Here is a 57,671-nt window from a genome sequence, read left to right as displayed (position 1 = left end):
GCCAATTGCCGGAATAATAACCGCCCAGTGGGTATCCAGAAAACCGAGCCATGACATCGTCATGTAATTCGTAATCTGAGTAACCGTAGCTGAGAACATTAGCGATAGCACTACAATGGTGAAAAGGAATCCCTTTCCTGGAAATTTCCGCTTCGCCAGTGGATAAGCTGCGAGGGAAGCAATGAGCACGTGACCGACCGTACCAACAATCGCAATAAAAAAAGTGTTATAAATGTAACGAGTAAAAGGCACCCATGAGCCGGAAAGCAGATGATATAAGTCCGTAAAGTTAGTGAATGTTGGATTTTTGACCAAAAAATCAGGCGGAAACTTCAAAATTTCGTTAATCGGCTTGAATGCATTGCTGATCACAAATACGAGCGGCATTGCCATAAAATATCCTACTGCTGCAAGCAGAAAGAACAGAAAGACATCGCCCATCCATGAGCGGCTTATTCTTTTTTTTCTTAGACGAATTGTGATCATCGCTACTCACCGACCTTCGCCAGCAGCCTTCGTACGATGAGATTGGAGCCGAGCATCATTGCGAACAGCACGGTCGCAATAGCTGAGGCGTATCCCATCTCAAAGCGAATGGAGCCGTAATCCATTAAATGCGTAACGATCGTATGGCCCGCATACTTCACGCTTGGGAACCCAGCGAGCGCAGTCGCTACCTCCGCAACGCCGAAGGAAGCTGTAATTTGGATGACCGCACCAAACATCAGCATCGGCCTCATTGAAGGCAGCGTAATGAACCAAAGCTCCTGCCAGCGGTTGCGTATGCCATCGATCGCACCCGCCTCGAATAACGTTTTATCAAGTCCTTGCAGCCCTGCGATAAAGGCAAGAAAACTCGTTCCAAGGCTGAGCCAAAGCTGTACGATAATGATGATCGGAAGAATATATTTAGGTGTCTTGAGCCAAAGGATGGGCTCCAATATCAAATGCCACTTGAGCAGGAAGGCATTGATATATCCATAGGAATCGCTGCTGAACAAGAGCGTCCACACGATAAAGGCGCTCCCTGACAAGGCAGGCGCATAAAAAACCAGCGTCGCAAAAGCTCTAATCTTTGGCGGAAACTCATTAATAATCCACGCGAGCACAAAACAGGCGATATAACTGACAGGCCCTGTGATTGCGGCGAAGATCAAAGTGTTTTTTAGAGCGATTAGAAACACATCATCCCTAACGAACAATTGAGCGTAATTGCGCCAGCCTACCCACTTCGGAAACTCCAGCATATTAAAGTTAGTGAAGCTGACCAGCAGCGATAAGCAGACGGGAAGGACGGTAAAGGTGAAGAAGATTAGAAAGAACGGTGCAATCATGGCATATAAAACCTTGTTCTTCGAAACTTCCTTCCACTTCAGATTCAACCGCGGCCGCAGCGTTTTGCTGTCCAATTTAAACTTGCTTTTTTTAACAAGCTGAATCATATGGACCCCTCCCTTCTACTTTGTCGGCAAATCAAATTCTTCGCGCTTGATCGTAATTTCCTGATTGATCGTTCGGACATAGTTTTCCAGCGTTTCCCGCGGTTCGCTGCCGTCGGTGTACACCTCGTAAAAGGCATTATAGATGTGCCGATCGAGTGAATAGCCGCCTGGGACAGCAGGTCTGCCGACGACCCAGTTCAGCTCCTCAACCAGCTGATTCATTTCCTTTGCTGACCATGGAAGACGCTGCAAAGCTTCTAAATTCGCAGCTGCATATCGCGCCGATTCCCCTAATATCGCTTCCATCTCACGCCCAAACGTGACCTGTGCCTCCGTGTCCGTCCACCATTTCATAAACGCCCAGCCTGCCTCTTTATTTTTGGCGTCTTTGAACATCACTGTGCCTGTAGCTGAGCTAAGTGTGTCGTGGCGAACCGTCCCCGCCTCGCTCTTCGTGCCCGGTACCGCGACAAAACTCCACTGGCCTCTAATTTCCGGGGCAAAAATCGTCAAGAAATTGAACGTAGTATAATCCGCAATACCAATTGGCATCTCACCTGTGCGGAAACGGTTAATGAAATCAAATTCAATTGGCAGCTTATAGTTGGTATACAGCTCCGTCCACTTTTGGAACGATTCTATGCCAATGGCTGAATCAAGATCCGTTGCAATCCCGTCTTTTTGGTAATATTGGCCGCCATTTTGATAGAGCATCGATTCAAACACGATATTTTGCGGCAGCGCCAAATCCATGTTGTGCTTCTGGAGCTCGGGGATGATACGGTACATATCCTCCCATGTTTGCGGCACGTCCAAATGCAGCTCTTCCAAAATATCTTTGCGATAGAATAGCATTGGGAACGATTGTGTTTCTGGTAGAGCAAACACGCCGTTCTGATACTTAAAGCTTGCGAAAGCGCTATCCATAAACCGGTCCTTAACCTGTGCAAATTCCGGGAAGCTGGATAAATCCTGAAGCGCGTTCCTCATCGCAAAGTTGATTACATCGCCTTGTGTCAGCGCGATATCCGGGCCTTTCCCTGCTAGCGTTGCCGGCAGAACGACTGCTGGATTCACGAGCTGTAAATTAACTGAAATGCCGGTTTGCGGCGTAAAAGTGTTGTCAATCATAGACCGAAGCAGCTGAGCCTGATCTCTTCCTGCTGCAATCCACACGGTTACTTCCTTGTCTCCTTGCTTGACATTGCTGATGTGGCTGTAATCTTCGGAAAACGATCTGGCAAAGGACATCACTTCATGTACAGACTTCCCGATGATTCCAGTACTGACCTTCGGCACAGGTACGTTCTGCGATTTGAAAAACAAATAATCGATTTCAAGCGGCTGTTGATTTACGGTAAGCAGCCAAGTGCCGAGGGCGGTCACATTATCCTTGAAGCCTTTGAGCCGTGAGGTCAACGTCTCGGTACGGCTTCCAATATCCTTCAATTGATAGGAGGTTGTTCTTAAGATCGTCGTGCTGGCGCTCGTGCCGCCAACCAGCTCATCCATCCGATCTGCTGCGGCAGTAAGAAACTCGCTCTGCTCCTTAAACACCTTTTGCAGCTCAGGAATTTTTTTCTCCAGCTCGTAATCTCGAAGGGGGTCTGGCGAAGCCGAAGTGATCATGATGATTTTGAGATACAATGCGTTGAGCTGCTGGATGCTGGAACGCACCATTCGAATAATTTCAGCGAGGTCGCCCATCGTCAGCTCCAGCTTGATTTCATGCTTCCCCTTGGTCAAATAAAATAAGTACGGCTTGCCATCCTCGCCAGGCATTCCAATCTGCCATGCGCCGTCATAACGAAAAGGGATAGCTTCCGCCTCCTTGAACGGAATTTTCCCGTCGATGGAAAGCTCTCTAACTACATTGACGCCTCTGACCGTATTTTGCTTGTATCTTAGGCCAAATTCATAAAGCCCGTCTTCTGGAATGTCAAGGTTCCACGAAATCCACTGTCCGGGAATTTTCCAGTTGACGCCTCCGATTGTATTCATTCTAATTTTTGATACATGATAGGGTTCCGTGCCAGGACTGGAGCGATCATTCAGCGGATACAATGAGGGATTCGATTTGAACGCGGCGTCCTCGCCTTGAAGCTTAATAAACAAGCCGTTCGTCGCACTATAGCCTTGCTCTTGATACCCTTGCGCTACTTTCTCATAGGGAGGAATTTCTTCTTGCTGGTAAAGCTTCAAATAGTCTATAATCATCGGTTCTCTTAGAGAAACGAGTGAAATTCGATGTTGGCCTTTGGATAGATAAAAGGAGAACGGCTCACGATAATAACCTTCCGCATCACGCAATACTCTCTCCTGCCACTGCGGGCTTTCAACTTGTCTCGGCCGCAAATCATTTTGCTTGGCGTCCTGCTCCAGCTCGGCCAGCTCATTGCGCCATACCCGTGAGAAAACAAGTCTGGAAGCTTCCTCAAAAGGAACTTCACCGTCGATACGAAGCTCTCTCTCAATGGGAGAAGTGTTGCCTTCCACCGGAAAATAGCGCAAAGCCATATGATATAATCCGTCTTCTGGCACATCAACATTCCAATGAATGACACCTGAATCTTCCGTTTCAACGACTGGCGTCTCGGCACCGTCGTAAACTTCGAATTTTTCAGCATTCATACCCTCAATCGCAGCAAAGGATTCGGCTTCAATTGTTTGATTGATCGATGGATGCGGCTCATTTGCATACTCAGCTGCATACTCTTCATAGCGATTTCCTGCTGAAGGGAGGTTTGATATTTTCTTCTCCAATAAGGCTGATGCCGCATGAGTAGACTCCAGTATGTGATCGCTGCCTGAGGAGCGGCTCGCAGGATAAATGGAGACGATTGTCAGGCATAGGACCAGAGCCAGCAGTGCGCCAACCACTCTCTTTGTTTTCCTGGTTACCTTCAGCATGCGAACCCCTCATTCCTCTTTAAATGGTCGTCCATATAAAAGGATGGGAATCCCTAATGGGGATTCCCTGCGATGCTGTTTCATCAATCTAGTCTCATCCTTTATTGTGCTGCCTTTGTTGTTGTTTGTGTATTCAAATCCTTATCAATCGCATCCTGCGCAATTTGTTTATTTCGCTCAAGCACCGTCTCAGGCGACTCGCCGCGATTAGCAATGGAATAGGAAATATCGCTTAAAGCTCCGCCTAGCGGTAGAAAAATAGGCTGTGCATATTTGAGAGAATCGAGCATCACTTCAATATCGCTTTCATCAGCAAGCAGCTGCTTCTCCGCTTCCTCGCGGTTAATCGGCTCTACGCGATCCCACATTTGAATTTGTTCCCAAATATAAGCTTTCTCCTTTGCTCTCTTAACGATGGCAGGGATATAGAACTGCACGTAGTTTTCAATGCTGCCTTGCCATGTTGTTGCTTTTGGACCTTTAGGGAAATAAACAAAACCTTGCTCATCGGTCATTGTTGTTCTTGTTGCGCCTTCCCATACTTCACCAGTCACCATTGCGGCTTTACCGGAGTTGAATAACGTTTGCGACTCATTGTAATCCTCGAAATTCTCGTTTTTGTTAGGAGCGACGACTTTATGCACATTGAATAGATCACTAAAAAATCGAAGTGCTTCTAGCAGGTTTGGATCGTTATAGTTGAAGACGTTTTTGCCGTCTTTGAGTGTAATAAAGGAGGAGTTGTTGGAGTGAATCAAGATGCGCGATAGATTTCCGACGATATTGGTAACGCCCCATTGGTCGATTACACCGTCGCCGTTCGTATCTTTTGTCGCTTTTTTGGCGATGTCTAGGAAAGCGTCCCATGTCCATTTGTCTTGAGCGATCAAATCATGCGGATCTGGAAGACCTTCGCGCTCAAATAATGTTTTATTGTAGTAGAGACCAGAGGCGTTGTTGATATTGGAGGTAAAGCCGTACATTTTGCCATTGACCGCACCGTGCTGCTTCAAGCCTGCAGGCCATTTGGGATCATCAAAATTGAAGAAATCATCCACCGGCATAAACAATCCTTGATTGATGGCCGGCACTGCAAAATAGTAATCCAAAGGTACGATATCGGCTGCCGACTCACCAGAGAGCGCGGCGTTTGTAACCATTTTTATGTTCTCGCCCCAAGGCACCTTCTCCCACACGATCTTCACATTATATTTCTTCTCGGCAGCTCGCCACTTCTCCAGTGTCGCTGCACCTTCCGGCGTATCCTCTGACGGTCCGTCGACCCAGTGAATAATTTTCAACGTCTCGCCGTTCATGTCGATAACCGGCTCTACAGGCGGTGCTTCTGTCGGAGCTGCCGTTTCAACAGTCGTATCATTCGTAGGCTTGTTCGTAGCTTTCTCACTTCCGTTATTGGTGCCCTTGCTGCATGCCGATACAAAAACGAGCGTAACCGCCAATAAAACCATTGCAAACCATTTTATTTTCCGCATAGCTTACCCCTCCAATGGATGAAATGCAAGAGCTCATGCTTACTCTACATTTGCTGCGATCAACTGCTGTTTGGTCATCCCTCCCTGTTATCAGTTCAAGTTCCAACCCCGCATCGATGCCTTCATGCCCCACTTACTTGGAAGGTTTCGGCTTACTTTTTATGTGATTGTCATGGTAGTCCACCAATAATGAGATGCTATAAATCCTTCCAGAAAGTGATGATCTTTCCTGTTTACAACATATCATCACTGGAGGAATTTTTCAATAATTTTATTTTTTCTGAAAGAAAATTCTTTTATTCGAAAATCTGCTTTAAAACCGTTTGGAAAAATCGTATTTTAAAAGGTTCGTCCTTTTCTGGCTGAATCCTTTTTTAAGCTATCACACATTGGATTTTTTCTCCACTATTAATTTATATATTAAAAAAATATACCTTTATTCTATATTGTCAGAAAATTTAAACATTAGCTGTCAGCGCTCTCTATTGGCATAATTTTGGTGCTTGTCGGACATCTTAATAAGGACTACTGCACAGAGAGGAGGATTACAAATGGCTAAACCAGACAACAGAGAAGATAATGCCGCTCATTTGCAGCAGCATATTAACAACACAAAAGAAAATTTGCAAGAAGCAGAACAGTACTTAAATGAATTTGCAGATGAATTATCTTCGGATCAGCAGCAATCGATCGAAGCTAAAAACGAGCGCCGCAAAGAAAGCATCCAATCTTTCGCAGCAGAGAAACAGGACGAAGCAGGGCAATAAGCGCTCTTTATCTTTATAGAGACCCATCAAAGAAAAGGGGGCTGACCCTAAAGCAATTTCCGAATCATTCAGCCCCCACTTTTCACGTAATATGCTGGCAAAAAAGAACCTTCAGATTCACTTTCATAGTGGTTTTGAAGGTTCTTTTGCACATCCTATGAGATTCTCTCTCTCAGGTTTACCCTTTTGGGATATCCCCTTTTCTAATTCGGCAACTCTGCACTTCTACATTGTCCTTCATTATTTTCTATATTGCATATTCGCAGGATAGCGGCTTCTTTCTCACACTTACGTGCAGCTATACTGTATTTCCTACAATATAAGCGCTCTTAAAGTACTAAAATGGCAGATCATATAGCAAGTTATTGCAAAAATACAACATAGATCTCCAACACAGCTAAACATGGGCGAAGTTCCTGCAATTTTGCAGGATAGCTGGACATAGATCGCGGAAATTGGAGTTGGAGACTTCTCAAAATAGCATTAAAACAAAGGAAAAGTGTAAGGATATGCGTTGTCGGTAAGACGAATGATTGAACCCGAAAGTATAATCGGGCAGATCAAGAATAACCGGGGATTTCGGCGTTTTCTGCTCTGCTGCTTGCCTAAGGTTAGTCTAGAGGTCAGGTGGCTTTCGCTTTTCCACGATCTGATGAAGCAAACAAATACAGACCAGAATAGAAAAATAGCCGTACAGGAATAGCTCTCCTGTACGGCTATTTTTCATGTGAGCAATTCCTTCAGAAGCTAAACGCTTTTGAGACAGCCCTATTTTTGATGGGCTTTGCGATATAATCGCAAGAGTACCCTATCCATTAATACAGCTTGTCTACGACGGAGCGAGCCGTCTTCTCCAAAGCTTCTGTGGCATTATATTTCTTATGAGACAACAAATTGCACAAAATATCCAATAAATGTACCTGAGTAATTTTTGTTGACCAAGAACCGCCTTCGGTAGGCATCTCACGTGAGGGCACCAATAAAATGGTGTCAGCATGTGCTGTTATCGGAGAACGCATATGGCTTGTCAAACAAATGACCTCAGCTCCATTAGCTCTCGCTTGTCGCAGCGGATCTACCAGATCCCTCGTGCTCCCCGAGGTTGATATGCCAAACACCACTTCCCCTTTCTTCACAAGCGATGCAGACATGGCGATAATATGGGAATCCCTATGCGCCTCCACATTCATTCCAATTCGCATCAGCCTATAATGAAGATCAAGCGCTGTAATACCGGATGATCCTACTCCAAAAATATAAATTTTGTCCGCTGCGAGCATCCGATGGACTGCTTTCTCCAAATCCGCCGGATTGATTAGATCAAGCGTATTTTTCAGCATCATTTCGTTGCGAAGCGTAATCTTTCTTGCCTTCGTCAGTGTGCTGTCTTCTTCTTCTATTTCAACGGTCGAGTACGACGGACGGTTGACCAAATCCTGCGCAATAGAAAGCTTAAACTCTTGATAACCGCGGAAGCCTAACTTGCGGCAAAACCGAATAACGGACGTTTCGCCTACCCCCGCCTGCTCAGATAAATCGGTTACCGTCGCCATAACCGCTTCCTCGGGATTTGATTTCACATAGTCGGCTACTTTTTTTTCCGCTTTGGTCAAGGAAGTATATATACTCGAAATCAACAAAAGCGTATTGGATTGGTTAATTTTTTGACCTGCCATCTTCATCGTATCAGCTCGCTTCATAGTGTACTTATCTAAATAGTTAAATGATCTACTCATGGCTTACAATAAAGGTAATACCCTCAAAACATCCTGATCAATCCCTATCACTTCACATAATCAGGATAATCGGTAATAATGCCATCAACGTTAAGATCGAGCAATGGCGGCACTTCCGCTGCCGAACGAACCGTCCAAGGCGTCGTTTTTTTGCCTAATGCATGAATGGTATCTACGAAACTTTTTGTAACGAGATTCAAGCTCGGGTTCACATAATCCGCATACACAGCTGTTTCTTGAAGCTTCTCTGCCGTTACATCTTCAGACTGATAAACAAGCAAACCAACTAAAACCTGGGACATAATAGCACTAAATCGCTTCACAGAGCTCTGATCAAAAGATTGAACAATAATAGAAGCAGGATCTTCATCCAGCATGCCGTGAGCACGCAGCTCTTCGGCTAACTTCTGCTCTATCCCCGGATATAGCCAAGGCGCCTTAATCTCGATTAAGATACCGATTTTCCCTTTGCATAAGTCGAATACCTCTGATAGTGTTGGAATTCGTTCACCTTCAAATTTCGCATTAAACCAGCTTCCTGCGTCCAGTTCACTCAGCTGAGCCATCGTAAAGTCCAGCACCTTGCCTCTGCCATTACTCGTACGATCAACCTCTGTATCATGAATAACAACAAGCTGCCCATCCTTTGTAAGCTGAATATCCAGTTCCAAGAAATCAGCCTTCATCTCTATCGCAAGCTGAAAGGACGCCATCGTATTCTCGGGTGCATACCCGGCCGCACCTCGGTGGGCAATGACGATAATTTTTTTATTGATTGCTGGTTTCATTCTGATCCCTCTCCTCTATCCATTCCATCCACTCAACAATATTTGCTGACATTTCCTTTAAGGACGAGAAGGTCAACAGCACCTGCTCATTGCCAAGCTGCTGCTCCGGCTCACCGAAAATATCTTTGTGCAGTGAACGTCTCATATTGTACTCCATCCATTCGAGCATGCTGCCCATTCTGCCGTAGAAAGCTTCCTTCACATGCGTTAGCTCTGTCCCACCGGCCTTTTGATATGAGCCTAGCATCGTCATAAAAATCTCTTTATTGACGTGACCCGTATCAATCCCGCTCCAGCTTAAGGCAGCATCAAATAGCTCCATTGTTGGATTTGTTGAACCAGCTGCTTCCCAGTCAATAATATGCGGATGAAGACCGTCCTTCCAAACGACGTTTTTCGGATTCAAATCGCGATGGCTGAAGCACTGGCTATCGTTCAACATCTGGCTGGCTTGCTGATACTGATGATTCCATTCTAACAAGTCATTGAATCCAGCATCAATCTGCTGCGCCCATGGCGTCGCTGTCCTAAGTCCATCATCTATCAATTCCCTCAAGTAGTCCTGCCCGAAGGAAGTCCAGAGTGGGCTATGCTGCTCCTCGAATTTTAAGTTGTGAATCTTATGAAGCAAAGCTCCAATTATACTTGCGTGTTCCCTGCGGCAATCAGCGGGAGTAATGACAGCTCCATCAATCCAATCAAATAGCATAACATCCACACCAGAAACCTGAGTAATGATGTCATTATTAACTGTCTTTGCTAAGACGGCAGGTATACCTGCACTTGCTGCGGCTGCTGCAATACGCTCCGAGAGCAAATAGTTGGACAAGACACCTGCTCTTGACATAATTTCAGGGTTTAATATTTTCAAGGCGAATTGGCCTTCTGTTGTGCTGAGCTTCCACATGTGATGAAGCAAACCGCCAGTGACTGGACTTGGCTGAATGAGAGGCACTCCAATATCATAATGAATACAAAGACTCGTAACCCATTGCATACTGATATCTTGAGGCAATAGAATCCCTCCTCTTTCCTTCAATTGACTTTCACAAATTAAAATAATGTTCGGATATTGGCTTCATGGCCTGCCATAATTTTGAAAAAGATATTTTTTTTAATAATATCATAATTGGTGGATATAATCTCTATCTCGTGTTACGATATAGCAAATTTTCATTCAATTCTAGAAGGGCGGGACTCGAATGGAACAACAATCGATTACGGCTGACATCATTATACTTGGCGGAGGGCTTGGTGGATGCATGGCTGCACTATCCTCAGCTAAGTTAGGCATGAAGGTGATTGTTACGGAAGAAACAGATTGGATTGGCGGGCAGTTGACTAGTCAAGCCGTTCCTCCCGACGAGCATCCTTGGATTGAAAGCTTCGGCTGTACCCGTACATATCGTGAGTTTCGCAACCGTATTCGCCGTTATTACAAGGAAAACTATCCCTTAGTAGAAGACGCCAAAAATAATGATCGCCTAAACCCAGGAAACGGCTGGGTCAGCCGACTTTGCCATGAACCAAAAGCCGCGCTTCATGTGCTTGAGACTATGCTTGCTCCTCATATCAGTAGTGGAAAAATAACTATTCTACTCGGCTATCATTTAGAGTCCTCTGAAACAAACGAAGACTTGATTGAATCTGTCCTTATCAAACATATCACCTCAGGTGAAATGAAGAAGCTGCATGGCTCCTACTATTTGGACGCGACCGAATGCGGCGACCTTCTTCCTCTTGCCGGTGCAGAGTATGTATCAGGAGCTGAAGCAAAAGCTGAAACAGGAGAACCGCATGCGCTCGAACAGGCCGATTCCCTTGATATGCAATCCTTTACGTATGTTTTTGCTTTAGATCACATGGAGAATGCAGATTATACGATTGAGAAACCAGAGCAGTATGACTTTTGGCGAAGCTTCATTCCTGCGCATTCACGCTTCCCGCTGTTCGGCTGGAAAATGGGAGACATTCATGACAAGGATCAGGACAAAGAAATCATCTTCATGCCCGATGGGAAAGAACCCATGCCCTTCTGGACTTACAGGCGCATTATTGACCGTTCTTTGTTTAAAGAAGGCTCGTTTGAAAGCGATATCACTTTAATTAACTGGGCACAAAACGATTATTATTTAGGACCTATTTATGAGGTAACTGAGGAAGAAAAACAAAAACATTTGAAGAGTGCGCGTCAGCAAAGTCTATCGCTCGTTTATTGGCTGCAAACGGAAGCACCGCGTCCAGATGGAGGCATTGGTTATCCCGGCCTTCGACTTCGCGGTGACATTGTTGGAACAGAAGATGGTATTGCCAAACATCCTTATATACGGGAATCTCGCAGAATAAAGGCGAAATATACGATTACGGAGCATGATGTCAGCCTCGAAATCAGGGGGGATCAAGGGATCAAACGATATGAGGACAGTGTAGGCGTCGGAAGTTATCATCTAGATCTCCACACAACAACAAAATCCAATCGCGGCTTCTACATTCCCAGCTTGCCTTACGAAATTCCGCTCGGAGCCCTCCTCCCCGTTCGGATGAAAAATTTGCTCCCTGCCTGTAAAAATATTGGCACCACTCAAATTACAAACGGCTGCTACCGACTGCATCCAACCGAATGGAACATCGGTGAATCAGCAGGTTATTTAGCCGCTTACTCCATTATAAATCAAGTCACCCCGCATGAAGTACGAGAAAATAAGCTGCATCTGGAAGCTTTTTTAACGCTTATTCAAAATCAAGGCATTGAGACGCATTGGCCAGAAAATTTGAAGCGATAGTTTGAAAATAAAAATATTATCCTCTTTTTATAAAATTTATGGAAAAACAATCCGCTTGCTGTTACACTACTGCTAGATAAACAATCCATCATGAACATGAACAACTACTTTATCCGAAAGGCGGTGAAGTGTAAGGTTCTGTTTTATGCGTACAAATGAGAAGATTCGAGGTGTATGCCATGATGACCAAACGATTGTTTAATCTCGTTCTTTGTGTTGCCCTTCTTCTGATCAGCATTTCTTCAACCGCCTTCTCAGAGCCCGCTTCTCCTGACCAGCCATCCATTACGCTTGAGGACGGCACAAACCACATCGTTGACCTCATTAATCAAGAGAGTCAAGACAACAAACTCATGATATTTACCCGCAGCTACGGAACCACAACAAAACCTCCGCTCGTTCCGACAACAGAAGCCATCATTACAAACGATATCGTTACAGCCATATATACAAACAGCACTAACGGCACTTATATTCCTGCTAACGGATACGTCATATCTGGAACGGGAAACAAAGCTTCATTGATCAGCGGCTTCAAGATTGGAGATTCCATTACAACGAGCTTTCCTATATCGGTTTATCCAGCCCAATATTTTACCGTTAATGAAGAGATCGTTCCAATTACTCAGGTTAATGCAGGGCGCGGAGCGGCGGATATCGTTCTGTATTTGCCAGAATACGGCCCTGCAACAAAAACAAATCCTTGGGGCATGGAGATCACCGTTGACGGAGGTTCCGTTACGCGAATAGCAACGATGACGCAGGATACTACCGGCAATTGGCTCGATAACAACTCATCCATTCCTGCAAGTGGATACGTTCTCTCTATTCAAGCTGAAAGTCCGTTTTTTGCCAAATTAATTGGAACTGTGCGGATTGGAGATGCCGTTGAATTGAATATGAACAATGAAGTGTTAGTTGAAGCCTCCAAAATAGGATACGACGCCTTAAATCCGCGAACGAGAGAAGATAATCCCGGAGGCTGGGATGACGGCAGCAATGAACCATACCCCGGACACCGCGGAACGGATCAGCTCATTATTTACGACAACAGCTATGGCGCAGCAACGGGAACGAATCCTTGGGGATACGAGGTTGTCGTAAACTCGGAAGGCAAGGTCACGCAGGTGAGCGGCAATAATTCTACCATTCCAGCTGGCGGATATGTCATATCCGGGCATGGCGTCAAAGCAAGCTGGCTAAGCGAGCATGTATCCATAGGCAGCAGCTTCAAGCTGCTCACGGATAAGAAACAAGCGTTATTTCTGTTCACGCCAGAATCCTATCTGGATAAAGCGCAAATAGGAATAGATGCCGCGAAGCAAAAGCTTATTCTCTCCAAGCAGCAGTTTCTAGACATTAACTATAACGGTATGGAACAGCAAATTACATCTGCACAAGCAGCATTGGTCGATTTGAAAAGCCAGATTGCACAAGGTGATTTCGCTTCCTTCACGGTCCAGTTCGCAGAGCTGAACGCACGGGTGGAGAAAGCCAGCTTCATGGGCTATGAATCCCGCGCTGTAGACCATCGATCCATTTGGATTCGTCCGAAGGAAACGAATCTCGAGCAGGTTCAGCAGCATATTGCGAAGCTTCACGCTTTAAATATCAACTCCATTTACTTAGAGACGTGGTGGAATGGCTTTACGATTTACCCAACGAGCCATCCGCTAGCTGCTCAAAATCCGATTTATGGCGGTTTTGACGTATTGAACGCCTATATAACAGAAGCCAAAAAAGCAGGCATCGAGGTTCATGCGTGGGTCGAAAACTTTTTGGTAGGCGTCGGCAGTATGGCAGGTCCCGTCAGAAGCCTTAAGCCGGAATGGTCCATGATTAGTAGACAAGGCCATGATTATCAAGACGTTCCACTTTACAACACCCAGTACTATTTCCTCAACCCTGTAAGGCCTGAAGTACGGGACTTTGTTTCTGAAATTTATAAGGAGCTGCTTCAGAAATATAAAGTAGACGGCTTGCATTTGGACTATATTCGTTATCCCGATGCAGGTGATTACACGAACGATTTTGGTTATGACTCTTATACGCGCAATCTGTTCAAGCAGAAGCATGGCGCAGATCCGATCGACCTTCGTCCCGGCGACAACCTTTGGCAAGCGTGGGTTGATTTTAGAAAAAATACGATTAATGAGTTCGTATATCGGATCTCCAGTGAAGCCAAAAAATTGAAGCCGGATATCCGAGTCTCCGCAGCCGTATGGCCGAACTACGTGAATGGGCCAGAGTTCATGCACCAAGAGCCAAAGGACTGGATTGCCAAAAACTATATCGACCAGCTCTTTCCGATGTCCTATCATCCAGACGCTTCATCTGTTGCCACTGATTCCTTAAACTCCGTTACACTCGCAAACAACAAAGCGCTGATCGTCATTGGTGTCGGAACGAATCTTGGCTTAACGAAGGAGATGCTGCTTAAACAAATAAACGACTCCGTCGCAGTAGGCGTCTCCGGCTCAGCTTTGTTCGAATTTGAATCGTTGTTTGGAAATGAATATGACAAGGCGCTTTTAGCAGGGCTCTACAGCAAACCCGCCATCGTGCCAGACAAAGATGTTTTAACATCCTTCAAAACGATCATTTCCGAAATGCAGCGCAAAATCAAACAGATTTATGTCCCGTTCAATGGGATGGATAACGATAAGAAATATGTAAAAGAGCTGGAGCAGCTTGAAAAAAGCTGGAAGGATAAAAAATCAGTTGGCAAGGACGCCAAAGAAGCACTTAAGAAAATAGAGAAGCTTCTGGAGCGTATCGAATCGGATCGTGCTTTGAACGTAGAAGTTAAAAAACGAATGGCTGCGGATCTTAATTATTTGGAAACCATTATTCTCGTTTACGTATCCAAGGCAGCGCACTAAACAACACAGAGAGGACCAACTGTATGTTATGGGAAAACTTAACCGTCAAGGAATTTGAGGCGGCCGTGAAGTCAACGAACCGAGTCTGTGTGCTGCCGATCGGCTGTCTTGAAAAGCATGGCGATCATCTTCCCCTCGGAACGGATATGATGATCGCTAGAGAAATTGTAGAGAAGTCAGCTCAATTAGAGTCCTGTGTTATTTTTCCTTATTATATTTTCGGCCAAGTATCCGAGGTGAAGCATTACACAGGCACAGTTGCTCTTGGCAGTGAGCTGCAGCTGCGCCTCTTGCAGGAAGTGTGCAAGGAAATTAGGCGCAACGGCTTCAACAAAATTATTTTGGCCAATGGGCACGGCGGCAATAACAATCTGCTGAGCTATTTCGTCCAAACGATGCTTGATGAACGCAAGGATTATGTTGTGTACGCCTATAATCTATGGGAATTAAATGCCGAGCAGCTTGCTCATCTTGATCAATCCTATGAAACGCCAGATGACTATGGGCATGCCGATCATATGGAAACATCGCAAATTCTTCATATTAATCCGTCTCTAGTCCATATGGACCGTTTGAATCCAGGCGAGTGGGAGTCCAAAGGTCTTGGACGAACGCTAACGGAGCATAGGTTGTCCGCTGGCATCCATTGGTATATGGAGTTCCCAAATCAGATTGCGGGCGATCCTTCATTGTCGACGGCAGCGTATGGTAAGGAGTATATTTCAATGTGCGCAAGCAACTTCGCCAAAGCTATACACGCTTGCAAAAATGATGAAGCCTCTTTGCAGCAGCAAACCGCTTTTTTTGATCGATGCGACGATGTGAACCTTATCCGTTAAAACAAGAAATGGCAGTCCGGCCTAGCTACAGGCTTTGGACTGCCATTTCCTTTACTCCTTACATTACAAATATTGATGTATGTGCTCGATGACTTTCTCCGCGCATCTACGATTTCCTCGTTCAGATAAGTGCAAACGGTCCTCGCAAATATGTAACGCTAGATCTTCTTTTATGGTAGCGTTCAGATCATTTATTTGTATGCCTAGGCTTTCCATCAGCTTTACAGCTGCCGCATTGTATAAATCAATCTCTGCATTGCTGCGCCCAATCGCATCGGCTGGAACAGGCGTCGTTGTTGCAAATATGATGTTTGCACCCGTTCTTTGCAGCTCATTCGCCGTCCGTTTAAGCGTTTCCAAATATTCTTCTAATGAAGTGAGTGCCTCGACCATTGGCGCTTCATGATGCAAATCCCATAATCCGTTGTTCCAATGAACGATATCTGGTTTGCCCAGATCTCTAATCCACAAGTTAACTCCCCATAACGTATGTTTCGCAAATCTGCCGTTCTCCTCAGGTGCAACAACCTCTGCCGTTTCATTCAAAGCCTCGCGCACAAGCGGTTCATAGCCCATTCGGATCGAATCTCCGAGCAGCAGTACTCTTTTCATCCGTAACACCTTCCCCTTGTTTTCATAATATTTGCCCATGCCGCAAACTTGATGCTTACGTCCATGTCATCCTCATCCCTCTTGAAATATAGCACACCCCCAACCGTTTCTCAAAGACAGTTAGGGGTGTGTTATACTCCGTATGCTAATTTACAAAGAAACATCTAAACTAAGCGTAATGATTTCAGCGGGACGAACCACCATTCGGCCAAGCTCTGACTCCTCCAGCCTCTGCTCCATAACGCTGCTGCGATGTGCTGCGTTCACGCCCAGCGTAGGGTATACGCTTAACGTTTGCTCATCTCGTGATAAATTATACCAGCGCGCAATCAAATCCCCAGTATTCTCCGATACCTTAAGAGCAGACAAACATAGTTTGTCACCCTCCCATTGCATAAAGGAAAAACGGCTTGGAAGCCCGCCCTCATGTGTACCCGTCTGCTTTACTATCCATGGAACTTGGTATTGATAAGCTTCCTTCATCGATGCCATAGCTCCATGTCCAATGAACTCCGACTTTGCATGTTGATTCTCCACCGGAAAAGGTATAATTTCAAGCTTAACCGTATGCTCGCCGAGACACTGCGCCTCAGGGGTCGGGAAGTATCCCCAATCACCTAGCTCTCCCACCGCACGCAGCAAAGTAACCGCAATGGTATTGTTTTCATCTTCATCTCGCAAAACTTCATATTCATTTAAACCAAGGTTGGCGATCGTAACACCCTGTTTCTCGCCAATCAACGTCACAAAAGCTTGCTGATGCTGACAATTGCTTGGGTTTCTCCATTCCTCTGAAGGGGTATTATCCCGCTCCACCACTTCAAAGATTGAATCTGCCAAGTGAGTCTGCGAATGAAAGTCTACTGGGAACAACATACGCAAACGATGGTCAAGAGCCTCGTTGTTAAAGGTGGTTTCTATTTGCAATGCTTGCCCGTTTTTGTTAAGTGAAACCTTCGTCTTAATCGTAAAAGGAATGAGTATATCTGACCTGCCTGATTTTCGTCCAGTAAACCAAATCAGCTCTTCTCTCTCCTGCTGCAACAGCTCTTCTGCCGACTTTGGGATTAACATTTGGTGCGTAATTTCAAAGCTGGCTTGAAAAGGTGTATCTTCCGTTATACGTATTTCGGCTCGAAGACCTCTCGTTGTCAGCGGGACGTCACCGTTTGGCTGGCGGTACATATACTCATTACCGATGTCTCCTGTATCTTCATATATACACTGATTGCGTAGCACTTCATTCGAACGATGATCAACAATAGTCAAGGAACCGTCATCAGCGATCGTTACGGTCAAATAATCATTGCCCATCTCTCGTTCATTCCTAATTAGAGAGCCTTCTTCAGCTTGAAGCTGTTTAGAGTAGTCATTTCTAATCAGCGCATAGGTTTTGTAGCCAAGTGCTGGCACACCGTGCGCCTCAAATTGAATACGTACTTTTCTAGCAAAATAAGGCTGACGGAACTGATCCTCAGGCAAATCGTATCCGAATTGTACGCCTAGATCTTCTATGCTGCTGGAGACCTTGCTGCCCTCTGACTCCACGAGGTATAGACCTGCTAAATCAATTTCCTTCAGTCGCTGCTTCATCGTATAGAAATCTATTCCACTATTGAAATAGATGCGCTCGATCTCAACATCAGTGGTAACAATACCAGAACGCAGCCAGCCCGTTGTATTAACAACAACGAGTGAAGAAGCAACCTCTCCAAAGGAAGCGAATCCGCTTGTGTCTACCTTCGAAGCGACTTCGGATAAACTGTCTTCGATTATGCTTTCGGCGACATGCTTGCTTTTGGCAAAACGGGTCACCATCTCTGCATGGACCTCATCGACACTGCATCCGCAAATGCTGTCATGCGGATGGTTTTGCATCAATGTTTTCCAAGCATAAGTGAATAGATGATGAGGATAAGCATGGCCTGTCAAATAAGCAAAGGCTGCTATCGGTTCGGCCACTTTCTCTAGCAGCGCCTGGCCTGTTTGGTTCATTTGCTTTAGATAGATTCGCGAAGATGCAGTATTAACTAGCGTCGACCAGCCATCGGTATGCTGGCTTCTTAGTTCACCTTTGACGACGGACAATTTCTCAGGAAGCGATGCGGTTACCGCCCCAATATAATCTTCAAAATTCGAATGGACAAATTGATATTCCGGAAATAGCTGCTGCGCTGTCGCAATAGCTTGTGCTACATCCGTCTGTACCGGCTGATGATCGCAGCCATTCATCATGAGCCAGTGGGGCGTTGAAGCATACTCGGCGACATCCTTTAATTTACCCTGCCAATAAGCACCGGCAGCTTCAGGATCAGTTGGAATTTCATTGCCGTTGCTGTACCAATTGGCGAACAGAATGCCGATCACTCTTGAGCCGTCAGGAGCCTCCCAAATCATCTCGGAGAACGGTGATTCGTAGGCTTTCGTTTGAGAAACCTCATTATTAAAGCCAGTTGGCTTCACACCGCGTCCGAACACAGAATTCTCGATCCCTGCTTGCAGCATCAGCTGCGGTGCTTGCCCAATGTTCCCGAACGAATCCGGAAAATAACCCACCTTTGCAACTTTGCCGAACTGTATAGCATCTCGGTGTCCATAAACGAGATTGCGTACATTTGCTTCACCGCTCGTCAAAAATTCATCCTGCAAAATATACCACGGTCCAATATGAATGCGTCCTTCGCGAACATACTGCTCAAGCAGCGCTCTTTTTTCCGGACGAATTTGCAAATAGTCTTCTAATATAATCGTCTGGCCATCAAGATGGAAGCTTTTGAAATCCGAATCTCGCTCCAGCGTCTCAAGCAAACGGTCGATAAGCGCAATTAATCTAACATGGTGCTTCTCATATGGCAAGTACCATTCCCTGTCCCAATGGGTGTGTGAAATGATATGAACAGTAGTAGATGATATCAAAGTATCCTTCTCCATTCTCTGTTTGGGATGAAAGCAAAGACGCTGCTCCACGTGCTTGCCTAATGCCGATTAATGCTCACTTTGCTTGCGTTAGCCTACGATGCCTGTACGCTCTACACTTTCGACGAAATAGCGCTGTACGAACAAGTACATGATGATAAGCGGGAGCATAAGCAGGAGAACGCCTGTATTCAGCAGCATGGATTGATACACAAGATCGGGTTCTTTGCCAAGCACAGAGCCCATATCTGCTAACTGAGTTGACAATACTTTTACTTTGCTGAGAAACAACGAGACATAATAGCTGTCATTCCACTGCCATACGAAGGAGAACAGCACAACCGTAACGATAGCAGGAACGGCATTCGGCAGCATGATCTTATAGAAGGTTTTAAAAACACCTGAGCCGTCAACAACGGCCGCTTCTTCAATCTCCTTCGGAATGCCTCGGAAAAATTGCCGAAAAATATAAATATAAAGACCGTTTTTGAGCCCCATTCCCGTAGCGGATGAAATTAGGAAAGGCCAAAAGGTATCAATTAGATTAAAGCTGTCCCTCTTCGAAAACAAACCTACTAAACCGAACATATCAAAGTACCTATACGTTAAATATAGCGGAATCATAATCGTCTGCGGCGGTACAACAATGGTGAATATAACGAATCCAAAGAGGATGCCGCTGCCTTTGAACTTCAACTTTGCAAAAGCATATGCCGCTAGCGCACAGGATGCGAGTTGAATGGCAGTCGTTCCCGCCGATATCAAAAACGTATTCAGTAGAGTAGCCCAATAGTGGGTCGCTTCCATCGCAATTTTAAAATTGTCCAACGTGAAGTTTCTAGGAATCCACAGCACCGTCGGATCATAGATATCAATTTTGTTGCGGAATGCGACCGAGAAACGAAGAAATAGCGGAAATAATATAATAAAACAAAAACCAGAAACGAGTACTGACCTTAGCAACGTCCATAACAATCGCTTCGATCTCTCGACCGGATTATAGTGGCGGTGAAACCTTTCCGCGTGAATGGCCGGCAGCTTCATGGCCTCTCCTCCTTCTCAATCGTAGTAAAACACTTTTCTCGAAATGATGCCCGCTGATAGGCTAAGTACTATTGCGACAACGATAAAATACACCCAAGACATCGCTGCGCTCTGCCCGAACTCAAACGTTTTGAATGCCGTTTCCGAAATAAGTGCGTTAACCGAATTGTTATTGAATGAATCAATAATGGAATAAATTAAATTCGTCAGAATAAGCGGCGTCATCATTGGGAATGTAACTTTCCAGAAAATCTCATAGCCCGTTGCCCCCTCAATTCTTGCAGATTCGTACAGTGAGGGTGAAATGGATTGCAAGCCCGCAAGAAAGATAAGAATTTGGACACCGGAGGAGCTAATAATTTCATAGATTCGGTCAACCGCATCCGAAATATAATTTACGAATACAGGCGCCAAGCCGGACTCCATCATCATCTTTTTCAGCTCGAAGCTCTGCATAAGGTTTCCGCTTCCGCTAGATGATGAAGAGCTTCCAACAAAGCTGCTAATGTCCATATTGGCTATAGCCGCAGATGCTAGAATGACGGGTAGAAAAAAGACTGCCCTTGCCATCGCTCTTCCTCTGAATTTCTGATTCAGCAGCACCGCTGCAAAGAGACTGAATACGATGATGATTGGCACATTAACGATCATATCTGTAACCGATTCAGTCAGCCTGCGTGGAAAATCTGCATTTGTCAGAAATAAATGACGAAAGTTTGCGAAACCCTCATACTTTACTGCGAAGCCGCCTTCAACCAAACTTATTGAGCTTAAGCTGAATCGTAAGGATTGAATGAGCGGCATGATAAACAGCATGACTAATCCCAGCATTAATGGCGTGGCGAACAGCACGCCGCACCATGCTTTTTTCTGCGCCAAGGTCAATGGCTTATTGAACATCTGCCTCACCGCCTACCTGATAACTTTGAGCTGCAAGCTGCATGCCCTCTACTGCTATCGCCTTATTATTGTAGTTGATCGTAATGACATAACCGTTCTGAAATGTCGTTTCCGCGACGCCCGGCACGATTTGTCGATGCTTCACAATGACCTGATTCCGAACCTTCGACAATACGCCATTCGCTTCCTTATAGAGCTGCACCGCTTCATCTAGCCAATCTTTGTAGTTCAAAGCATAAAGATTATCGTAGTCGGTGTCCTTCACTTTCGTTGAGTCACTGGCGTACCATTGATAATATAAGCTCGAGCCCGTTTCCAGCGCCTTCAGCATCGATAGACGAGGATTTTGTTTATCATCCATGTTGTAAGGTGAGCCAGCCAAATCATAATAGCCATGCAATGCAATTTGATAAAACGGAATATCCTGATCTGTAATATTCATCAGACTGCTCTTGGTCGGTGCGTTTACGATTACATCTGCATAAGGCAAGCTGTATGCATTGCCGCCATTCACCATGATCGATTGCGCCTGAAGGCTCAGCTTATTTGTCTGTGTCTTAATCATTTCCAGCGCTTCCTGACGGGTTATCGTTTTATCCGGATTGTAATCGGAATTGACCTGATTTCCCATATCTCTTAGCGATAGTCCCTGCAGGCCGAGCGCTTTGTAATCCGCCAGAAAACCGTTTATTTGCTTCGGCAGCGCAGCAGGCGATAAGATATAGTGGGAAAATTTTGAAGTATCCTGATCGTACATAACCGGATTATATTGATAAACCTTTGCTTCTCCGCGATCAAGCCATGTAGCCGATCCGCTGGAACCTTTGTATTTTTCCAAAAAGGCTGTATCCGGGTAGAAGCCGATCCCGTTTTTCTGTGCAAAATCAGCTAGCTCACGAAGCCCTTCTTTGCCTCCCAGCTTATTCACGACTTTGATACTTGCTGGCGAGCTGTGCCGAATACCATCATTAAACCACCCGACATAACGTAAATCGATATGGTCGATATCCGTATCCATCAGCTCTTGCAGCAAGTTTTTCGCTTCAGAAAAGCTGGTTAGCGATTGTGTTGCTTCATACGGAATTCCGAGGAATGATTTATCTACCCGGAATGCTCCTATCAGCTCCATCACAAACGGCGAATCCTCGACTTTATCCAGCTTTTGTATATTGAATTTTTGGATTAAGTAATTGCGATATTCAGCAGCCATTCCTACATAATCGGAGGTTTCACCGCTAAGAAAGGAATATCTTATGGATAAGTCGCCGTCATACCTTTTCTTTTGGAACATCGGCACAGAGCTTGTTTTTGTCCCCGACGTAAGCGTGTAAAAGTCCATGGATGAAATTTGAAACTTGCTGCCAACGGTATTATAGGAGTCATTTCGTCCGCTTACATCTGCTGTAATGCTTGCCATCGCATCACCATTTTCAATGATCCCAAACAAAGCATGGTCGGATCGCTTAAGACCAAATACCGGCAGCCTTGTCATCTCATTCGTCTGTATTTTTTCTTTCACATTGTACGTACCGTCATTGCCGTACACAGGCAAATTGTAGGGTTCCGCTTGGTGCTTTCCGCTGTTCAGCTCGATTAGAGCGCCAGCGCCGTCAGGCACGAACAAGTATCCCGATTCCTTCACACCAGCAGCGCCAAAATGTTTAAGCACCTGTACGCTGGCAATTGGATACTCCGCATTGAATTGCAGCTCCTTGCCCGGAATCGTTACGACAAGCTGCTCATTATCCAGCGTATACTGAATTGGAATCGTAAATTCTGCCCTTGCGGCTGATGCAGCGTCGGCTGCGCCGTTCTCTTCGTTATCCTGCTGCGCATCCTCTGCTGTGTAGCCCGCAGCTTCGAGTGCCGCAGAGATTTCCTCCGCTACGTAATCCTGCAGCTTGCGGACGACATAAATTTGTTTTGCCTCATCGAAGCTGAATTTGTATTCAACACTTTTCCTCAACTCTTCATCGGCAATCTGATCCAAGATTTGCTCTTGAAATCTTTTTTTGCTGATTACCTTTGGAATGTTAGCGAAACCTTTGGCAATATTGCCTAGTCGATAAACGACTTTGATCCCGTTCTCTTCGTCCGTTATTTCAAATTGCTGCTTTGCGACGCTATCGTCATAGCTGTTGAAAGCATTGACCTGCCCTTTTTCATTGTAGTAAGTAAGCAGCACCTGTGAGGATAGCTCTGAATGGTACAAAGGCGAAGCTTTCTGATCCTCGCTTCTCTCAACCGGGTTTGAAAACCAGACGTAGCTGTCGCGCTTGTCCTTTAGGGCAATTTCTGCTGTTTCACGGTTGATATAGAGCTGAAGCGCGTCATTTTCTTTCACTAATTCCATCGCCGACAACGCTTGCAGCTCCTTATCCGTGTTGACCGCAGTTGATTTACGTCCTGCTCCAATCACCCGGTCTTCCTGCTGATCAGAGACGGCCTCGGCTTCTTTTGTACCGAGGTTTATCTGCGCTCCAGCTTCTTCCTTCTTGCTGCAGCCTGCCGCACTTGCAGCAACAACGCTCGCAAGCAGTGCCGCGAACAGGATGCTGGACATCTTCCTCTTACCTGTCACGACCATCTCTCCTTCCCGCACGCTACAATCTGAACGATAATTCCTTATAGACAGAAATGGCGAAGCTGATCATCTGCTGGAGCATGCTGAATAATAATACCCCGATAAAAACAATAATTCCGATGACAACGAGTGTAAGCAGCATCGTAATAACCGTTTTCCCAGCTGAATATTGATGCACCGTCATCGTACCTGTGAACAGCAGCCATGCTGACCAGATCAGGGCAACCCCATCAAGCAAATAATAGAACGAGCTTTCGCTGCCTGTAATTAAATTGCTGTACAGCGTTTGAGGCAAATAAATGATAACTAATGGCATCATCGCATAAGCAGTCGCCATCACAATTTCCTTGAATTTACCTTCACCATCCATCAAGGTCGTTAAGGACCAGTTCGCAACACACCACAGAACAAATGGCAATACGATAAAAGTTAATTCGTTCAAGCTGTTCAATTGGCTTGGGTTGTTGAAATTGACGACGAAGCCGCTGTATTGCCGCTTAATAATGGTGAAGATGACAAGCAGAAACACAATGCCGAAAGCGAGCTTGAGCCTGCCCTTTTGCTCGTATTTCATTTCCCAGAAGCCATTAAAGGGATGCATCATCGTGTAGAAAGGATTTTTGATAATGCCGAACTCCTGAAAGTGCTGGCCATTCACCTTTCTCCGATTCCACTTCATGAGGGCAAAACCAAGTACAACAGCTAGTGCAACAACGAGAACAATAGTGCCGAAATGCGCCAGCACGATGCTTTTTCGATAACCCTTAAAGGCTTCGGAGTAATACTCCCTGTTGTTCCCAAGCTTAAAATAAGACATCGCCTCATGATATTCGCCTTTTTTGAGCAGAGATTTGCCGATGCCTAAATAGGCCACCTCCACATTTCCGTTTAGCTGAAGCACCTTCTCCCAAGCGGCTGTGGATTGCTCTGTTTTGCCATGATAAAGCGAAATAACGGCTTCCCTAATCAAGCTGCCATAGCGGGTTGGCTCAAATACGGTCAATCGTCCGTTATCTTTATCCAGCACAAGTATATGATCATCCATAATTTCAATGGCAGAGGGGGTACGGAAATTCTCCTGCTTGCTTCCTAATCCTCCAAACACGTACAGCAGATTTCCATCCTTGTCGTAAGTAAATATCCGTCCCCGCTTAGAATCAAGCGCAATGTACATGCCTGCTTGATCCGCAGCCACATCGATGAATATGGAGCTGCCCGGATTGGTCCCCGTCTTCAGAGTGCCAATATCACCCTTGGGCGGAAAATAACCCTTGCTCCGCAAAATATCAGCTCCCGATGGATTCAGCCGTTTGATCGGCCGGTTCGAATCCTCTTCTGAGGTTGAGGTGTAGATGAACCCGTCCTCATCAAGATCGAGATTGTTAAATTCAAGCGGTATGAACTGCTCCATTTGCTGTCTCTGTGCTTTGGTCGATATCCGTTTCCAGAACAGATCAATCGGGCTGAACTTTACGCGGTTCGTTCCAATAAAGCCGATAAACTGCCCTTCATCGTCAAACTCCATCATTCCTTCATAAGATCCTCGGCTAACGACTAATATTCGCTTCGCTTTATCAACGGCCACCTTAATTGGCGCGTACTGAAACCCTGGCCGCAGCAGCGTTGATTTAGGCTCGCCTATTGCTCGTATGAACTTACCCGCGGTATCAAATACGACAAGTCTTCGGTTGAGTGTATCTGCCACATAGATGAGACCATCGTTTGTGCCAAATACCCCCTCCGGCTTATTCAGCGCATCTTCTTTTCCTTCATTATCAAATTTGGAAATGACCAGTTCTTCTTGAAATTCCTTGTTCAATATAATGATTCGGTTATTGCCCGTATCCGCAATGTATATTCGCTCATCCTTGCCAACGAACATATCCATTGGCGAAGCAAGACGTCCACTGCTCCAGTTGTCACCGTAAATGACTTGCTCCATTTTGTATGCATTCGGCGAGGGCACAGCATCTCCCCAATAGGAATACTGATAGGTATCTATTGCGGCTTCTGCAACAGGAGCGGCCGCACCGATCATGAGCGATGCGATAAATAACGCGGCGATGATTCTCTTCATCCGTTGCTTCCCTCCTGTTATTCCTTCAAGCCTGATGTAGACATGGTTTGAATAATATTGCTCTGCGTTACGATAAATACGGTGATCGGCACAAGCATCATCAGCAGTGTTACTGCAGCTACCGGTCCTGTCCTAACAAGTCCTCCGCTTGCGATTTGGCCAAAAACGTAATCTACCGTTTTTAATTGCTCGCTGTAAATATATTTGTGGCTCGTTACTGAGCCATTTGTCCATAAGCTTTGCAAGGAGAAAATGATTAACGTCAGCCAAGCTGGCTTAACGATCGGCATAATAATTTGCCAATAAATTCGGTATTCGCTCGCTCCGTCAATTTTGGCTGCTTCTAGCAGAGCATCCGGGATTTGCTCCATGAATTGCTTCATGAGATACAATCCTAGAGTCATGCCGAAAGCAGGCAGCAAGATCGCCCAATACGTATTAATCAGACCAAGCCACGATATGATCATGTAGTTCGGCACTTGTGTAACGTAGGCGGTAAACATAAGGGAGAGTACCACGAGCGAGAACAACACTCGTTTCCCCGGGAATTTAAGCTTGGCAAGAGGGTAAGCCGCTGCCGAAGCAAAAATGACATGCCCCACGGTGCCCACGATAGCAATGAAAAAAGTATTGAATACGTATCTTGAGAAGGGCACCCACGAATCACTAAATATACCCAGCAAATCTCTGAAATTTTTGAAAGTAGGATTTCGAACGAACAGCTTTGGAGGAAAGGAGAAAATTTCATCCAACGGCTTAAACGCGTTGCTGATTGTGAACACAAGCGGCAATGCCATAAAACAAGCGACGCCGCCAAGCAGCAGAAACAGCAGTATATCGACTGACAAGGAACGATTCAGCCTCTTTGACACTTTAAAAGATCGTTTCATCCCTCTACTCACCCACTTTTCCCAGCAGCTTCTGCGTTAAGAGATTTGTAAGGAGCATGATACTGAACAATACCGTGGCAATTGCCGACGCATAGCCCATCTCATACCGAATGGAGCCGTAATCAACCAAATGTGTAACAATGGTGTGTGCTGCGTAATCCACACTTGGGAAACCGATCATATAGATGGAGATCTCTGCGATGGAGAACGCCAACGTAATTTGAATAACCGCGCCAAACATCAGCTGTGGACGCATAGCAGGCAGTGTTATGAACCATAATTCCTGCCAGCGGTTGCGAATGCCGTCAATGCTTCCCGCTTCGTACAGGGTGCGATCTACATTTTGCAGCCCTGCGATAAAGGCTAGAAAGGATGTGCCGAGACTTAGCCATAGCTGAACGAGAATGAGAATACCCAGCACATACCTCGTATCTTGCAGCCACTGAATCGGCTCCATAATGAAGCCCCACTTCATTAGAAAGGAGTTCGCATAACCATAAGAGTCGCTTGCGAACAATAGCTGCCAAATCAAATAGGTATTGCCCGCAATCGATGGCGCATACAAGACGAGCGTAAGAAAAGCTCTTATCTTCGGCCTTAGTTCGTTAATAAGCCATGCAAATAAGAAGCATGCCAAGTAACTAATCGGCCCCGTAATGGCCGCGAACAAAAACGTGTTTTTTACCGCAATCAGAAAAATATCGTCTTGAACGAGTAATCTTGAATAGTTTTGCCAGCCAATCCACCTAGGCTTCTCAAGAAAATTAAAATTCGTAAAGCTAAGCAGCAGCGATAATAGCACAGGGAGTACAGTAAATGTGCAGAAAATAATAAAGTATGGTGCCAGTAGCACATAGGCGTGTTTACTTTTTTTCATTTCAACAAACATGCGCGTTAATTTTGGCTTCAGCTCTTTCCCGTGAGCTAGAATACGTGAATCGCCTTTCCCCCTCGTTACGGGGCGGGCTGCTAACTGCTGTTTCATTTAAGCCCCTCGTTTCTAATAAGGAAGATTAAATTCCTTGCGCTTTAATGTAATTTCCTCATTCATCGCCCTTACATATTTGTCCATCGTTTCACGCGGATCTTCTCCTTGAACGACAACACGGCGGAATGCATTATCGATATTTCTGCCTGTCAAATATCCACCCGGAACCTCTGGTATGCCCTTAACCCATTTCATTTGCTCCTGCAGCATTTGAAAATCCTTCGTTGGCCAAGGAAGTGAAGCTAACGCTTCCATATTTGCCGTTGGGTATCTAGCAGCAGCACCCATTCGAATTTCCATTTGTCTACCAAAAGCAACCTGCGTATCTTTGCCTGTCCACCATTTCAAGAAGGTCCACGCCTCTTCTTTGTTTTTCGCTTGCTTGAACATAATCGATGCCGAGCCTCCGCTGCCTACCTCTCGGTGGAAGGAACCATCGGCAGCAGCAACGCCTGGAACAGGCGCAAATGACCACAGCCCTTTGATCTCAGGCGCAAAAACAGTCAGCTTGTTATACATCGTATAATCGACGATACCGATTGGCATTTCGCCTGTTCGGAAGCGGTTTGCGAAATCAGCTGCGATAGGAATTTTATAATTGACATAAAAATCGGTCCACTTCTTGAACTCCGAAATCGATGTCTCTGAATCCAAATCACTCGATTTACCACCGTCCTTATAAAACTGGCCGCCTTGCTGAAGCAGAAACATCGCAAATGCAGGATTGGGCGGAAGCGTCATAATATTCGTCGTTGCAAGCTCATTGCCAATGGAATCAAGCGGTTTTTGCGGTAAACCAAACTGCAAGTTATGCTTCTGGAGCGTAGGCAGCATATCATAGACATCCTGCCACGTTTCCGGCACTTTCAAATGCAGCTCATCCTCCAATATATCTTTTCGGAAAAACATCATTGGAAACGTTTGCTGCTCAGGCAATGCGTAATAGCTTCCTTTATATTCATAAGGCACCATGGCGCTTGCTAGAAACTGCTGCTGAACTTCGGGATAATCTGGAAACGCAGATAAATCCTGAAGAGCGCTGCGGCTCGCGTAATTCATCGGCAAGTCGTTGCCAACCTGCAAAGCAACATCCGGCCCTTTCCCCGAGACGGTTGACGGTAGAAGCACATCCGCGCTTACGAGTTTTAAATTCACATGTATGCCCGTCGTACTCGTAAAACGATCATCTATCAATCGTTTAATGACTTGTGCTTGGTCACGAGCCGATGTTACCCATACTGTAACGCTTTGCTTCGTCTCTTCTTCATCCGAGAAATCATCGTAGTTTTCACTAAAGGATGCTGCGAACGATTTGATCCCAGTTAACATCTTTGCCCATCTGGTTGCTTCGGGCTTCGGCAGCTTTGCTTCTGGCGAGCTAACGATCAAATAATCCAAAGCAAGCGGCTGTTCATTGATCGTAAGCATCCATGAGCCAAGCGCGCCAACATTCGTCTTAAATGCTTCGATCCGTGATGGCACGGATTCCGGGCGGCCCGCCATGTCCTTAAGCTGATACGCTAATCTATTAATAATCGCTGTACGGTCATTTCCACTCTCAGATGGTCCTTCCATACTGCTCGCAATGCTATAAAGCTGCTCGCTTTGTTTCTCAAACACTTCAATCATTTCAGGGATGCGCTGTTCCAGATTGTAATCACGAAAGGTATCCGGAACGGTACCTGTATAGCTGATGATTTGGCGATACATGGCATTTAGCTCAAGAATGCTCGTTTCCACCGATCGCAGAATTGGCGCCAGCTCGCCCAAAGTCACTTCCATCCGTAACCGATGCTTGCCTTTAGTGAGATGGAATAAATAAGGCTCATCTTTGCTCGTTCCCAAAACATTCATTTGCCAAGAATGGTTATATGGAAACTGAACCTCTTTCAGCTCCTTAAAGGGCAGCTTCCCATCTATATAAATGGAGCGCAGCGCAGACATGCCATTCAAATAGTTTTGACGGTTTTTCAAAGCGATTTGATAGAGCCCTTCTTGCTCTACTTCAATTTCCCATTCCATCCATTGTCCCGGCATTCTCCATGCCCATCCACCCATTGCATTATTGCGAAGCTTTGATACATGGTAAGGTTCGACCGCGGGAGAAGAACGATCATTATAAGGCAGCAAGCTTGGCGTAGACTTATATAAAGCTTGCTCTGCTTGAAGCTTGATCGAAACGTCTGCAGCCTGCTTTAGCCCATCTTCTTTATACTTGCTGACAACCTCTGCATATGTAGGAGCAATTTCCGGTGCAGACAGCTTCAACCAATCGATGACGAGCGGCTCTTTAACCGAAGTCAGCGTCAGTGTATGCTGGCCTCTCGAGAAATAAAATAAAAAAGGCTCTTCATAAAAGCCCGTGTTATCTTTAATTAAGCTTTCCTGCCACATATGCTCTTCGATTTGGTTAGGCAGCAGATCATTTCCCCTTGCATCGCGATCGAAGCTTTGCTTCTCGTTTTTCCATATTCGATTGAAGGTTATGCTTCTAGCTTCATTAAATGGCGATTGCCCATCCACTAACAGCTCCCGTTCAATATCTGAATCCTTGCCCGGCTCGCTATAAAAATGTATACCGAGATTGTATAGCCCTTCTTGCTTAACCTCGAATGCCCAGGAAATCGCACCTGAATCTTCCGTGAGAACCGCTTGCCCCTCATTGCCCGCTCTATTCTCAACGATAGAAACTTCCATTCCCTTAACTTCGCTGTAGCTCTCCCCTTCGATTACAATCGTATCGTTAGCCGCCAGTTGAATAGGATCATATTTAGACAAGTATTCGTCATAACCACCCTTTTCATATGGCGCATCTAAAGCCGTCGAATGGGTATTCCGATTGCTTGCCGATGTTCCTTCAGCAGTAACCGTGCCATTTAGTGCGGACTCCTGAAAAAACAAGGAGACACAAACAGCTAGTGACAGAAGCAATAACGAAATGACTTTAACGCTTGGTCGCCGCATCGTTTCCCCCTCCTCCCTAGCAGGCTCTCTATTAAAATAGGAGCCTGCCGAGAGTTTTTGGCAAAATTTTATTTGTTGTCTTGAAGCAATTTGTTCATGTTCGCTTCAAACTGCGGTTTGATTTTGTCAACTGCAGTGGACGGCGATACTTTGCCTTCTGTAATTTCTTTGACGACACCTTCAAAGAGCTTCTCGCCATCTGGAATGCCATAGTAGGAGATATACTCAATGTTGTCGGCCATCTGTTTCCGAGTATCGAGCGACTCCTTACTTGGGTAAGAAGTTTCCCATGACTCATTGGCTAGCTTTCTGCCCTCTTCATGAAGACTAATCTCATCAAGAATTTTCACAGCAACCTCAGCATTTTTCGAATATTTAGCTACCATGAACATATTGCCAAACGGTGTGTAGGAAACATAGCGATCAGCCTTAGGGCCTTTCGGGAAGAAAACATAACCAAGTTGTTGATCCTTCATACTATCGACAAACGTGCCAAGCTCCCAGCTGAATCCTGCATAGATAACGCCTTTGCCAGCGATGAATTCTTTCGCTGCATCCTCAGGAACCGGCTGCATGATCGATTTATCTGTGTTGTAGAGATCAGAAATGAACTGCAAGGACTCAATCGCATTTTCACTATTCATAGCGAATTTGTATTCTCCACTTGCATCCTTGTCCAGAGCCCCGTTGTTCGTGTAGACCATTTGCTCTGCAAATGCTTTAACTTTACCGTAAGCCCCGGTTACGCCAAATACATCTGTTTTTCCATCGCCGTCTGTATCCTTCGTTGCTGTTTTTGCAAATTCACGGAATTTATCCCATGTCCATTCGCCTTTTTGTTGAAGCTCGTATGGATCCTCTAGGCCAAGCTTCTGAACGAGCGTTTTGTTATAAAACATGCCGTACGGAGAAGGAGCTGAATCCGTCATCCCGTATTGCTTGCCGTCATAACTTCCTCCAACCTTCATCCAGCTAATATATTTCGGATCATTCAAATCCAAAAATTCATCAACTGGCTGAATGAACTGTTTGTTCACAAGTTGTGGAAACGCCCAGAAAAGCTCGATCCGAACGATATCCGCAAATGGTGTGCCTGAGAGAGAGGTCGTCGTAAAATTTTCAATATACTTTCCATAGTCGCCGAACTTTACAAATTCAATTTTGCCGTTATATTTTTTCTCCGCATCTTCAATCAATTTGATTTGTGCTTCTTCTGCGGGACCTTTTTCTTCTACTAATCTTGGATCTGCTCCGTCGTACCAAACGCCGATTTTAATCGTCTGCCCTTTTAAATCGTATTTGTTCTCTTCCGGCGCCACAGTCGCTTCTGTTGTTGGTTCAGCATTTGTCGGAGAAACTGCATTCGTTTCTTTCCCTTGATTGCTGTTAGCACCATTTTTTCCGGAGCATCCTACAATTGAAACCATGAGTATTAATGCAATGACTGCAAACGAGCGTAATTTTAGCTTTTTCATTTAAAATCCCCCATCATTCATATTGGATTGAAATTTTAAAAAGACATGATTACGAAACGCTTTAACCAAGCTCTAGACAGAAATACCGAACAGCCCTCCTTAACGGCATAATAAAACCAGTTATAAAGCGCTTACATTCTTCGCAAGCAAAAATAACCGATATATCCATTGTTGTACAATCGGTTCGTTCTCAAGGTGTATCACTTTAATTACAAACCGATTTGGCTATGTAATTAGATATACCTTTTAGCCTGCTTACAAAAGTTATTATAATCGCAATACTATTTTTTGTAAACAATGAATATACTTAATATAGTAAAATACATTATTGATTATACCAAATAAAAAAGCTGGCCATTATGGCCAGCTTTTTACACTAAAATGAATGACGCAGAACAATAGATTGCCTATACCGATTTGACCGAGGCTTGATCATCTACCGTCTGCATGCCAATGGACTCTCTTTCTACCACACGAACGGGAACCTGTAATTTTTGCGGTGAAAAATCAGCTCGTTCAATTCGATTAACGATTAATTCAGCCGCTTTACGGCCTATTTCGTTATAATCTTGGGCTACGGTCGTAAGCGGAACCTCTACATGCTGCGCAATGATATGATCGTCGAAGCCGGCAATTGAAAGCTGTCCTGGAACTTGCAATCCCATTTCAATCGCGTTTTTAAGAAGATCGACGGCAAGGTGATCATGCTCAACTTGAATCGCTGTTACTCCAGCCTGAATCAGCGAAGCAATCATTGATTTATAGAAGGTTTTGCTATTTGTTTCATCTACTTGTCTATAGAAATCCGAAACGATTAAGTCAGGATCAATCGGAATTTTGTAATCCTTCAGCGCATTGCAGTAGCCTTGATACCGGTCGCGCACCGAACTGCGAAATTCGATGCTGATGCTGGAAACAAAAGCAATTCGCTCATGGCCAAACTCAAGGAGCTGCTTCGCGATCTCATAACCGCCTTCAAAGTTATTTGAAGTAACGCTCGTAATCGGAATGCCTTCAAAGTACTGATCAATCGTCACAATCGGGTAGTCGTTCCAATAAATAGCATTGATTAAATCGATATTGCTAATGGTGCTGATGGGATACAATATGATGCCGCTTGAACCGTTTTTAGGAATTCGAACGAGCAGCTCCTTCTCTTTGTCCCTGCTCCAATTGCTGTTATGAATGCTTAAATAATAACCTTTATCGTCCAAATAGTCCGATGCTCCGGTTATATAGTCCGATTCATGTGTCGCCATATAAGGAAGAATCATTGAAATAATCCGATTGGCATTTGAGGTGCCTGTATCGGATTCGATATAAATCTCTTGTTTTTTGACGAAGCTCCCGCTTCCGCGCTTCCTGTATATTAGGCCTTCCCGTTCCAGCTCGATTAATGCGCGCTTCGATGTAATGCGGCTAACCCCTGACTTCTCCGCCAATTCCACTTCTGTTGGAAGTTGTTGATCAGGCAAATATTCTCCCGATTTTATCTTTTCCTTGAGATCCTCAAGAATGACCATATACAAAGGTTTGTTATCGGACTGCATGCTCATTCACTTCCAGTCTATCCGTAATGCATTTCTTTTATTGATTATACCAAATCAATTCTTTATAATGCAAATTAAATATACCAACTTCATTCGAGTATACCTGCAGTATTTAGGAGAGGGATGATCATAATTATGAATTCAGACTGGACAACACAGGTTCTAGAAAAATTCGCCTACAAAAGGAGCCTAGCCAGCTTGCGTGAAGAGCAGCTATTCAGCGTTTTTCAGCAGCCCTTAAGCGCGGATGAGCAGTTTGCGCTGCAATTTTTATATGCCTACATGCCTCTTAATGACTTAGCTGATTATAATGGTGAACTTTTTCTTAGCCATGTACGGGCTTCCCTTGCTATTCGGAATAAAGTGCCATGGGGCAGCACGGTGTCCGATCATTTATTTTACCACTTTGTTCTCCCATATCGGGTTAATAACGAGAACATCGAAGATATTCGAAGCTTGCTGTTTAATGAATTGTTCGAGCGCGTTCGAGGACTGTCCATGGAAGATGCCATTTTGGAGACTAACTACTGGTGCCATGAAAAAGCTACCTACATAGGAAACGACCAGCGCACCGTATCTCCTTTAACCATTATCCGTACCACTCTCGGACGCTGCGGAGAGCAGTCCACACTTGCAGTTGCTGCACTCCGTAGCATCGGAATTCCTGCAAGGCAGTGCTATACACCACGCTGGGCCCATTGTGATTCCAATCATGCTTGGGTTGAAGCTTGGGCTGACGGTCGTTGGCATTTTCTCGGTGCTTGCGAGCCAGAAGCAAGGCTAGACCAAGGCTGGTTTAGCGCCCCTGCCCAAAGAGCTATGCTCGTTAATACGAGAGTTCCCTCCAACTATGCAGGCCCCGAGGAAATTACGCTGCAGCATCCTTGGTATACCGAAATTAATTTACTAGATAACTATGCCGTAAACAAGACCATTACGATCAAAGTACTTAATCAAGCTGGTTCCCCATCTAGTGCTAAGGTACACTTCCAGCTGTATAATTACGCCGAGTTTTCTACTATTGTGACAAAGACGACAGATCAAGCCGGGCAAGTTACCCTTACAACTGGACTTGGCAGCTTATATATACATGCTGTTGGCGAAGAAGGCTGGGGCTCTATACTTATCCATACGGGAGACGCGAACGAATTTACAATGGTTATGAGCAAAGAGGAAGTTCGAGGCGGCATTTCGGATATTGAGATGATCCCCCCGCCATCTGTGGACAGCAAGCTGACTTCAGCCGCCACTGAGCAGGAGAAACAGAAAAATAGTGAGCGAATTCAAGAGGGTTCCCAAATTCGTGCTGCATATGAAGCAACATTTGTTAGCTTGGAGCAGTCTTCTCAGCTAGCTGATCAGCTCTCCCTAAATGGAGATCGGGTATGGAATGTCCTTCAAAAAGCTAGAGGCAACAGCCATGAGATTTATGCTTTTTTACAAAATCAATCGCCTTTATATGGAGAATGGCCGCTTTTGCTGCTGGAATCACTTCATGAAAAGGATTTGACAGATACGTTTCAGATCACGTTAGATGATCATCTACTTGGTTCTTTGCCGCTGATTGAAAGTCAGGATACCGATTTAGATAAATCTTTTACCAGCAAGTATCTTCTTTGTCCGCGTATTCATTATGAGATGATTGCACCCTACAAGCATCGTTTCCAAGAGCATTACTCTGAGGCTGAAAAGGAGCTGTATCGCGGTCAACCTGAGGCCATGTACGAGCGGCTTGCCGGTGAATTTGATATTATCGAAGGCATGAATCATTATAACGGCTCTGCCACGCCGCTAGGCAGCTTTGAATTACAAAAAGGCGATCGGCTTTGCTTCTACATTCTTCTAATCGCGACAGCAAGAAGCTTAGGAATACCAGCTCGCCTTGAACCAACTGATTTAAGGCCGCAATACTTTATGCTAAGCCATTGGACTGACTTTTGTTCGGAGGGCACCTCAGCGCCAGCACTAGGTTTTGTTCATTTCATCAAAGACATAGCAGCAGATGTAGAAGAAGCCGCCTATTTCAATAACTTCACGATTGCGCGCTTTACGAAGGGCATGTATCACACACAGATGCTCCCCTTTGGCAAAAAGGACGTATTCGACGCGCCAATCGAATTGGTATGCGGACAATATCGGTTAATAACCGGAACAAGACTTCCAAATGGTACTGTAAAGGTCCGGCTTGCTTATTTCGACATTTCTCCTTCAGCTACAACAAAATTGACATTGAGCTTCCGCAGCAAGGATATGGAAATTCCAATTCTAGCCTCACTCTCCGCTGATGCCATGGATAAGGCGTTATTCTATCCACAGATTATCATGAAGGCAGCCGTTCAGCCTCGCGGCGCAGTCATCGCTTGGATCGAGCCAGACCGTGAGCCTTCAAAACATCTACTGAGAGAGCTTCGAGAGCTGGCTCCTGCATTTGAGGCATGGAATGGCCAAGTCATATTGACAGCGGGTGAAGATAAGCTGACCGCATCCTTCTCATTAGAACAAGATGCTGCCTTGCCCCGAAACGCTTCTTTCCACCTTGACCAGTCATACACTGGCCTTAACCTCTTTCATCCCTTGATCGTGCCGAAGAGGATGGAACAGTTTCCCATCCTGTTTGTTTTGGATAATGTAGGACGAATCCGTTACATGTCAGAGGGATACAAGCTCGGAACCGGCAAAGAAGCGCTTGATGCCATTCATGCGATTGCTAATTCTCATCAGGAAAAAGATTAAGCCGATCCTCGGATGCTGGTGTGTAGCTATATGTACGGCTTAGCTTCACTACTCGGCGATTTGGTCTGCGAATAACGACAGAGGACTCGTCCCATGCTACAACGATACCTTTAACGTCATTTGCTTCGATTGCATCTCTTACAACTCTTATCGTCTCACCGCTTACGCGATATTGATCCAATTGCTCTTCACTTATCATTGCAATTCCTCCTGCTTCTATTCTAACCCGTATGATTATTGAAAAACCTCAATGGATGCTTACGCATCACATTGAGGTTTACTTCAAAATATAAAATAATAATAAGGTTTAACTTATACTTATATCATTCTTTACGTTAACCTGCATGCTCTTTCGCGTCGTTCGTTTCATACCACTCATCCAGCACGCGTGATGACATCACCCGTTTGCCGATATATTCGCCTTGACGGTCAGTGAATTGCTCCCGCCATTCAATAGACAATTCATCGCAAAGCTTCACGATAGTGAGCAGCTCTGACCACGCGACATAACGTTTGTACCAGAAAAATTGCGGATGCTCAATCATATAAGGATATAAATCATCAAATTCCGTATGTTTACAATCTAGTGCACGCTCAAAGTGGACTTTAGCATCGCTTAGCTTTGTATACATAAACTCTGCAGACATTTCCCCCATAGTATGTGCCTCCCCTCGATCACTTCTGTACCATTATAAGCGATAATGCCGGATGCGAAAAGAACATTTGTACTGGAACTTATTACTCAAATTTAATTTCACCGTTATCAAGCGATGAAATGCGAACGAGCGGCTCCACACGAATTCCTTGTTCCCGTAATGTTCTTCCTCCAGCTTGAAATGACTTCTCGACAACGACGCCAAGCCCAACTAAAGCTGCTCCCGAGCGCTGAATAATTTTTATCAATCCACGCGCTGCATCGCCGTTGGCAATAATGTCATCAATAAAGAGTACCCGATCTTCAGCCGTTAGAAACTGTTTGGACACCATAATATCAGTCACCATTCCCTTTGTAAAGGAAGGAACACGTTCCACATAAGCATCCGGATCAGCAATTAATGTCTTCTTGCGGCGAGCGAAAACGAGCGGTACGCCTAGAGTATATGCGGTTGCAAAGGCAGCCGGTATTCCCGACGACTCCACCGTTATCACCTTCGTAATTTGCTCCTCCGCGAAGCGCCTTGCAAACTCTTGTCCCATTTCCATTGTCAATGCTGGGTCGACCTGGTGGTTGATCAAAGCATCCATCCGCAGTACATTGCTAGACAATACGGATGATTCTGCTAAAATACGTTGTTTTAAACTTTCCATCTTTCATTACCTCCACCAAAATCCTTTTTGATACCGTACCATAGGTCAGGCAAAAAGTGCAACCCTATTGAAGGGATCGTTTTTAATCCCAAAAAAATCTAGCGAATTCGAGCGAGAAATTTCATATCTACAGTAAAATAGAGAAACTTTTACCACATTTTACACGTCTAATTTAATAACATAACTTTTGAACGAATTTAGCAGCACATTTATAAATATGGTTCATTATACCGATGATATTTCCTATAGGGAAAGGAGTGAAAACCTTGAAAACCAATCGATTATTTACGAAAAAAGCGGCTATGGTCGCGGCAACTTCAACGCTTGCTTTATTGCTTGCCAGCTGCCAGAGCGCATCGACAACCACGCCTGATACTTACACGGATGACACAGCTCCTCTTCTGACCAAGCAGACGAGCAAGCCTAACAGCCCTCAGAACTCTTACTCTGAGCTAACGGAAAATGAGATTCAAATGGACGAGCCTCATATGAACAAGGTGGATACGAGCAGCAATACAAACGCTGAAACCTCAGCAGTCAGCAAGTCAGAGAATCCCAAAGCGCAGGTAAAAACCGAAAGTGAGGATGCATTGTGGCAAGCAGACGCGCCTCTTCTCCATGGCGTAGCAATTGGCGATACCCATGCTTCTGTTGTCAAGCAGTTTGGCAATCCTCAAGACAGCTACAAGCTTGAGGAAGAGACGGATCCTGTTACCGTGCTTGAATATGACGGATTTGCAGTTGGAATCAATGCTAAGAAAAAAACACAATTTATAGAGCTTTTTGAAAAAAACATTCAAGCTGGCCTAAGCGGCCTGCAAATTGGCGACAATCCGGAAGCTGTACTGCTTGCACTCGGCAAGCCTGAGAAGCAAACCGCATATTTGCTCACTTACAAAGCAAACAAAGCGCTGCTAAAGCTGGATCTTGACCCCGAGCATAACGAAATCATTTCCATTAAGCTTCTCGCTATCAGCTAGACAGAATTTAGCATGCGTAACTAATGTAAAGAGCAAACCAAGGCTGCCATTGAAGGAAATACACCACAGCACTACCGCCGCTACTAGAATTAAGGCCCTCTCTGCTTCTAAATATCCCGTAGAAAATCGTAATATTTTGAAAAAAGTCATGCCTGTCCCCGTTTGGACATACCTTCTAATTATAGAGGGTTTTCGAACGGAGGACGGTAGACGATGTGGAAACGTACTGGGAAAGTATTGCAAATCGCTTCAACTTACATGGGGACAATCGTGGGGGCCGGTTTTGCCACCGGCCAAGAAATACTTCAGTTTTTTACCCGCTTCGGTTACTGGGGTACGGTCACGATTGTTATATCTACCATTTTGTTCATTTGGCTAGGCACCAAGATGATGCTCATTGCAAGTGAAATTAGAGCAAAGTCGTACGAAGACTTAAATAAAGCATTGTTCGGCGACAAATATGGACGACTTATCAGCCACTTTATGTTAGTCGTACTCCTTGGCGTAACCGCTGTTATGCTCGCAGGTGCCGGCACCATCTTTTATGAGCATTGGAATATTTCTTATCAATCAGGTCTGCTTATTACGATTGCCGCTTGTTATTTTTTGCTGCGCAAAGGAATGAATGCTATTCTGACGGTCAATGCGATCGTCGTCCCTGTTATGCTGCTGTTCACTGTACTCATCATAATCAATACATTTCAAACGCCAGGCGCAGACAAGTTCATTACTTTATCAAGCGACCATTCCATCTGGGCCGCTTGGGCTTCACCTTTTTTATATACCGCCTTTAACCTCTCAATGTCACAAGCTGTGCTTGTACCGCTGGGAGCAGAAATTCGTGACCGCAAAGTCATTATTGCTGGCTCATGGGTCGGAGGAATCGGAATTGGGTTCATGCTGCTGGCTGGTCACATCGCACTTTCCGTTCATATGCCAGGCATTCAACAATTCGCAATACCGATGGGCGGGATTGCTAGGCAGCTAGGGCCTAGCGTACAGTTTATTTACGTTTTCATTATTTTCGCTGAAATCTTCACGACACTCATTGCAGACATTTACGGCCTCACCCTTCAGCTTCATGAGCGTTTGAAATGGGCTCGGAGCTTGATTGTACTTCTTATCCTCGCGATTTGTTATGTAGCCAGCCAAATCGGATTTGGTCCGCTGCTATCAACTCTTTATCCGTTATTCGGCTTGGTCAGCTTGGGCTGGCTCATCTTAATTATCCGCAAACGTGTTATTACTCATTAGAGAGCAGCTGGCTGCTATAAATCATCATATTTGTACGAGTAACGCACCCTCGCAATGCTCAAGCATTGCGTCTCGAACATGCTCATGACACGTCATAACTATAATTTGCCTTTCACTCGATAAGGATGCGAGCAGCTTGGTTACTGCATGCAGCCTGCCTTTGTCGAAATTAACAAACACATCATCCAGCATAAGAGGAAGCTTCGCTCCACTTGTTGCTTCCTCCGCCAAAGCAAGGCGCATCGCCAAATAAACCTGCTCCGCTGTTCCTCTGCTTAACATTCCGCTGTCGATGAGACGGTGCTCCGCTGTTTCCAGCCTGATTCCCGGTTCGCCTGGCGTTGTAAGTACCCGAATATATTTGCCACCTGTCAGCTCCATCATAAAGCGCGACGCATTGCGAAGCACGACAGGCTGACGCTCTTCTTCATAAACACGTTTAGTTCGGCTAATTAATGCTGCACTAATAGAAAGAACCGCATACCGCTCTGCATCCTTCTCGATCTGGGCAACCGTCATCGCTTTATCAGAAAGCAGCTTTTGATGCTCCTCTTCCTGCAGAAGATGGTCTAGCGACTGCCGCACTCTCCCCCGCTTTTCAAGCTGCTCCTGCTTTTGCCGCTCCAGCTCTTTCAGCTCCGTCTGCGACTCCAAATGCAGCTGCTGCAGCTGCTCTTCATCATAGCTGCCAAACAAATGCTCGAGCTCGGAAATTCTCTCCGCTGACATGCCAGCCGTTATTTCCAACGCAAGCTTCGACAACTCAAGCTCAAGCGCCGTCCATATCCTATGATGTGAAATGGCCAGCTCATATTGGGCTTCACTTGATAGACCAGCCGCTTCCACTGCAATCAACACTTGGCTCTCTAGCTCAAGCTGCCGGGATTCAGCAGCCTGCTGCGCCATGCGCAGCTCATCGCGGCGCGCAATAATAGCGCGTGCTTCTTGTTTGGCTGCAGCATGGCGGCGAATTTCGGCATGCAGCAGGCGCAGCGCGAGGGCTGGGTCAGCAGCAGCCGCTGCGGCAGCTTCCTTGAAATGCCCGCACAGTTCAGCTGCTTGCGCAGCGAAAGCAGCCAGCTGTTTGCCTGCGGCGGCTTGTTTCGCCGACAGCCGGTCATAATGCTGCAGCCGCTGCAAAGCTTGCTCGGCAAGCTCGAATGCTTCGAGCGCAGCGGCCGGCGACATTCCCGCCGGCAGTGAGCGAGCTGCAAGCCAGTCAGCCCACTGATGGGCGATGGCTTGCCTTGCTTGTGCAGCAGCGGCGGCAGCCTCGCTGCGTCCTGCAGCGTGCGCGCGCAGCCGCTCTAGGCGGCGGGCGAGCTCGCTGCTATGGTCGATGAGGCGCTCGCTGCGCTGCAGCGCCTCGAGACGGGCTTCGACTGCGGCGCGCAGCTGTGTGCGCGCCTGTTCCGCAGCGAGCAGATGCTCTGGCGAGCTGTAATGTTTTGCCGCAAGCAGGGCAGCCGCTGCCTCTTGCGGATTATGTACAATCATCTCTAAAGCTTGATGCACTCGTTTTTCTCGTTCATTAAGTTCCGTGCCAGTAAGCGCAGCTGCTCCGCCGCGCCCTCGCGAACGTCCGCGTCCACGCAGCTGATCGCTGCTCTCGCCTGCAGCAGCAGCCCCAGCGCCACGACTCCGCAGCAGCGCCACAACAACAAACGCAAGCGCCGTTCCCGCCAGCGCCAGCGCAGCAATACCTGCACCGCGCCCTGCTCCGCCAAGCGCGGCAGCTCCAAGCGCCAGCGCGGCTCCGCCCGCTCCTGCCGCCGCAGCCCACCAAGGGCCGGCTCCGCCTCGGCCCGAAGCTGCCGCGCCGCGGCCAGCCGACTCGCTATCACTTGCGGCTGCAGCGGCTCCGGCAGAGCGCGCCCGCTCGAGCTCCCACTCGCGCAGCGCGCTATCGAGGGCGTTCCACGCCCCTTTCAGCGCATCTCGCGTGCGCGGCAGCACCTCAAATCCGGTGCTGCCCTCCTGCTCGCTGCGCTCCTTCTCCCGTGCGGCGGCTGACCTTGCCTCCTCCAAAGCGATAGACGCTTCCTGCTCCTGCTGCTTAAGCGTCTCAAGCTCAGCCGCGAGTCGCTCCTCTCCTCGCGCGTGCTCCAGCTCCTGCTGCCTGGCGCTGCGCACAAAGTCACGATCGGCTATCGTAACGTGAAGCTCCCTCAGCTGACGCTCTGTCCATTCCGGCGCGATGCTGGTAACGAGCCTTGCAATCATCTCATCATGCTCGCGTAGCTCTGATTCCAGCTCTATGCTGTCCTGCTTCAGCTGACGCATACTCTCAGCTGCCTGAAGCAGTGCTTCCGTCTCATCTCCAATACGGAGAAGCTGCTCATCATAACTTATCGCTTCAAGCTGCAGCTCCATCAGCAGCGCTTTCTGCCTTTGCTTCTCAGCTTCTTCGCGCAGCTCAGCTCTTTGCCTTTTCAGCTCGTCCCATTCCTTCTCCGCATGCGGCGAGAGCTCTGCAGCGTAAGCGACTTGCTCGCGCTCCATCATCAGCTGCTGCTTGCGAATCCACAATGGCCTAGTCGTGCAAGCTTTATGAAACAGCATTTGCCTTGCTTCTTTTGCTGGCAGCTCCAATTCCAGCTGTTGCAAGGATGCATCCAGCTGGCCCGTCTGCTGCGTCAACTGGTTGTAGGAGACAATGGCATCTGCGCGCTTCCGAAGCTGAACATCTATTTGCTCAAGCGTTTTCAAATGTTGATTAATTTGTTGATTAGCTCCGCGAGGCTTAAAGAGGAGGTCCATCTCCTGTGCTAAACGCTTCTCAGCTGCTGCTATCGATTTTCCGTTGTCCCACCCTGCTTGATACAAATATTGTCCAAGCTCTTCTCCCGACAACGCTCCGACTTCTTGCAGTTCAGTCAGCGTAATAGCGAATAACTGTCGATACAATTTTTCGCTAATGCCTCCTAGAAACTGCCGTTCCCATTCCGTTTGTGTGAGCGCTACTTCTTCGAGAGATTTATCTGCTGCAGCAATGACGCTAATGAATGGATCATTTAACAATTCGTCATTGCCAGCTGCATGGCTTAAAGCGCGCAGCTTAAGCTTGCCTAATCCGTCAGCCGCATATCGCTCAACCACGTATGCTTCATCTTCTGCACTTTGAAAAAACATCCGACCGCCATGCTTGCCGCCATTCACCGGTTCTTGCCGCTCATTCGACTGTCCGCGTTTGGCAAAACCAAAAAGCATCGATCGGATAAAGCCGAACATCGTGCTTTTTCCCGCTTCATTTGGACCATATACGATAATGACCGCCGCATCGAGCGGTATTTGCTTCCTATATAGCTGTCCGAAACCGTCAATTTCAGCCTTCAAAAGCTTCATGCTACTTGTCATCTCCTATAGGCTTATGCAGAAACAAGCTGCACTCGCCCTATCATCATCCGCCACGTTCATGATCATGAAGCAAACCAAGCGTCAGCTCGCGGGCTTGCTCTAGCCAGCGCTCGGGAGGCTCGTCCCATTGGTTAAACATAAGTCTGCCAAGCTTCGCATGCCCTGCTGCCGGGCTCACAGCATTTTTGGCAAAATCCTGCCATAACTTCTCATCCTCCGTTAATGCTGCGCTAAATCGAACGAGCTCTCCGGTAAAGCTGTCTTCCACCGCCAGCTCCTCCCAGTTGATCGCAGCCCCTGTATTCACCTCTAGTCCATGCACGAAGATCCATGGTTCAGCTGACGATATCGCCCTGCCCTCCTGCAATTGCTCAAGCAGCGTTCGAACAATCGCTGGCTCCGAGAGCTTCTGATGCAGCAGCCCGCGACCTGTCAAACAAAGTCGAAGCATAACCGAGCGGCCTTCCGCTTCAGCTAATATTCTGTCAATTAGACCTTCCAATTGCTGCAAAAGCTCCTGTTCTGTACTCAGCTCAGAGATGGAACAGTCATACTCGTGCCACCTGACTTCATCCAGCGGCATAAAGGTCAGCTCTACCGCTCTAGCAGCGGTTACCTCCACCAAGTAACAGCCCCTTGCTCCTACTTCACGCGGATTTCTTCCTTGTGTGTTGCCTGCGTATACGACATGAGGGTATTCATGCAGCACCCTTCGTTTATGGATATGGCCTAACGCCCAATAATCGAAGCCCTTGCCCCCGATAAGCTCGCTCAGCGAGCATGGCGCATACGGGTCATGCGTTCCATCGCCATCAACATTTCCGTGCAGCAGCGCGATATGAAAGGGCGCTTCCTGCTGTATTTGATAAGCCGCAGCTATATTTTCCGAGACGACGCGTTTTCCGTATGACCTGCCGTAAACAAATGCAGCCAGCTCACCGTTAGTACGGTAAGCCGGCCGATATTCCATTTGATCCGCTCCAAATATATGCACGTTTGCCGGCAGTTCTAAGTCTGCTCGCTCGCCATTTAACGGGTCGTGATTTCCATGGATCACATATACGGATATTCCATGCTCCTGCAGCTTTTTCCACTCTCGTACGAGCATAAGCTGTGCTCTGAGCGAACGGTCTGCTTCATCGAACAAATCGCCAGCCAGCACGATAAAATCCACCTGCTCGCGAATGGCGGTCTGCGTTAGCTGACGCAGCGCTGCAAAGGTGGACTCGCTGAGCACCTCTCGCACCTGATCTGGAGCCTTCGCAAGCCCTCGGAAAGGGCTGTCTAAATGCAAATCTGCTGCATGGATAAATCGAAAAGGTACCGACATTTTATAACCGCCTATTCCGATAGAATGAGCCGTTATTCCGGCTTCATATGAATATAAACTTTTTTCAGCTGTGCAATCACTCGTTGAAGTGAATATACCTTTTTGGCTTTATCCGAACCAGACCTTGCCAGATGATAACGATAAGTGGGATCGGTTACGACCTTCTCCAGCGCATCAGCAAGAGCTGTCGCATCTTCCGGCGGTACTAACAATCCATTAACGCCATCTTCGATTTGCTCGGCAATGCCTCCTACATTCGTGCCGACAAGTGCAAGCGAGCATAAAGCAGCTTCTGCGAACACAGAGCCGAAGGCCTCAGCGCGAGAAGGCAATACAAATACATCAAAAAACGGCATAAACTCTTCCGGATGCAGCATATAGCCGTAAAAGATAATATCATCATACAAATCAAGCTCAACTGCTAATGCTTCAAGCTCCTCGCGAATCGGTCCATCGCCAATGATATGAAGAACAAACGGATGACCCTTTTGCTTAAGCTCTGCACATGCGCGCAGCAGTACATCGAGCCCTTTGGCAGGGACGAGCCTGCACACCGTAATGAGCTGCGTTACCGCATTCTCATGGGATATCGGTTTAAATCGTTTCTCGTCAAAACCATTTGGAATAACCTTTATTTTCTCTGGATGCTTGATATGAGGAGCGATATAGGTACGGAAGGACTCGGAAACGGTCAGCAACTGATCCGCCTTCGCCTCCAGCTCGCCATAAAGACTCATTAGAAATCGGTGTTCAGGTCCGCCCTCTTTAATCTTGCCGTTTAGAATAAGCTCCCGTTCATAGCTGGAATGGATCGTCATCGCAAGCGGAGTATCTGGAAATAGCTGCTTCATGACAAGTCCAGCAATCGGATGATGCGCATGTATTATATCGTATGGTTTTTTGATGCGCATCTTTGTCCACCATACGTAATCTTTATACGTTTGAATATATTTATCGACCATTACATTGCCGCTGTAGATCGTGTGATCAAAGGTTTCGAATGTCACTTCTTCCTGCCCTTTACTTCTAACCCGCTTAGGCAGAGAGAACAATTCCATTTGCCAACCAAACTTAATGAATCTATCTTGAATATACGGGATCATGGAAGAAACTCCGCCCGGCTGCTCCGGTGGAAAAAATAACGCTTGTAAAATATTCATGTGTCCCATCCTTTCAACGTAAAACATGTATTCCAACTATTCGTTCACCGTAAAACATGATATATTAGAACATATGTTTCTGTAAAGCTATCGAAACTAATACTAGATAACGGTGGGTAACTCATGACTCTTACACAATGGCTTTCAGGCCCAAATGGACAACTGCTCTCTTCATCGGCGGTCATCGTCATTCTGATCTTAATGCTCTTCATGTCGGTTCGGCTTTATGTAAGCTACCGCAACAAACGAATTTATCGCTTGCTCATTACAGCCATCCCAATCATTATTATTAAGCAATGCCTGCTCGTCGTGCTCGCTTATCCAGGCTGGTCATTATCACCATTTCTACATTTAGCCTTTACCATACTTCAAATCCTATCTTTTATTATTATAAACTTTGTTTTCATGAAATTATATACTCATCGAACGGCACAGCTTAAAGTCATTCCCTTTATCATTATGAGTATGATGACTTTCGTTATTGCAGGCATACAATTTGCGATTATGCCCAATTCGATGGACACGGTCGTTCATGCGCAAGCTTTTACATACCCGGCACTCGATTTCTATGGTTTAATCGTTATTTTCATGATTATGCTTGATACTAGAAGCGCCCATATGAGCTCCAAATATTACGCGAGCTTAATCGTTTTTTTTGCAAGCGAGCTTGCTAGGCTGTCGAATGCCTATGTATTTCATGGCTCATTGACTTGGTTGCTGACGATTAGCCAGCTGCTGCCAATCGTATATTATACCCTGTTGTTTATTCTCTTGTTCGAGTGGGTGATCGAGAGGTTGATGTTTACCTATCAATCATCTATTATGGATGGCTTGACTGGGTTGTATAATCGGCGCCATTTCTCTTCGAAGGCGGAGCAGCTGCTTCAGAGCAACAAGCCGATGGCTATTATTTTTTGCGATATCGACAACTTTAAGAAATTGAATGATACCCATGGCCACCATAAAGCCGATGGCGTACTGAAGCAGGTTTCCGAGATTATTAAGGAAGAATCGAGCGGCATCGGATCAGCGGGCCGTTATGGCGGAGAAGAGCTGCTAAGCTGCATTAGCACGGAGCGCGTAAAACCTGAAATTGTAGCTGAATCCATTCGGCGCAGAGTCGAGCAGGAAACGATGGTTACAATAAGTGTCGGCTTCAGCACCTCCAAAGAAAGCAAGGTTGTTCAAGAAATGATTAAGCAGGCTGACGAAGCGATGTACTATTCCAAAACGACGGGCAAAAATAAAGTAACCCCGTTCAAATCATCAGCTGCTTCCAAAAAATCAAAAGCATAAACAATGAAAAGGCACTGATCATGAGGCTTATAGCCTTGATGGTCAGTGCCTTTTTTTTGTTTGCTTCTGAGAAAAGCGTAAGTACTCAATATTCGTCATATGCTTACAATTTTCAATAGCTGTCCTGCCTTCTCGCTGTACCTAACAGCTGCCAAGCCCTATTGTTATCGCTTTGCCGCAGTCGGCTTCTCTAGTGAATAAAGCTCGTCTTCCAGCGTTTGCATCCGCTCAAGCACCGTTTGGCGAGCATCTTTAATCGCATGATTATAAACATGCGGCCCAACCGCTTGTATCATAAAATCAAGCAGCTGCTCCGCCGCAATCGATCCAAGCGTCTCCGAACGCTCCAGCTCGAAATACTGCTGAATGCTAGCAATCAACTGCTCCTTCTGCTCTTTTGGCAGCTTCAACATTAACATATTATTAACCCTCCAATTGTCCTCTCAGAATAGTCACTGCTTGTCCTTGCAAATACACTCGCTCGCCTTCCGGTCTTACCTTCACAATCCCTCCGCGCTCCGATGCCTGATAGCCAGTTAACTCCTGCTTGCGGAGCCTCTTCGCCCAATATGGCGCGAGCGCGCAGTGGGCCGAACCCGTTACGGGGTCTTCATCGATCCCTGTGCCAGGAAAAAATGCCCGAGATACAAAGTCATACGCAGCATCTGTTGAACGGCTTGTAACGATAATTCCGCGGGCGCTCAGACGGGCAAGCATCCCAAAGTCAGGCCGCAGCGTACGCAGTGTATCCTCACTGTCTACCTCAACAAAATAGTCCATTCGATTGCGGCCAACATATCTCGGAATAAGACCCAGACCCTGAATGAGCTCCTCAGGTGCAACAGCTGCTTCCGGCGGCTCGGAAGGGAAATTCATCTCCATCCAGTCCCCTTTATGCACAGCAGTCAATAACCCGCTTTTCGTCATAAATCGCGCCGTTTCGTGCTGTGGCAGTCTTCCTGTTTCCCATAATATATGTGCTGTAGCAAGTGTAGCATGTCCACATAAATCAATCTCAGCAATCGGTGTGAACCATCTTAACTCATAATGCTCTGCTCCCTGCTCAATAAATGCCGTCTCTGAGAGATTCATTTCCGCTGCCACCTGCTGCATCCAGCGTTCAGACTGAGGCTCGTCTACAATGCAAATGGCGGCAGGATTGCCTTTGAATTTTTCATTCGTAAATGCATCTACAATATATAACGCATAATTCATTTTTCCAACATTCCTTTCTTACTCCATGTCACGCCAAACAACGAAAGTACAGCGCCATATAAGAGATGACCAAGCAACCACCAAATCAGTGCTTGTACATCGCTAGTCGCTGGAGTACGCTCTGAGAGCTGTGTAAGTGGAATCCACGTACAGCATGCGACTGCTATACTCATGCCAAGGCTTAGTCCTATCGGAGCTCTCCAAAGCGACAACAGGGATAAATAAATAATACCTAGTGGAAGTGCAACAACCATATGAAGGATAAATTCAAGCGTCTCCGTTCGTTTATAAGGCAGCCATTCCATGAAATCAATATTAAGAAGCAATACATATACCGCTGATCCGGTAAGGCGCTCAAGCAGCTTCATCGTAAAGCCTAACACGATTCCACTCACAGCACCAGCCGCAATACCAGCAATAACTAGCTTGCTGGCATACTGCCAAAACGAGCGCATATTCCCATCTCTCATAGCTGACATTTGAAATCCTCTTCTCTGAATCTGTTTCAATCACAAACAAAAAAGTGCTTGCTGTCACAAAATGATCCGGCTCGAATGTTATCCATTCCATACTCCGATTCGTTTGCGTGCAAGCACTTCATATAGGTTATCCTTTGAGCGGAATAAGCAGCTCTACCGGCTCTTCCTCCAAATGATGCTCGTCAATATAAAACAACTCCAGCGATACGGCGTTTTCTTGCTTCTCTAGCCGCAACTCATTTATCCAAGCATGAAGCTGCTCGTACCCTTCGCCGATTCTTTTATTGGAGCAAGCGACCATCGCATAACGATGTTCAGGAATCGTGAATTGCACCATACCAGGAGGCAATTCCTCCAGATGCTGGACTTCATAACAAGCCCAGTAGGTAGCAAACACTTCATTGCCGAAGTAGGGACTGTACAATACGGTCGATTTTGTTGCATCATTCAACTCGTGCTTGCGTGTCAAAAACTCGGTCTGCAGCCGAATCGCTTCATCCGGAAAGGATGAATATGGACCGCAGTAGCTGATACCCGCCAAATGAAGCGCAGGTTTTGTTACGATTGAGCAGTTTTCCACGCGATTTCCTCCTTCGAATCTGTCAGGACTTGTGCGCTAGGATGAGCTTTCTCTGCCCATAGTGTAACATGATTTGCAAGTATTTGGATAGTCGTTTGCATGTTAATCCTTTATCGGGATTATTGACAAAGCCGCTAGCCTTGCTCCAGCCGTTTCATAAATTCTTCTACCGCACTATAGCCTTGCTGCTTTAAGTACCAATTATTCGCGGCTGCCTCAATTAAACCTGCAACGTCTCTGCCCGGCTGCACTTGGATTTCAATATGAGGAATATTCACACCCATATAATCTGTAAATTTGGTTTCCAGCTCTAAATCATTATTGAGTTCATTATCACGCCACTTCGTTAATTCAATATCGAGTACAATTCTCGTCTCGTCTTGAAACGCCTGTCTGCCATACAATCTAACAACATTAATAAGACCAATGCTGCGCAGAGCTAGAAACTCCTTTGTTTTCTCATTATGCGTGCCAAGCAGCGTTTGGGAGCTCAGCTTTTTTAGTACAACGATATCATCAGCAACTAACCTTGAGCCCCGTTTAATGAGAGTATGAGCCGTTTCGCTTTTGCCAATGCCTGACTTGCCGCGCAGCAGCACGCCAATGCCAAGCACATTTAAGCAAATCCCATGAATCGATATTTCCGGAGCAAGCGTTTTGAGTAAGTAAGCATCCAGCATGCCAAGCAATTGCACCGTTGGAAGCTTCGTTCGCAGCAAAGGAATGCCTTCTTGATCGCAATATTTGGTCAAATATTTTAGACCTTCCTGACCCGCAGTGACTACAAAGCAAGGCGGATGATATTTAACAATATTGCCAATATGATGATTTCGTTCTTCTTCACTTAAGGAATGAAGGTATGTAATTTCCTTCCTGCCCAAAATTTGAACATGCTCCTGTGGGAAAAAATCGTAATATCCAACAAATTCAAGTCCTGGTCGATAGGCTCTTGCTTTAACAATCTGTCGATCGAGCTTATCGGCTCCTGCTAATATTTCTAATGATAATTGCGCTGCTAATTCCCGTACCGCTATTGATTTCATAACATTACGCTCCTTTGCTGTTATCATAAAGTGCTGTTCATATTAAGAGCCTGTCGAGCGATAATGACGAACACCGATGTTCCATACAAGCAGACAAGGCAAAATAAAGAGGATGCCAGCTATTGGCGAAATCATATAGAGCAGTTCATTCCCAGAGGTTCTGTCTAACAAGTAGAGCAAAGGCAAATAATTGACACTTCCGAAAGGGATGACGAACGTAAAAAAACGAGTCACCCATTTCTTATAAATGCTTAACGGATACTGGGCCATCTCTCGCCCTCCGTCTGTAAATATATTTGCAATCTCAAGACCTTGAACCGTCCAAAAACACATCGTTGCAGCTAGTATAAAGATACCAGAGAAAACAAAGACACCGCTCAAAATCATAAAAATAAGAGTTATTGTTTTAAGCAATGTCCACTCGATCGTAAGCTCACTTAAAGCCCACGTCAAGATGATTACGCTTTGCAGCAGCCGTCCCACACGTGAAAATTCGAATTTCGAGCCGAGCACCTGAAGCACGGTACTGCGCGGCCTAACCAGCAGACGGTCAAAATCTCCATTAACGACCAGCGTAGAGAACGAATCGAAACCGCGTGCAAAACATTCACTAATCGCAAATGACATATGAATAATAGAAAAGCATAACGCTACTTCTTGAAAATTCCAACCCTCAATTTGGCCAAAACGCTCAAACATAAAATATAATCCTGCAAAAACAGAAAATGGCACAAAAAATTGACCTAAGGAGAGCAGCCAAAATGAGGTAAGGTACTGCGTTTGCGACTTAAACATGATCAAAATATATTTACCGAACAATCTCATATGGGTTACCCTCCATTCACAACAACTCTACGTAATGCTTTTGCCATTGCCAGCCTGCCTAAGCCCACTAGTACAACAAACCAAACCAGTTGAACACCGATGCCGATGAGCGCTTCTTCCTTAGCAATATGTCCCGAGTAAACCCGAAATGGGAAATCCGCTGTCCATCGAAACGGCAGCACATATACAATATTTTGCAGCCATGAGGGCATAAGAGGCACGGGTATAACCATTCCCGCCAGAAATTCGCCGATCACACCAAACATAAGCAGCGAGCCAGCCGGTGAAAGCGTAACGAACACGGATATGTACATCAACATAGAAAGGGCAACAATCATAAGCAGTCCAAGCAATAATGCAACGATAAACAAAACAAAGGCTGCTGGATCTTCTGGCAGCGGCATCCGGTAAGGCTCTGGCAGAAAAAAAGCTACTATCAAAACAGGGATACTTTTTAGAATGGCACTCGAGAGCCGCTGTGCAATAAGCTTGGCATACCATAATCCGTATATGCCGCTAGGTCTGCAAAGCTCATAAGCAATATTGCCTGTCGTTATAAGTCCGAATAACTCATTGTCACGGAACCACAACATAACGAACGAAAGAAAAGCCTGCTGCAGCCATACATATGTGATAAGCTGCTTCAATGAAATTGGAGGCGGAGTCGTTGTCCCGCTATAAAACGCCTCAAACACCATAATGATAATGAAACCCCAAAAAAATTGAGTCGCAACTCCCGCCAGCGCTGCGGTACGGTATTGCAATCCGTATGTGAGACGCAGCTTAAATACCGAAATATACGCTTTCATTATATTTGATGCTCCTTATACAGCTGAACGATCATATCTTCAATAGGCAAGGTATCAATCGTGACATCGAGAAGCTCCACCTGCTCAGACAGACGGATGAGCACATCGCTTATGACAACCTGAGCTGTATTGACGCTTAGCACAGCTCGCTCAGGTGACCATTCTTCAACGACAGCACCAGCAATCTCAAGCGGCTCAGCCCGGTGGCTGTATACGACGGTTATCGTTTTTTGTGTTCCGAACTGGCTGCGTATCGCACTTAGGCTGCCATCATAAAGCAGCTTTCCTTTGCCAATAAGAATAATCCGGTTCGCCAGCGCTTCAATATCATTCATGTCATGCGTGGTCAAAATGATCGTAACGCCCTTCTCTTCATTTATCGTCTTAATGAAGCGGCGCACAGCGATTTTGGATACGGCATCGAGGCCAATTGTGGGCTCATCCAGAAATAGTACACTTGGGCTGTGCAGCAGGGAAGCCGCAATTTCGCAGCGCATCCTTTGTCCAAGACTAAGCTGTCTTACTGGCATCTGAATAATTTCCTGCAGCTCAAGTGTTTCTGTAAGCAATGCTAATGTGCTTTGATACTCCTGCTCTGGCACCTTATAAATATCCCGCAGCAGATCGAAGGAATCGATGACTGGCACGTCCCACCACAACTGAGAACGCTGACCGAAAACAACACCAATATGCTTCACATACGCGACCCGATCCTTCCACGGCGTATAACCCATGACCGTACATGTACCGCTGTCTGGCACAAGAATGCCGCTCATCACTTTAATGGTCGTTGACTTGCCCGCCCCGTTAGGTCCGATGTACCCTACAATTTCACCCGGCTCAATCGTGAAAGAAATATCGTTAAGCGCTTCCACAACTTTGTATTCCCTTTTGAATAATGCCTTTACTGCTTGCTTAACGCCTGAAGAGCGTTTAGCAACCTGATACGATTTACTTATCCCATGAACTGTAATCACTATTTTTTACCTCCGCGCAAGTTTTGAGAGGGAAATACTAACATCGAAAGAATAATGTGTCAATTGTTTCCTCAATAAAAAAATCAAAAATCGCTCTTTTTCTGCCTAAAAGGCTGAATAAAGAGCGACTCGTATGTTGAATTTAAATTAAGTTTTATTAGAAGTTGAAAACAAAATCGTCATCATTAAGCGGCTCAACGTGAATTGTACGTACGTAGCCATTACCTTTTTTGGAGAAGAAATCATGCTGCTTCGTATGCGTACTGATACCATTGAACACGATTGGGTTTACCGCTTCCTCAGGGAAATGCGGCTCCATACCAAGATTCATAAGCGCTTTGTTCGCATTGTAGCGGACGTATACATTTACTTCCTCAGCAAGGCCAAGCGGCGCATAAAGATGCTCTGTATACACAATCTCATTCTCGTACAGCTCGTTAAGCAATGCATAAATTTCGATTTCCAGCTGTGCTTGCTCCTCAGGGCTAAACGTTTGGAACAGCTCTTGTGCTAGAACGCCAACGTACAAGCCATGGATGCTCTCGTCACGCAAAATCAAATCGATAATTTCGCCGCTGCTCGTCATTTTACCTTGTCCAGCCAAGTAAAGCGGATAGAAGAATCCGCTATAGAACAAGTAGCTCTCCAGGAATACAGAAGCAGCCATCGCTTTGTAAAGCTCTTTCGGGCCAGTGATGTTCGAATACCAAGAAGAAATCAAGTTTGCTTTCTTCTGAAGCTGTTCGTTCTGCTCTACCCACAGGAAAATTTCGTCGATCTCTTCGCCAGAAGCAAGTGTAGTGAAGATGCTGCTGTACGATTTCGCATGGATTTGCTCCATCATCGACATAAATGACAATACTGCTTTGCGCTGCAAGCCATCAACATGCTCCAAAATCTTCGGCATGCCGACGCCGCCTTGAATCGTATCAAGCAAAGTCAGACCGCCGAGCACATTTTTGTACAGCGTGCGCTCCGCGTCCGTCATTTCCATCCAGTCCATTTTATCATCTGATAACGGAATTTCTTCATCCGTCCAAAATTGCATTACATTTTGCTGCCAGAATGTTAACGTGAAATCGTCATCTGGGCGGTTCCAGTTTACTGCTTTCATTTGGTGAGCTCCTTCTTTGCTACGTAAGCGTCATTTAAATAGTACTCAAGCGTAAACGGCTATGCCGTCTTTTAGAGGCATAGCTTTCGTTTCGCGGAGAAATATAAGAAAAGTATATGAAAAACATATACTTTCTTATATTTTAAACTGCGCAGCTCGTGCATTCCTCAACGGAAAGCCGCTTCGTTCTTGTGTAATAAAGCGATTTAAGACCTTTTTGAGCAGCATAAACATAGAAGCGCGCCAGCTCACGAGTCGTCACATTACTGTTAACATGCAGTACAGTCGAAATACCTTGGTCAATATGCTGTCCGATCTCTGCAATAAGATCAATCAGCTTGAACTGATCAATGTTGTAAGCCGATTTGTAGTAGAAGTAATTTTCCTGCGCCAAATAAGGCATTGGATAATAAGTAGTTGAGTTTGCATACGTACGTGTTTCGATATGCTCAACAATCGGCATTACGCTTGAAGTCGCATTTTGGATATACGAAATGCTTTGTGTAGGCGCAATCGCCAGACGATAAGCATGGTACAAGCCGTGTTCTTGGACTTTTACTTTAAGTGCAGCCCAGTCCTCAGGTGATGGAATTTCCATACCGTCGAACAATTCCTTCACGCGGTCTGTTTTTGGACGGTAATCATTTTCCACATAACGAGTGAAGTATGTGCCCTTCGCATACTCCGAACGGTCGAAGTCTTTGAAAGTAATTCCGCGCTCTTTGGCGATTTCCATGCTTTGCTCAATGGAGTAGTAGTTCATCATCATAAAGAATACGCCGGCAAAATCTTTCGCTTCTTCACTTTCGTAAGCGATTTTGTTTTTGGCAAGGTATCCATTCAGATTCATTGCGCCAAGTCCTACGGAGTGAAGCTCCTCATTCGCTTTGCGAACGCCTGGTGCATTGTCGATATTAGACAAATCACTAACCGTCGTCAAAGCTTCGATACCAACATGTACCGATTCCTTCACCTTTTTGTGCTCCATTACGTTAACAATATTAAGGGAAGCAAGGTTGCAGCTAATATCACGGTTAATGACATCCTCGTAGCCGTAATCCTTAATTTCCGATGTCTCCTGAAGCTGGAATATTTCTGTGCACAGGTTGGACATTTTGATAGAGCCGATATCCTTCAAAGCGTGAACGCTGTTAGCATTCGATTTGTTCATAATATATGGGTAGCCAGATTCTAGTTGAATCGAAGCGATTTTTGTCAACATGTCGCGTGCGTTCATTACTTTTTTCTTCGTTACCAGCTCATTAGCCAGCAGCTCTTCGTACATCTCGTCCATATCCATATCGTCGAGATGCTTGCCGTATGCCTTCTGAACGGAATGTGGACCGAACACGAATAGCGGTTTGTTTTGAGCAGCTAGCTCATAAAATTTATTCGGAATAATTAGGCCGATCGAAAGAGTTTTAATACGTGCTTTTTCGTCTGCGTTAATTTTTTTGCAATCAAGGAATTCGATAATATCCCAGCCGAAAATATTGTAGTAGCCTGCACCAGAACCTTTGCGTTGTCCCATTTGGTCTGCGTAGGAGAAAGCATCCTCCATAAGCTTCAGCACCGGCATAATGCCTTTTGCTGCGCCCTCTACGCCTTTAATAGGCTCACCGCGTCCACGAAGCTTCGATAGGTTGACGGCTACGCCACCACCGATTTTGGAGAGCTGCATACATGTGCCGAGTACATAGTTGATGGAGTTAAGAGAGTCGTCCATTTCTAGCAGGAAGCAGGAAACCATTTCTCCGCGGCGGCTCTTGCCTGCGTTGAGGAAGGTAGGGGTAGCTGGCTGCAAACGTTGGTCAATCATCGCTTCCGCAATTCGAAGTGCTCTAGCTGCATCGCCTTCGCCCAAATGCAAGGCAACGATAGCTACACGATCGGAATATTGTTCCAAGTATTGCGATTTGTTGTTGGTCTTCATCGCGTAGTCCTTATAGAACTTCGATGCTGCCATGTAGGATTGGAATTCAAAGCCGCTGTTTGCCGTTAGTGTAAATACAGCTTCAACCTGCTCATATGTATACTTTTCGTATACATTATCGTAATAATCGTTTTCGATTAAGTATTCTAGCTTATGTTTGAGGGAGTCGAACTTCACGCTCTTCTCAGCCACTTCTTCCATAAATGCAGCGACAGCCTCTTTATCTTTATCAAGCTGGTAAAATCCGTCTGCACCGCGCTGCATCAATTCGTTATTCAATTCAATATGCTTCAATGGTTCGCACCCTTTCGACAAAATGTTGCGTATCTTGATTCGTACCTGACAATTCAAACTTCAAAATCACTGGAACATCGTACATTTGTGAGATCGTATCCGCGCTTTTTGCGAACCCGGTTCCCCAGTTGCGGTTGCCGCTCGCAGAAACGCCGCGGAGCATGCCAGAGTTGCTTTCTAGAAACGAAGTTACCTTCTCTGGAACTTGGCCGAACCCTGTTGTGTATGTTACTAGCACGAACGGCTCGTCAACTTCTTCCCTCTCATCAATCGGCACCGCCCGCATATTCAATTTTTTGATGAAACGCTTGACGTTGCCTGTTTTGGAATCATAGACGACTAGCATAACACGTTCGCTCCCTTACTGTAATCAAGCAATTAAAAAGCGCTTCTGACTAGCAATTCCGTCAGCTGCGCTTGTTCAAGATATACCGCTGGTAATCGTTGAAGGCACCAATCCACATCAATATGTAGTTGATGTTTTTGATTCTACATCAATATATAGGAGTAGTCAATGAAAATTATGGAGAAAATATTAATCTATTTTTTTGGCGCACTCGACTATTTTAACAGATGAGGATATGATGTGATAGTGACATTTTATTGCTATTTTGGGGGTCCTGAAAATCGTAAACACAACTGCAGAACAAATAAGAACATTGCTAGAAAAACTGTTCAAAGATGCCGGATATACAGTGCCGGAGCTGCTTGAATACATCGAAAAACTTGAAAAAGATCAAGATCTAATGGCCGAAACGATCAAGAAAATGAAGCTTGAATCGATACGAAAAGCATCTGCTTCCGCAGGCATGAACAGCCGATTAAAAGATGCGCTTCGGGAATAATCGGAGATACGAGTCACAAGATCTAGATATATACAAGCGAATAATTCAAGAAATCGATAGCACTTCTCGTTCACCAAAACGCTGTTGATAAAATTTTACAATCAGAATACTTTTCGTCAAACTTCGACACGCACACTAGATATAGATGTCGATTGCAATGTTTCTACTTCGACATTGCAATCGACATCTATACAGACCAACTCATACTTCGATCCTACTCTTTAAGCACATATGTGTGCTTAACCACCACAAACCAGGGTTGCTTTTCCTCTATAAGCGCATATGTGTTCTTACAGCGAACTTTCGAGCATACTCTCACCACGATCCCACTCTGTAAGCACGTATGTGTTCTTACAGACCACAAACCAGAGTTACTTTTCCCCWATAAGCGCATATTTGTTCTTACAGCGAACTTTCGAGCGTGATCTCACGACGATTCCACTCATTAAGCACATATGTGTGCTTAACCACCACAAACCAGGGTTGCTTTTCCTCTATA

44 protein-coding genes and 1 pseudogene (1 of these 45 running past the window's edge) are annotated in these 57,671 nt (G+C 45.7%); 10 read left to right on the top strand and 35 right to left on the bottom strand.

All coding sequences use genetic code 11. The features are described from left to right. From AC1DOV_RS18835 to AC1DOV_RS18820, 4 genes are all read right to left on the bottom strand, one after another. Positions 1 to 486: the 5' portion of a carbohydrate ABC transporter permease gene (locus tag AC1DOV_RS18835; protein WP_477550730.1), read on the bottom strand. Its footprint begins 387 nt before the window's first position; 486 of the gene's 873 nt are visible here — the first part of the coding sequence; it begins with the start codon at positions 484 to 486; its stop codon lies beyond the left edge, outside the window. A 2-nt stretch (positions 487 to 488) separates the two neighbouring features. After that, a complete protein-coding gene (locus tag AC1DOV_RS18830) occupies positions 489 to 1,442 on the bottom strand; it encodes a carbohydrate ABC transporter permease (RefSeq protein ID WP_477550729.1) in 954 nt (317 codons plus the stop codon). Between the two features lie 15 nt (positions 1,443 to 1,457). Further along, positions 1,458 to 4,352, bottom strand: coding sequence for an extracellular solute-binding protein (locus tag AC1DOV_RS18825; RefSeq protein WP_477550728.1), 2,895 nt, complete (start codon positions 4,350 to 4,352; stop codon positions 1,458 to 1,460). A gap of 101 nt (positions 4,353 to 4,453) precedes the next feature. Beyond that, on the bottom strand, positions 4,454 to 5,845 hold the full coding sequence (locus AC1DOV_RS18820; RefSeq protein ID WP_477550727.1) for an ABC transporter substrate-binding protein: 1,392 nt from the start codon (positions 5,843 to 5,845) through the stop codon (positions 4,454 to 4,456). 551 nt (positions 5,846 to 6,396) lie between these two features. Between AC1DOV_RS18820 and tlp the strand changes: the two genes are divergently transcribed. Further along, positions 6,397 to 6,612 carry a small acid-soluble spore protein Tlp gene (gene tlp, locus AC1DOV_RS18815; protein ID WP_076270030.1) on the top strand — a complete coding sequence of 72 codons (216 nt, stop codon included), beginning with the start codon at positions 6,397 to 6,399 and terminating at the stop codon, positions 6,610 to 6,612. Between the two features lie 505 nt (positions 6,613 to 7,117). Beyond that, a pseudogene (locus AC1DOV_RS18810) lies at positions 7,118 to 7,315 on the top strand (transposase); the annotation flags it as partial. Positions 7,316 to 7,427: 112 nt separating this feature from the next. Here AC1DOV_RS18810 and AC1DOV_RS18805 read toward each other — a convergent pair. The 3 genes from AC1DOV_RS18805 to AC1DOV_RS18795 form a co-directional block, all read right to left on the bottom strand. Then, on the bottom strand, positions 7,428 to 8,294 hold the full coding sequence (locus tag AC1DOV_RS18805) for a MurR/RpiR family transcriptional regulator (RefSeq protein WP_477550822.1): 867 nt from the start codon (positions 8,292 to 8,294) through the stop codon (positions 7,428 to 7,430). Positions 8,295 to 8,395: 101 nt separating this feature from the next. Then, positions 8,396 to 9,136: a glycerophosphodiester phosphodiesterase gene (locus AC1DOV_RS18800; protein ID WP_477511186.1), complete on the bottom strand. Its 741-nt coding sequence runs from the start codon at positions 9,134 to 9,136 to the stop codon at positions 8,396 to 8,398. After that, entirely contained in the window at positions 9,117 to 10,151 is a 1,035-nt protein-coding gene (locus tag AC1DOV_RS18795; protein ID WP_477550726.1) for a phosphotransferase, read from the bottom strand. Before AC1DOV_RS18795 ends, AC1DOV_RS18800 begins: the two co-directional genes overlap by 20 nt. A 187-nt stretch (positions 10,152 to 10,338) precedes the next feature. Here AC1DOV_RS18795 and AC1DOV_RS18790 point away from each other — a divergent pair, with 187 nt between their 5' ends. From AC1DOV_RS18790 to AC1DOV_RS18780, 3 genes are all read left to right on the top strand, one after another. Next, positions 10,339 to 11,919, top strand: coding sequence for an FAD-dependent oxidoreductase (locus AC1DOV_RS18790; protein WP_441882790.1), 1,581 nt, complete (start codon positions 10,339 to 10,341; stop codon positions 11,917 to 11,919). A 179-nt stretch (positions 11,920 to 12,098) separates the two neighbouring features. Beyond that, positions 12,099 to 14,801 (top strand): glycoside hydrolase family 10-like protein, encoded by a 2,703-nt coding sequence (locus AC1DOV_RS18785; RefSeq protein WP_477550725.1) that lies wholly within the window; start codon positions 12,099 to 12,101, stop codon positions 14,799 to 14,801. Between the two features lie 23 nt (positions 14,802 to 14,824). Further along, a complete protein-coding gene (locus AC1DOV_RS18780) occupies positions 14,825 to 15,640 on the top strand; it encodes a creatininase family protein (protein ID WP_477511190.1) in 816 nt (271 codons plus the stop codon). Between the two features lie 63 nt (positions 15,641 to 15,703). Here AC1DOV_RS18780 and AC1DOV_RS18775 read toward each other — a convergent pair whose 3' ends face one another. The 11 genes from AC1DOV_RS18775 to AC1DOV_RS18725 form a co-directional block, all read right to left on the bottom strand. Then, positions 15,704 to 16,252 (bottom strand): SGNH/GDSL hydrolase family protein, encoded by a 549-nt coding sequence (locus AC1DOV_RS18775; protein ID WP_477550724.1) that lies wholly within the window; start codon positions 16,250 to 16,252, stop codon positions 15,704 to 15,706. Between the two features lie 150 nt (positions 16,253 to 16,402). Then, on the bottom strand, positions 16,403 to 19,168 hold the full coding sequence (locus tag AC1DOV_RS18770) for an alpha-mannosidase (RefSeq protein ID WP_477550723.1): 2,766 nt from the start codon (positions 19,166 to 19,168) through the stop codon (positions 16,403 to 16,405). Between the two features lie 90 nt (positions 19,169 to 19,258). Then, positions 19,259 to 20,212 carry a carbohydrate ABC transporter permease gene (locus tag AC1DOV_RS18765; protein WP_076270037.1) on the bottom strand — a complete coding sequence of 318 codons (954 nt, stop codon included), beginning with the start codon at positions 20,210 to 20,212 and terminating at the stop codon, positions 19,259 to 19,261. Between the two features lie 15 nt (positions 20,213 to 20,227). Next, a complete protein-coding gene (locus AC1DOV_RS18760; protein ID WP_076270038.1) occupies positions 20,228 to 21,112 on the bottom strand; it encodes a carbohydrate ABC transporter permease in 885 nt (294 codons plus the stop codon). Beyond that, positions 21,102 to 23,693 (bottom strand): DUF5696 domain-containing protein, encoded by a 2,592-nt coding sequence (locus tag AC1DOV_RS18755; protein ID WP_477550722.1) that lies wholly within the window; start codon positions 23,691 to 23,693, stop codon positions 21,102 to 21,104. The genes AC1DOV_RS18760 and AC1DOV_RS18755 overlap by 11 nt, the downstream gene beginning before the upstream one ends. Before the next feature lie 22 nt (positions 23,694 to 23,715). Continuing rightward, positions 23,716 to 25,773: a YIP1 family protein gene (locus AC1DOV_RS18750; RefSeq protein WP_477550721.1), complete on the bottom strand. Its 2,058-nt coding sequence runs from the start codon at positions 25,771 to 25,773 to the stop codon at positions 23,716 to 23,718. A gap of 17 nt (positions 25,774 to 25,790) precedes the next feature. Continuing rightward, positions 25,791 to 26,663, bottom strand: a complete 873-nt coding sequence (locus AC1DOV_RS18745) for a carbohydrate ABC transporter permease (RefSeq protein WP_076270040.1) — start codon at positions 26,661 to 26,663, stop codon at positions 25,791 to 25,793. 4 nt (positions 26,664 to 26,667) lie between these two features. Then, complete coding sequence (locus AC1DOV_RS18740; protein WP_256711010.1) at positions 26,668 to 27,552, bottom strand: carbohydrate ABC transporter permease; 885 nt, start codon at positions 27,550 to 27,552, stop codon at positions 26,668 to 26,670. A 111-nt stretch (positions 27,553 to 27,663) separates the two neighbouring features. Beyond that, entirely contained in the window at positions 27,664 to 30,615 is a 2,952-nt protein-coding gene (locus AC1DOV_RS18735; RefSeq protein ID WP_477550720.1) for an extracellular solute-binding protein, read from the bottom strand. A 68-nt stretch (positions 30,616 to 30,683) separates the two neighbouring features. After that, positions 30,684 to 32,090: an ABC transporter substrate-binding protein gene (locus AC1DOV_RS18730; protein ID WP_076270042.1), complete on the bottom strand. Its 1,407-nt coding sequence runs from the start codon at positions 32,088 to 32,090 to the stop codon at positions 30,684 to 30,686. Between the two features lie 407 nt (positions 32,091 to 32,497). Next, complete coding sequence (locus AC1DOV_RS18725) at positions 32,498 to 33,640, bottom strand: GntR family transcriptional regulator (protein WP_430061718.1); 1,143 nt, start codon at positions 33,638 to 33,640, stop codon at positions 32,498 to 32,500. A 135-nt stretch (positions 33,641 to 33,775) separates the two neighbouring features. Here AC1DOV_RS18725 and AC1DOV_RS18720 point away from each other — a divergent pair, with 135 nt between their 5' ends. Then, positions 33,776 to 36,373, top strand: coding sequence for a transglutaminase-like domain-containing protein (locus AC1DOV_RS18720; protein WP_477550719.1), 2,598 nt, complete (start codon positions 33,776 to 33,778; stop codon positions 36,371 to 36,373). On the opposite strand, the gene AC1DOV_RS18715 is transcribed toward AC1DOV_RS18720, so the two are convergent. The 3 genes from AC1DOV_RS18715 to AC1DOV_RS18705 all read right to left on the bottom strand — a co-directional run bounded on the left by AC1DOV_RS18715 (position 36,348) and on the right by AC1DOV_RS18705 (position 37,681). Next, complete coding sequence (locus AC1DOV_RS18715) at positions 36,348 to 36,572, bottom strand: hypothetical protein (protein ID WP_076270045.1); 225 nt, start codon at positions 36,570 to 36,572, stop codon at positions 36,348 to 36,350. The genes AC1DOV_RS18720 and AC1DOV_RS18715 overlap by 26 nt on opposite strands. 136 nt (positions 36,573 to 36,708) lie before the next feature. Next, entirely contained in the window at positions 36,709 to 37,029 is a 321-nt protein-coding gene (locus tag AC1DOV_RS18710; protein ID WP_076270046.1) for a hypothetical protein, read from the bottom strand. An 82-nt stretch (positions 37,030 to 37,111) separates the two neighbouring features. Beyond that, positions 37,112 to 37,681, bottom strand: a complete 570-nt coding sequence (locus tag AC1DOV_RS18705; protein WP_076270047.1) for a xanthine phosphoribosyltransferase — start codon at positions 37,679 to 37,681, stop codon at positions 37,112 to 37,114. 266 nt (positions 37,682 to 37,947) lie between these two features. Here AC1DOV_RS18705 and AC1DOV_RS18700 point away from each other — a divergent pair, with 266 nt between their 5' ends. Further along, the gene (locus tag AC1DOV_RS18700; protein ID WP_477550718.1) at positions 37,948 to 38,661 is read left to right on the top strand and encodes a hypothetical protein; all 714 of its coding nucleotides are present in this window, start codon (positions 37,948 to 37,950) and stop codon (positions 38,659 to 38,661) included. 213 nt (positions 38,662 to 38,874) lie between these two features. After that, positions 38,875 to 39,915 (top strand): YkvI family membrane protein, encoded by a 1,041-nt coding sequence (locus AC1DOV_RS18695; RefSeq protein ID WP_076270049.1) that lies wholly within the window; start codon positions 38,875 to 38,877, stop codon positions 39,913 to 39,915. Positions 39,916 to 39,939: 24 nt separating this feature from the next. On the opposite strand, the gene AC1DOV_RS18690 is transcribed toward AC1DOV_RS18695, so the two are convergent. The 3 genes from AC1DOV_RS18690 to AC1DOV_RS18680 are packed head-to-tail and all read right to left on the bottom strand — an operon-like array spanning position 39,940 to position 45,762. Beyond that, positions 39,940 to 43,260 carry an AAA family ATPase gene (locus tag AC1DOV_RS18690; protein WP_477550717.1) on the bottom strand — a complete coding sequence of 1,107 codons (3,321 nt, stop codon included), beginning with the start codon at positions 43,258 to 43,260 and terminating at the stop codon, positions 39,940 to 39,942. Between the two features lie 55 nt (positions 43,261 to 43,315). Then, positions 43,316 to 44,602, bottom strand: a complete 1,287-nt coding sequence (locus tag AC1DOV_RS18685) for a metallophosphoesterase family protein (protein WP_477550716.1) — start codon at positions 44,600 to 44,602, stop codon at positions 43,316 to 43,318. A gap of 32 nt (positions 44,603 to 44,634) precedes the next feature. Continuing rightward, positions 44,635 to 45,762 (bottom strand): glycosyltransferase family 4 protein, encoded by a 1,128-nt coding sequence (locus AC1DOV_RS18680; protein ID WP_339208561.1) that lies wholly within the window; start codon positions 45,760 to 45,762, stop codon positions 44,635 to 44,637. A 123-nt stretch (positions 45,763 to 45,885) separates the two neighbouring features. Between AC1DOV_RS18680 and AC1DOV_RS18675 the strand changes: the two genes are divergently transcribed. Next, positions 45,886 to 47,058, top strand: a complete 1,173-nt coding sequence (locus AC1DOV_RS18675) for a GGDEF domain-containing protein (protein WP_076270053.1) — start codon at positions 45,886 to 45,888, stop codon at positions 47,056 to 47,058. Positions 47,059 to 47,222: 164 nt separating this feature from the next. On the opposite strand, the gene AC1DOV_RS18670 is transcribed toward AC1DOV_RS18675, so the two are convergent. The 11 genes from AC1DOV_RS18670 to nrdI form a co-directional block, all read right to left on the bottom strand. Beyond that, positions 47,223 to 47,477 (bottom strand): DUF2164 domain-containing protein, encoded by a 255-nt coding sequence (locus AC1DOV_RS18670; protein ID WP_076270054.1) that lies wholly within the window; start codon positions 47,475 to 47,477, stop codon positions 47,223 to 47,225. Positions 47,478 to 47,481: 4 nt separating this feature from the next. Further along, complete coding sequence (locus AC1DOV_RS18665; RefSeq protein ID WP_477550715.1) at positions 47,482 to 48,273, bottom strand: PhzF family phenazine biosynthesis protein; 792 nt, start codon at positions 48,271 to 48,273, stop codon at positions 47,482 to 47,484. Beyond that, positions 48,270 to 48,752 carry a hypothetical protein gene (locus AC1DOV_RS18660; protein ID WP_477550714.1) on the bottom strand — a complete coding sequence of 161 codons (483 nt, stop codon included), beginning with the start codon at positions 48,750 to 48,752 and terminating at the stop codon, positions 48,270 to 48,272. The genes AC1DOV_RS18665 and AC1DOV_RS18660 overlap by 4 nt, the downstream gene beginning before the upstream one ends. Before the next feature lie 127 nt (positions 48,753 to 48,879). Further along, the gene (locus AC1DOV_RS18655; RefSeq protein WP_076270056.1) at positions 48,880 to 49,332 is read right to left on the bottom strand and encodes a GyrI-like domain-containing protein; all 453 of its coding nucleotides are present in this window, start codon (positions 49,330 to 49,332) and stop codon (positions 48,880 to 48,882) included. A gap of 134 nt (positions 49,333 to 49,466) precedes the next feature. After that, positions 49,467 to 50,375, bottom strand: a complete 909-nt coding sequence (gene hprK, locus AC1DOV_RS18650) for an HPr(Ser) kinase/phosphatase (RefSeq protein ID WP_477550713.1) — start codon at positions 50,373 to 50,375, stop codon at positions 49,467 to 49,469. A gap of 42 nt (positions 50,376 to 50,417) precedes the next feature. Continuing rightward, complete coding sequence (locus tag AC1DOV_RS18645) at positions 50,418 to 51,200, bottom strand: ABC transporter permease (protein ID WP_076270058.1); 783 nt, start codon at positions 51,198 to 51,200, stop codon at positions 50,418 to 50,420. Positions 51,201 to 51,205: 5 nt separating this feature from the next. Further along, the gene (locus tag AC1DOV_RS18640; protein ID WP_339208552.1) at positions 51,206 to 52,009 is read right to left on the bottom strand and encodes an ABC transporter permease; all 804 of its coding nucleotides are present in this window, start codon (positions 52,007 to 52,009) and stop codon (positions 51,206 to 51,208) included. Next, positions 52,009 to 52,986 (bottom strand): ABC transporter ATP-binding protein, encoded by a 978-nt coding sequence (locus tag AC1DOV_RS18635; RefSeq protein WP_441882176.1) that lies wholly within the window; start codon positions 52,984 to 52,986, stop codon positions 52,009 to 52,011. The genes AC1DOV_RS18640 and AC1DOV_RS18635 overlap by 1 nt, the downstream gene beginning before the upstream one ends. A 157-nt stretch (positions 52,987 to 53,143) precedes the next feature. Then, positions 53,144 to 54,100, bottom strand: a complete 957-nt coding sequence (gene nrdF, locus AC1DOV_RS18630; protein ID WP_076270061.1) for a class 1b ribonucleoside-diphosphate reductase subunit beta — start codon at positions 54,098 to 54,100, stop codon at positions 53,144 to 53,146. Positions 54,101 to 54,242: 142 nt separating this feature from the next. Continuing rightward, positions 54,243 to 56,327, bottom strand: coding sequence for a class 1b ribonucleoside-diphosphate reductase subunit alpha (gene nrdE, locus AC1DOV_RS18625; RefSeq protein ID WP_076270062.1), 2,085 nt, complete (start codon positions 56,325 to 56,327; stop codon positions 54,243 to 54,245). After that, on the bottom strand, positions 56,314 to 56,673 hold the full coding sequence (gene nrdI, locus AC1DOV_RS18620; RefSeq protein WP_076270063.1) for a class Ib ribonucleoside-diphosphate reductase assembly flavoprotein NrdI: 360 nt from the start codon (positions 56,671 to 56,673) through the stop codon (positions 56,314 to 56,316). Before nrdI ends, nrdE begins: the two co-directional genes overlap by 14 nt. 313 nt (positions 56,674 to 56,986) lie before the next feature. Here nrdI and AC1DOV_RS18615 point away from each other — a divergent pair, with 313 nt between their 5' ends. After that, entirely contained in the window at positions 56,987 to 57,172 is a 186-nt protein-coding gene (locus AC1DOV_RS18615) for a hypothetical protein (RefSeq protein WP_430061736.1), read from the top strand. Positions 57,173 to 57,671: the final 499 nt, after the last annotated feature.

It is taken from the genome of Paenibacillus sp. 01T47 (genome assembly GCF_056398245.1).
Note: the sequence above shows the minus strand (reverse complement) of the source record. Positions and strands in the feature narration are given on the sequence as shown.

What these genes read in the sequence shown, in the direction of transcription:
- AC1DOV_RS18830 (WP_477550729.1), bottom strand. Translation starts at nt 1,442, where the DNA reads ATGATTCAGCTTGTTAAAAAAAGCAAGTTTAAATTGGACAGCAAAACG.
- AC1DOV_RS18825 (WP_477550728.1), bottom strand. Translation starts at nt 4,352, where the DNA reads ATGCTGAAGGTAACCAGGAAAACAAAGAGAGTGGTTGGCGCACTGCTG.
- AC1DOV_RS18820 (WP_477550727.1), bottom strand. Translation starts at nt 5,845, where the DNA reads ATGCGGAAAATAAAATGGTTTGCAATGGTTTTATTGGCGGTTACGCTC.
- tlp (WP_076270030.1), top strand. Translation starts at nt 6,397, where the DNA reads ATGGCTAAACCAGACAACAGAGAAGATAATGCCGCTCATTTGCAGCAG.
- AC1DOV_RS18805 (WP_477550822.1), bottom strand. Translation starts at nt 8,294, where the DNA reads ATGAAGATGGCAGGTCAAAAAATTAACCAATCCAATACGCTTTTGTTG.
- AC1DOV_RS18800 (WP_477511186.1), bottom strand. Translation starts at nt 9,136, where the DNA reads ATGAAACCAGCAATCAATAAAAAAATTATCGTCATTGCCCACCGAGGT.
- AC1DOV_RS18790 (WP_441882790.1), top strand. Translation starts at nt 10,339, where the DNA reads ATGGAACAACAATCGATTACGGCTGACATCATTATACTTGGCGGAGGG.
- AC1DOV_RS18785 (WP_477550725.1), top strand. Translation starts at nt 12,099, where the DNA reads ATGATGACCAAACGATTGTTTAATCTCGTTCTTTGTGTTGCCCTTCTT.
- AC1DOV_RS18780 (WP_477511190.1), top strand. Translation starts at nt 14,825, where the DNA reads ATGTTATGGGAAAACTTAACCGTCAAGGAATTTGAGGCGGCCGTGAAG.
- AC1DOV_RS18775 (WP_477550724.1), bottom strand. Translation starts at nt 16,252, where the DNA reads ATGAAAAGAGTACTGCTGCTCGGAGATTCGATCCGAATGGGCTATGAA.
- AC1DOV_RS18765 (WP_076270037.1), bottom strand. Translation starts at nt 20,212, where the DNA reads ATGAAGCTGCCGGCCATTCACGCGGAAAGGTTTCACCGCCACTATAAT.
- AC1DOV_RS18760 (WP_076270038.1), bottom strand. Translation starts at nt 21,112, where the DNA reads ATGTTCAATAAGCCATTGACCTTGGCGCAGAAAAAAGCATGGTGCGGC.
- AC1DOV_RS18750 (WP_477550721.1), bottom strand. Translation starts at nt 25,773, where the DNA reads ATGAAGAGAATCATCGCCGCGTTATTTATCGCATCGCTCATGATCGGT.
- AC1DOV_RS18745 (WP_076270040.1), bottom strand. Translation starts at nt 26,663, where the DNA reads ATGAAACGATCTTTTAAAGTGTCAAAGAGGCTGAATCGTTCCTTGTCA.
- AC1DOV_RS18740 (WP_256711010.1), bottom strand. Translation starts at nt 27,552, where the DNA reads ATGTTTGTTGAAATGAAAAAAAGTAAACACGCCTATGTGCTACTGGCA.
- AC1DOV_RS18735 (WP_477550720.1), bottom strand. Translation starts at nt 30,615, where the DNA reads ATGCGGCGACCAAGCGTTAAAGTCATTTCGTTATTGCTTCTGTCACTA.
- AC1DOV_RS18730 (WP_076270042.1), bottom strand. Translation starts at nt 32,090, where the DNA reads ATGAAAAAGCTAAAATTACGCTCGTTTGCAGTCATTGCATTAATACTC.
- AC1DOV_RS18725 (WP_430061718.1), bottom strand. Translation starts at nt 33,640, where the DNA reads ATGCAGTCCGATAACAAACCTTTGTATATGGTCATTCTTGAGGATCTC.
- AC1DOV_RS18720 (WP_477550719.1), top strand. Translation starts at nt 33,776, where the DNA reads ATGAATTCAGACTGGACAACACAGGTTCTAGAAAAATTCGCCTACAAA.
- AC1DOV_RS18715 (WP_076270045.1), bottom strand. Translation starts at nt 36,572, where the DNA reads ATGATAAGTGAAGAGCAATTGGATCAATATCGCGTAAGCGGTGAGACG.
- AC1DOV_RS18710 (WP_076270046.1), bottom strand. Translation starts at nt 37,029, where the DNA reads ATGGGGGAAATGTCTGCAGAGTTTATGTATACAAAGCTAAGCGATGCT.
- AC1DOV_RS18705 (WP_076270047.1), bottom strand. Translation starts at nt 37,681, where the DNA reads ATGGAAAGTTTAAAACAACGTATTTTAGCAGAATCATCCGTATTGTCT.
- AC1DOV_RS18695 (WP_076270049.1), top strand. Translation starts at nt 38,875, where the DNA reads ATGTGGAAACGTACTGGGAAAGTATTGCAAATCGCTTCAACTTACATG.
- AC1DOV_RS18690 (WP_477550717.1), bottom strand. Translation starts at nt 43,260, where the DNA reads ATGAAGCTTTTGAAGGCTGAAATTGACGGTTTCGGACAGCTATATAGG.
- AC1DOV_RS18685 (WP_477550716.1), bottom strand. Translation starts at nt 44,602, where the DNA reads ATGTCGGTACCTTTTCGATTTATCCATGCAGCAGATTTGCATTTAGAC.
- AC1DOV_RS18680 (WP_339208561.1), bottom strand. Translation starts at nt 45,762, where the DNA reads ATGAATATTTTACAAGCGTTATTTTTTCCACCGGAGCAGCCGGGCGGA.
- AC1DOV_RS18675 (WP_076270053.1), top strand. Translation starts at nt 45,886, where the DNA reads ATGACTCTTACACAATGGCTTTCAGGCCCAAATGGACAACTGCTCTCT.
- AC1DOV_RS18670 (WP_076270054.1), bottom strand. Translation starts at nt 47,477, where the DNA reads ATGTTAATGTTGAAGCTGCCAAAAGAGCAGAAGGAGCAGTTGATTGCT.
- AC1DOV_RS18665 (WP_477550715.1), bottom strand. Translation starts at nt 48,273, where the DNA reads ATGAATTATGCGTTATATATTGTAGATGCATTTACGAATGAAAAATTC.
- AC1DOV_RS18660 (WP_477550714.1), bottom strand. Translation starts at nt 48,752, where the DNA reads ATGTCAGCTATGAGAGATGGGAATATGCGCTCGTTTTGGCAGTATGCC.
- hprK (WP_477550713.1), bottom strand. Translation starts at nt 50,375, where the DNA reads ATGAAATCAATAGCGGTACGGGAATTAGCAGCGCAATTATCATTAGAA.
- AC1DOV_RS18645 (WP_076270058.1), bottom strand. Translation starts at nt 51,200, where the DNA reads ATGAGATTGTTCGGTAAATATATTTTGATCATGTTTAAGTCGCAAACG.
- AC1DOV_RS18640 (WP_339208552.1), bottom strand. Translation starts at nt 52,009, where the DNA reads ATGAAAGCGTATATTTCGGTATTTAAGCTGCGTCTCACATACGGATTG.
- nrdF (WP_076270061.1), bottom strand. Translation starts at nt 54,100, where the DNA reads ATGAAAGCAGTAAACTGGAACCGCCCAGATGACGATTTCACGTTAACA.
- nrdI (WP_076270063.1), bottom strand. Translation starts at nt 56,673, where the DNA reads ATGCTAGTCGTCTATGATTCCAAAACAGGCAACGTCAAGCGTTTCATC.